Origin of the sequence: Corynebacterium sp. HMSC05H05, assembly GCF_001807265.1 — a bacterium.
Taxonomy (GTDB): Bacteria; Actinomycetota; Actinomycetes; order Mycobacteriales; family Mycobacteriaceae; genus Corynebacterium.
Window position 1 is genome coordinate 111,691 of record NZ_KV788371.1, and the last position, 54,103, is coordinate 165,793.

Below are 54,103 nucleotides of genomic sequence, written 5' to 3' on the forward strand. Positions count from 1 at the left end.
CATGCAGGCCATATCGCGCTGTTTCTGGTTGGCGGAGCGCTCGGTGTCGTACAGATTCACCGCGCCTTGCTCCGGGTGGAACGCTGCGACCTCCAACGTCTCGCCGAACTCTTGCTGGAGGTATTCGGCGCCAGTCATGGTGGTGCCGTCGGTCAGCGTGAGGATGACGTCGTCGCCATCGCCCGCCAGGATGCGTGCGTGTTCAGAAATCGGCACCATCACAATCGGGCGTGGTGCCGCAGCAACCACTCCGCCGGTTTCGCCTTCGACGATGCGCCAGAACGCCTCCTCCATCTGGGGCGCCGCCGGAAGTGTGGCGTCGATGCCTTGCCGCAGGCGATGCTCTAAGTCTGCGGCTTTGCGGTCGGTGGTGTAGATGGTGATGCGCGCCCGGCCGTTGTTCGGCGCGGAGAAGGCGACCTGTTTCTTTTTCGGCGCCGTGTCCTCGCGGGGCACCAACTCTCGTGCGGCGCGCTCGATCGCGCGGTACCCGCCGGTCACATCCAGCAACTCCAAGCGCAGCCGCCACCGCTCGCTGGTGTCCTTGACACCACCGACGCGGCGTTCAATCAACGCCAGCTCGTCCAGGGAGAACCCGCGGGCCTTCTGTACTGCCAAAGCCTGTTTGCGGGTGAATTTGGTCGGCCCGTAGTACACCTTCTGCATCCCGTCCCACGCGCGTGCCCGATCCGGCGCCATGCCGGCACCCAGGGCAATAGACAGGTCGACGTGCCGCAGGGTCTCCATGGATGCTGCGGCCATCGCCTCGATAAACGCGTCGAACGGGTTCATGCCACGAACACTAAAACAAGCGCAACCCCACACAACCCCCCCGAACCGAAATCTGTGGATAACTCGCCACAGAAGCCCCAAAGTTATTCACAGTGGCACCCTTTAGGGAACCTGGTAGGCCACATCCCGCACGTCGGTGATGAGCATCTTGCCTGGCGAATGGCAGATCGCCAGCTCCGGCTTCGAGTGCATCACGATCGACTGCGGCGTCACTCCGCACGCCCAGAACACCGGCACCCAGCCCGCGGGAATGTCCACCGCGTCACCGAAATCGGGCGCGCCCAGATCGTCGATGCCGATCAAGCCCGGCTCCCCCACATGCACCGGGGCACCATGCACTGCCGGGTAACGCGACGTGATCCTCACTGCGTCCGCCACCAGCCCCGCTGGGATGGGCCGCATGGAGACAACCATCTTCCCGCTGAACACCCCGGCCGGTTCGCAGTCGATGTTGGTCAGGTACATCGGCACGTTCACGCCCTGCTCGATGTGGGCCACCGGCACGCCGTTGTCCACCAAAGCCTGCTCGAACGTAAACGAGCAGCCAATTACAAACGCGACAGTGTCCTCGGTCCAGTAGGCGGTGGCATCCGTTGGTTCGTCGATAAGCGAGCCGTGCGAAAACACCCGGTAGGACGGAATGTCGGTGCGGATGTCGCCGCCCGCGAGCAACGGCGACGACACCTCGCCCGGCTCCAGCACCCCGAGCAGCGGGCACGGCTTCGGGTTGCGCTGCGCGAACAACAAGAAATCAAACGCGTACTTTTTATCCAGCGCGATCAGATTGGCCTGGACATAACCAGCGGAAAAGCCCGCCGTTGTCGCCACATCAGTAGTGCGAAACAACGCGCGGGCTTGCGCTGGGGTGTAGGAGGCGTACATGCCCCAAGACTACGCCCACAGCTTCGGCAGCGTGCTGATGGAGCTCCACCCCATCCACGCACACCCGATAAGCGTGATGGCGCCGAGCACGAGCATCCACATCGGCGGCTTGTACCCGCGAAGCAGATCGCGGCGGAAGAAGCCAGCATAGAGCACGACCGCGAAACCAACCGGCAGGATCAGGCCGTTGAACGCGCCGGCAAAGATCAAAAGCTTCTGCGGGGCAGAACCGACGAAGAGGAAGATCACCGTCGAGATCACGATGAAGCCGACGGTGAGCCAGCCGCGCTTCTTCGGGTCGAACCCCTGCTTGGTCAAAAACGAGATGGAAGTGAACGACGCGCCGATCACCGACGATAGGCCCGCCGCCCACAGCACCAGCCCGAACATGCGCCGGCCAGTTTCACCTGCGGCCTGGTAGAACACGTCGGCCGCGGTGTTGTCCTTGGACAGTGCCACACCGGTGGCCACGACACCGAGCACCGCGAGGAACAGCAGCACGCGCATGATGCCGGTGACGATAATGCCGGTCACGGCGGAGCGGGAGATGTAGTCCATGTTGTCGGGGCCGGTGTGGCCGGCGTCGATGAGCCTGTGCACGCCGGCGAAGACGATGTAGCCGCCGATGGAGCCGCCGATGAGTGTGGTGATGACCTTGAAGTCGACCTCGTCCGGCGCAACCGACTGTTTCACAGCCTCAGCCACCGGCGGGTTGGACGAGATGGCGACGTAGAGCATGAGCAGGATCATCAGCGCGCCAAGGATGCCGACGATGACGTCCAGTGCGGCCCCCGCACGCTTCCACAGGAACACGACAATCGCGATCACAGCGGAGATGGCACCGCCGATCTTCGGGTCAATCGCCCCGCCGCTGAGCGCCTGCACGCCGAGCCCGGTGCCGGCGATGTTGCCGATGTTGAACACGAGGCCGCCGATGCCCACGAGGATGGCCAAGAACCAGCCGAGGCCGGGCAACACAGAGTTGGCCAGTTCGCTGGCGCGCAGCCCGGACACGCCGAGGATGCGCCAGACGTTGAGCTGGATCACGATGTCTACCAGGATGGACAGCAAGATCGCGAACGCGAACGCCGCGCCCATCTGCACGGTGAAGACGGAGGTTTGGGTGAGGAAGCCGGGGCCGATGGCGGAGGTCGCCATGAGGAAGATTGCGCCGACCATGGGGCCGATGCCACGTGCCGCGGCGGGAGCCTTTTCGGGCACGTCGGCCGCGGTGGATCCGCCGTTGGCGGGTTGAGGTGCGGTCACGGGGACACCCCTTTCGATTGCGGGAAACTTATGTGACGCGCAACATCGTAAGCTATGGGTGCCCCGCGGGTCACACCTCGGGGGTAGCTTGCGCTACGTGCGCACTACCCCTTAGGAGACCCTGAACTCCGCCATTTCGTCCCACTCGGTCTTGCCCTCGATGAGGGTGTTGATGATGGTGGGGGTCTCTTTGAGGATCGTGGGGAAGAATTCCTGGGCGGCCTTGAAGTGCTCGGAGTTGACGTGGGCTTCGGCGGCGTCGTCCTGGAATGCTTCGATGAGCAGGTATTCGTCGGGGTTGTCTTCGTTGCGGTACCAGTCGAAGAAGATGTTGCCTTCTTCGGCGCGGGAGGCGTCGGTGAAGTCCTTGACCAGTTCGCGGAAGTTGTCGACGTGTTCGGGCAGGGGCTTGAATCGTACGTTGATCAAAATCATGCGCCCCACCCTAGCCTTCGAGCTTCTCGCCGAGTTCGAGCCATTCCATCTCGAGCTCCTCGCGCGCATCCTTCACCGCGGTGAGCTCTTTGGTTTTGGCGCCGATGGCGTCGAAGTCGCCGGCCTCGGAAAGCGCGGCGATCTCGGTCTCGAGTGCTTCGGCCCGCTCGTTTTCCTTGGCGATCTTGCGCTCGAGCGCCTTCATCTTCTTCTGCAGCTCGCGCTCCTCTTGGGAGCTCATCTGCTTCTCGACGGCCTCCGGTTGCCCCTGCCCCAGATCCAGCACGCCGGCAGTGCGGGCCTGGTCGGCGCGCTGGTCCAGGTACTGCTGGATGCCGCCGGGCAGGTTGGTGAGTTTCCCGTCGCCGAACAGCGCGTAGGCGGAATCGGCGATGCGCTCGATCAGGTAGCGGTCGTGGGAGATGACCACCAGGGTGCCGGGCCAGGAGTCGAGGAGGTTCTCCAGCTCTTGGAGGGTGTCGATGTCGAGGTCGTTGGTGGGCTCGTCGAGAAGCAACACGTTCGGCTCCGCCATGAGCACGCGGGTCAGTTGTAGGCGGCGGCGCTCGCCGCCGGAGAGGTCGCGCACGGGGGTGCGCTGGCGCTTCGGGGAGAATCCGAGGCGTTCGGCGAGCTGCGATGCGGACAGTTCCTTTTTGCCGAGGGAGATGTAGGTGGCGACGTCCTCGACGGCGTCGATGACGCGGCGCTCCGGGTCGAGGTCGTCGAGTTCTTGGCGCAGCCAGCCGATGCGGGTGGTCTGCCCCTCGATGCGTTTGCCGGCGGCCAGCGGGTACTCCCCGGCAAGCGTGCGCAGCAGGGTGGTTTTGCCGGAGCCGTTGACGCCGACGAGGCCGATGCGCTCGCCGGGTGCGAGGCGCCAGGTGAGGTGGTCGACCAGCGTGCGGCCGTCCGGGGCGTCGATGCGCGCGTCTTCGAGTTCGATGACCACGCGGCCCTGGCGCTGCTTCGAAAACGCCATGAGTTCGACGGTGTCGCGCGGGGGTGGGACGTCCTTGATCAGGGCTTCGGCGGCCTCGATGCGGTAGCGCGGCTTGGAGGTGCGCGCCGGCGCGCCGCGGCGCAGCCACGCCAGCTCCTTGCGGGCGAGGTTCTGGCGGCGTTGCTCAATCGCATCGGCCTGGCGAGCGCGCTCGGCGCGGGCGAAGGTCCAGTCGTTGTAGCCGCCCTCGTAGACGTCGACGGTGCCGTCGTGGACCTCCCAGGTCAGGGTGGCCACGGTGTCGAGGAACCAGCGGTCGTGGGTGACCACCACGACGGCGACTTTGCGCGAGAGTAGATGGTCGGCGAGCCATTGGACGCCCTCGACGTCGAGGTGGTTGGTCGGCTCGTCCAGCACTACCAGGTCCAGGTCCTGCACGAGCGCGGCGGCGAGGTTCACTCGCCGGCGCTCGCCGCCGGAGAGCTGCCCCACCGGGGTGTCCAGGCCAAGCTCCGCCACACCGGTGCCTTGGAGCACCTCGCGCACGCGGGCGCTGGAGGCCCACTCAAAGGTCTGCAGCCCCAGCGGCTCGACGACCGCCTGGCCCACCGTAAGCGCACTATCGAGCGTGAAGCGCTGCGTGACCACCGCCATGCGCAGGTCCGAGGTGTGCGACACGCGGCCCGCGTCCGGTGGCTCGATGCCGGTGAGCACCTCAAGCAGGGTGGTTTTGCCGCCGCCGTTGACGCCGACGATGCCGATGCGCTCGCCGGTCTGCACGCCGAGCGAGACGCCGTCGAGAAGCGTTTTCAGCCCCCACGTTTTGGAGACGTTTTCCAGGTTGATCAGGTTAGCCATATGGCTTGCAATCTTACGCAGGCGCCCGCCTATCGACGCCTCCGGTTAACCCACCTTCTCCACCACCGCACCGTGGTCCGGGCCTTCCGCGACGAAGACCTCGTAGCCGTCGAAGCGCTCCGCCAGGTGCTCGGCGGCGAAGCGCGCGGCGTCGGCGTCGTCGCACAGCACGGCCACCGTGGGCCCGGAGCCGGAGACAACCGCGCGGCGGCCCGCTTCCCCAGCCACGCCGAGCACGCGTTTGAGCACCGGACGCATCGACAGTGCGGGTGCTTCTAAGTCGTTGTGCATCGCGGCGGCGACACGTGCCACGTCGCCGGAGGTCAGCGCCTGGGACAGCTCGGTGGCGTCCATGTGGGGCAGCAGGGCGGGGTTGCCGTGCCGGAGGTCGTCGAGAAGCGAGAAGGCTCCCCCGGTGTTGATGCCGATTTTCGGGTTGATGAACACCCAGTGCAGGCGGCCGCGCGAAAGCATCTCCACCAGCTCATCGCCGCGGCCGGTGCCGAGCGCGGTGCCGCCCATGAGCGAAAAGGGCACGTCCGCGCCGAGCGACGCCGCGATCTCACCCAACACCTCGTCCGGCAGCGGCTCGCCGTATTCGGCCACCAGCGCGTTGGCAGCCACCAGCGCGGCGGCCGCATCGGCGGAGCCGCCCGCCATGCCGCCGGCGACGAAGACGTGCTTGTCCACCTCGATGCGCACGCGCGGCACCGCCACGCCCGCGCGCGCCACCACGGCTTCGACGGCGCACCAGGCCAGGTTGCTCGGCCCGTCGATGTCCTCGTCGGGCTCGTCCACGAAGAACGTGGTGTGCATGGATTGCACGGCTGGGCCGTCCACGGGGGTGCCGTCGTAAAGCAAGCGCACCACCTCGCGCCGGTCCACCGCGTGGAAGACGCTGACCAGGTCGTGGTAGCCGTCCGTGCGCGCCTCGCCCACGCCGAGGTGCAGGTTCACCTTGCCCGGCGCGGAGGCGACGATCTCACGCACTGCGCTTTCAGTCATGCCGCGCCTCCCCCAGCCGGATGAAGTCTGCGACGGTGAGCTTCTCGCCGCGAAGCCCCGGGTCGATGCCGGCGGCGCGCAGCGCGTCCTCCGCGGCCGCGGCCGAGCCGTAGATGCCGGACAGCGTGGAGCGCAGCGTCTTGCGGCGCTGGGCGAAGGCGGCGTCCACCAGCGGGAAGATGGTCTCGCGCAGCTCGCGCGGGGCGTCGGCTGCGACGTCGATGCGTACCAGCCCCGACTCGATGTTCGGCGCCGGCCAGAACACGTGCTTGCCGATGGTGCCAGCACGCGAGACGTCGCCGTAGAAGGCGGCCTTGACGCTGGGCACGCCGTAGATCTTCGAGCCGGGCTGGGCGGCAAGCCGGTCGGCGACTTCCTTTTGCACCATCACGAGCACCCTGCGTATCGACGGCAACTCCGCCAGCAAATGCAGCAGCACCGGCACCGAGACGTTGTAGGGCAGGTTCGCCACCAAGGCGGTCGGCGCAGCGTCGAAGTCGGCGCGGGCAGCCTTCAGCGCGTCGGTGTTGATCACGGTCAGCCGCTCGGCGTAATCCGGGGCGAACTCGCCAACAGTTTTGGGCAGGCGCCCGGCCAGGCGCGGGTCGATCTCGAGGGCGGTGACGCTCGCGGCAGTGTCAATCAACCCCAGGGTGAGCGAGCCGAGTCCCGGTCCGACCTCGACCACGTGGTCGTCGGGGCCAAGCTCCGCCGCCGCGACGATGCGGCGCACGGTGTTGGGGTCGTGCAGGAAGTTCTGCCCCAGCTTCTTCGTCGGGGTGACGTCCAGCTCGGCGGCGAGCTCGCGGATCTCGGCGGGCCCTAGAAGTTGCGCTTCTGCCATCTAGCGGATACCTAGGCTCGCGGTGCAGGCCGGCCAGGCACCCCAGCCCTGGGAGGCCTGGACGCGCTCGGCGATGGCGATCTGCTGCTCGCGGGTGGCCAGGTGCGCGCTCGGCGCGTACGCGGTGCCGCCGTGGCCTGCCCAGGTGGACGGGGTGAACTGCAGCCCGCCGGAGAAGCCGTTGCCGGTGTTGATGGACCAGTCGCCGCCGGCTTCGCACTGCGCCAGCGAATCCCACACGCTGCCGGAGGCCACCGCGGGCGCGGCTGCGCCAGTGTTGCCAGCCTGCTTCGTGCCGCGGGCGATAAGCGCCGGCTTGGCCTTCTTCACTTCCTTTTCTTCGGCCACGCCTTCGGACTCGACTTGACCGTTGACGGTGACGGTGCGGTGGACGACCTTGGTCTCGCCCTGCTCGCCCTTCTCGCGGACCTCTTCGGTGCCCTCGTCGAGCGAGTCGTCGTCGACGTACTCCGCGGGGGCCTCCACCACGACGGTCTCTGGGCGGTCCACGGTGCTGACGCGGTCGAGCACGATCTCCATGCCGGGCTCGATGGCGTCGGTGAGCGCGACGTTGAGGCGGTCGTCGGTGTCGAAGGTGACGCCGCGCGCGGCAAGCAGGTCGCCGACGGTCTTCGCCGCGGCCGAGACGTAGGTCAGCTCGCCGCCGTCGCGCAGCGCGACGATCTTCGGGGTGGTCACGTCCAAGTTCATGCCGTGGGTGACCGGCTGGTCGCGGTCCACGTCCACAGCGGAGTGACCGGCGACGCCTGCCTGGTCGATCAGCTCGCCGACGGTGCCTGCAGTCGACGTAATCTCCTGCGCAACGCCATCGATGACCACGGCGACCGGCTTCGCGGTGCGCACGGTGACGGTGTCGCCGCTGGCCAGCTTCTCCCCAGGCGCGGGGTAGACCAGGTCTTCCGGCGCGACCTCGACACCGGCGGAGTTCAGCGCGCCCGCCACGTCCGCGGCGTAGGTGCGCACGTTGGTCTCCTCGCCGTTGACGTCGACGGTGACCTGCTTCTGGGTGGCAAGTGCCGTGCCCGCGCCGCCGACCAGGACGGCGCCGGCGACGGTGCCGGCGACGGCGCGCTTGGTGGCGGTGCTCTTCGGGTTGATCCGCTTGATCTGACGGGACATGTGTTTCCTCACGGGTCGGCTCAGCTGAAGGTGTTCAGCCAATAACCCGGGTAACGATACGGTAACGCCCGCGGGGTTTCAAGGACCGACGTGCCAGGTCACACCCCGTAGACCCGCGAGAACGTCTCTGCAATCTCACGCGCCACATCGGCCACTTCCATGCCGCGCGCCTCGGCCACAACCTCGGCCGTGTGCCCGATCAGCGACGGCTCGTTTTTCGCGCCGCGGAACGGCTCCGGGGTCATGTACGGCGCATCCGTTTCCACCAGCAGCTGCCCCGCCGGTGCCAGCGCCGCCGCCTCTCGCAGCTCTTCGTTGCGCTTGAACGTCACGTTGCCGGCAAAGCTGAGCACGTAACCGCGCTCGATCGCCTCCCGCGCCACATCCAGCGGTGAGGAGAAGCAGTGCAAAATCACGTGCTCGGGCCGCGGGGCGCTATCAAGAATGCGCAGCATCTCCGCATCTCCCTCGCGGTTGTGGATCATCAGCGCCTTGCCCGACTCGCAGGCCAAATCGATGTGCCAGCGAAATGCCTCCTCCTGCACCTCAAGCGGCGCGGTGCCTTCCGCGTCGTGCTTGAGCCAGTAGGTGTCGATGCCGGTCTCGCCCACCGCGACACAACGCTCGTCGGCGGCCATCTCCGTCAGGCGGGCGCGAGCAACGTCGTCAAGCTCATGCGCCCTCGTCGGGTGGATGGCGCACGCCGCGAACACGCGCTCGTTGAAGTGGGCGGCCTGAAGCGCAAGCTCGGCCTCCTCGAGACCGTCGCCGACGGTGCAGATGCGTTCCACGCCGGCGGCCAGGGCGCGCTCGACGAACGCATCCACTTCTTCGGCGCCGCGCGCTCCGCAGGACGCGAGGTGCGTGTGCGCGTCAATCAGCCCGGCAATCGGCTCGGCGGGCACGGGTGTGGGACGCGGTTTCTTTTTGCTCATACGATGCACCCTATGGCATTTGAAGACATCGACTCAGCCACCCAGACCCAGATCGAGGCCGACCTGGCCGAAGCCGCCGGCCGCGGCATCAACGGCGCGCCCGCCGACATCGTGGAGTCCTTCGAGGCCGAACTCGCCGACTACCTCGCGTTACCGCCGGACGTGCGCCGCGGCTTCCCCCGCGGCGACACCGCGCGGCTGTACGGCACCGCACTCGGCCAGGCGCTCGTGCGCGAGGGGTACAAGTGGCAATTGCTTATCGACGACTACGGCACCGACCTCGTCGTCGCCAAAGACGTCGGCAGCGCCGGCGAGAAATACACCGCGCCGCTCGTGGTGGTGGACCAGCGCTTCGAGGACGAGGAACCCGGCACGTTGACCAAGTTCCTCGGGCAGTTCCTATGACTGATCCTGCGCCGGTTCCTGCGCTGGAATCGATCATGCCGCTCGTGCGGCCGGAGCTGCGCAGGCGCGCGCGGCTGATCCCTCACCCGTCGGTGGAACGCGGCGCGACCCGCTGGCTGGCCACCCACGGCCAGACGCTCTTTCCCATCCCCCGCCGCGAGGGCGTGCAGCTGATCCGGCACGGGCACACTCTCATCTTCCGGCCGCGCAACCCGAGAGGCGCGCTGTTGTGGCTGCACGGCGGCGGCCACATCATCGGCCACCCAGCCCAGGACGGGCCGCTGTGCGCGAACACCGCCGCCGAGGTGGGCGTGACCGTGGTGGCCCCGCGCTACCCGCTCTCTCCTGCACACCCGTTCCCCGCAGGCCTCGACGCCGCGCTGGACACGTGGGCGTGGATGCACACCCGCGCCGACGAGTTCGGCGAACCGTTCGCCATCGGCGGCGAAAGCTCCGGCGGCGGGTTGGCGGCTGCAGCCTGCCAGCGGCTTTACGACGAGCCTGCCGAAAAGCACGGCCCGCTGCCCCGCGCCCAGTGGCTCTTCTGCCCGATGCTGGACGACCGCCCCACCGCCGACCGCCGCCGCGACCTCCCCCGCGACCGGCCCGTGGCCAACAACGCGCAAACCCGCTACGCCTGGACGTCCTACCTGGGCCAGGCGCCCGGGCTGGAGACGGTGCCGGAGTACGCAGTCCCTGCCCGTCGCGCGGACCTGTCGGGGCTTCCCCCGGCATGGCTGTCCACCGGAGACATCGAGCTCTTCTACGAGGAGATCTGTGCCTACACCCGGCGGCTTCGCGACGCCGGCGTGCCCGCCCAGCTCGAAATCGTCGAAGGCGCGCCGCACGCGATCGAGCTGTGGGCGTTCGACGTGCCCGTGGTCAAGGCCATGCTCGCCTCGGCGCGATCGTGGCTCGGCGAGCAGCTGTAGCAATTATGTTCCCGCGCCGCCCCGCCGCACTCGCCCCAAACGCCCTCCAACGCGCGGATCCAGCTACCTAGGACCAGATAATCGCCCCCAGGAGCCGATTAGCTGGGTCTTACTAGCTGGATCTGGCGGAAGAGGGTGGGAAGAGGCTGGGTGGTGGGCTGTCAGCGGGCAGCCGCCGGCACCGCCGCGCTACTGCACCGGCGCCCACTCCGGGCCGGTCTCGCCCAGCTCCGGGTCCAGCTTGGCAATCAGCGGCTGCGGCTTGGACAGCTCCGTGCCCGGGGTGACGTCCACGCGCCGCCACACGGCCTGCTGCTGGGAGTAGTCGCCGGTGATGGTCAGGTAGGTCTGGCCCTTCTCCGGCAGGCCGGCGCCGACGAGGTTGAACTCCTCGTCGTCCACGACCTCTTCGACCCGCGGCTCGGCCGCCCAGATGCCGGTGCGGCCCAGGGTCTCGTGGACCTTCTGCGCGGTGTGCGGCAAAAACGGGGTGAGCATGGCGTTGCAGTCGGAGACGACCTGCAGCGCGGTCCACAGTACGGTGGCCAGGCGCTCGCGCTTGGTGTCGTCCTTGGCCAGCTTCCACGGCTCCTGCTCCGCGATGTAGGCGTTGGCCTCGCCGACAACGTGCATGATCTTCGTGATCGCGGACTTGAAGTGGGCCTTGCCCAGCTCCTCGCCGGCGGTGGTGAACGTCTCGGCCGCGAGGTTCAGGATGCGCTCGTCGGAGGCCTCAAGCGGGCCGGGCGCCGGGACCTGGCCGAAGTTCTTGTGCGCCATGGACACGGTGCGGTTGACCAGGTTGCCCCAGCCGTTGGCCAGCTCGTTGTTCACGCGGCGGACAAACTCATCCCAGGTGAAGTCCGTGTCGTTGTTCTCAGGACCCGCGACGGCGATGAAGTAGCGCAGCGGGTCCGGACCGAACTCGGCCAAAAAGTCCTTGACGTAGATGACCACGCCCTTGGACGAGGAGAACTTCGAGCCGGACATGGTGAGGAACTCGGACGAGACGACCTCGGTGGGCAGGTTCAGCTCGCCGAGCTCGCCGGCAGCGCCGCCCTTGGCGCCCTTGCCCGCGTAGCCGAGCAGCTCCGCCGGCCAGATCTGGGAGTGGAAGGTGATGTTGTCCTTGCCCATGAAGTAGTAGCCCTCGGTGGCCGGGTCCTGCCAGAAGTCCTTCCAGGCCTCCGGGTTGCCGGAGCGGTGCGCCCACTCAATCGACGCAGACAGGTAGCCCACCACGGCATCGAACCAGACGTAGAGCTTCTTCGACGGGTTGTCCTGCCAGTCCTCCACCGGGATCGGGATGCCCCAGTCGATGTCGCGGGTCATGGCGCGCGGGCGCATATCCTCCAGCAGGTTCAGGGAGAATTTCAGCACGTTCGGGCGCCACTCTTGGCGTGTGGAAAGCCACTGCTCCAGCGCGTCGTGCAGCGCAGGCAGGTCGAGCATGAAGTGCTCGGTCTCGATGAACTCCGGCGCCTCGCCGTTGATTTTGGACACCGGGTTGATCAGGTCCGCCGGGTCGAGCTGGTTGCCGCAAGTGTCGCACTGGTCGCCGCGGGCGTCGGTGGCGCCGCAGATCGGGCAGGTGCCTTCGATGTAGCGGTCCGGCAGCGTGCGGCCCGTCGACGGGGAGATCGCGCCCTGCGTGGTCTCCCGGATCATGTAGCCGTTCTCGTTCAGCCCGCGGAAGAGCTCCTGCACCACGGCGTAGTGGTTTCGGGTGGTGGTGCGGGTGAACAGGTCGTAGGACAGGCCCAGGCCCGCCAGGTCCTCCACGATCTGCTTGTTGTAGCGGTCCGCCAGCTCCTTGACGGTCACGCCTTCCTTATCGGCCTGCACCAAAAGTGGTGTGCCGTGCTCGTCGGTGCCGGAGACCATGAGCACGTTCTTGCCGGACATTCGCTGGAAGCGGGCGAAGACATCGGAGGGCACGCCGAAGCCTGCGACGTGGCCGATATGGCGCGGGCCGTTGGCGTACGGCCACGCAACGCACACAAGAACGTTGTTGTTGGTCTCGGAAGAAGTCATGGCTCTCAGCATAAGTTATGCCCCGCTTAAGCACTGCACTGCTTAAGCGGGGCGCAACTTTAGAACGTCGTCAAGCAAACGCTCCTAGCGGGAACGCGGTTTGAGTATCTCCTTGACCTGCGCCTTGCGGGCTTCCAGCTGCTGCTGGTCGCGGTGCATGCGGCGCTCGATGGCCAGCTGGCGGGCGAAACGCTCCTGCTCCTTCTTGTCCAGGTAGATCGTGTCGTTGGACATGTCCTTGACAATCGCGAACATCAGCACGATCAGGATGATCAAGAACGGCGTTGCGGCCACGATGGTCACGGACTGTAGCGAGTTCAGCGCGTCCGAGCCACCGGAGATCAAAAGCGTCAGGCCGACGAATGCGGTGGCCAGGCCCCACATTGCGGCGAGCCACGGCTTCGGCTCGGTCTTACCGGACTGGGTCATAGACGCCATCACGGTGGACGCGGAGTCCGCCGAGGTGATGAAGAAGGTGCCCAGAAGGATCAGGGCGAACACGCCCATGACGTAGCCTCCCGGCATCGAGTGCAGCAGGTTGAACAGCTGCTCTTCGTTGGAGCCGCCGCCGACGATGGACTCGCCATTTTGCTCCATCTTGATAGCGGTGCCGCCGAAGATGGCGAACCACACGGTGGACAGGCCAGCCGGCACCAGCATCACGCCGAGACAGAACTCGCGCACGGTGCGGCCGCGGGAAATGCGCGCCAGGAAGGTGCCCACGAACGGGGACCAGGAGATCCACCATGCCCAGTAGAAGATGGTCCAGCTGGAGAGGAACTCGCCGGCCTGGCCGTCGGAGCTCTCAGCGGTGCGGGCTGCCATTTCGAAGAAGTTCTGCAGGTAGCTGCCCACGGAGGTCGGCAACATGTTCAGCTGCGCCACGGTCGGGCCGAACACGAACACGAAGATCGCCAGGATTGCGGCGACGACCATGTTTGTGTTGGACAGCCACTGGATGCCCTTGGACACGCCCGACATTGCGGACAGCAAAAACGCCAGGGTAAGCACAGCCACGATGCCGATGATCAACTTGTTGGACGGGTTGTCCACGAAACCGGAGGCTTCCAGGCCGGAGCTGATCTGCAGCGCGCCAAGGCCCAGGGAGCAGGCGGTGCCGAAGATGGTGGCGAACACCGCGAAGGCGTCGATGAGCTTGCCCAGCCAGCCGTTGGCTGCCTTCTCGCCGATCAGCGGGATGAACGCGCTGGACAACAGCTGCTTGCGGCCGAGGCGGAACGTCGAGTACGCGATGGCCAGGCCGATGATGGCGTAGACGGCCCACGGGTGCAGCGTCCAGTGGAACATGGTCTGCGCCATCGCGGTGCCGACTTCGTGCTCGTCGTGGCCCGGCACACCGTCGGTGTACATCGCCAGCGGCTCGGCCGCGCCGTAGAACATCAGGCCGATGCCCATGCCGGCGGCGAACATCATGGCGATCCACGAGGTTGTCTTGAACTCCGGGCGTTCGTCGGCGGTGCCGAGGCGGATGGTGCCGAAGTTCGACGCCGCGATGACGATGACGAAGGCGACGAAGATGGTGCCGCCGAGGACGAAGGCCCAGCCGAGGTTGTCGATGACCCAGCCGAAGGCGGTGTCCGCGAAGTTAGAGAAGTTGTCGGGGGCAGCCAGGCCCCAGCCGACGACCGCCGCGACGATCACTGCCAGAGGAATGACGATGCCCCAGTTGATAGGGGCGTCATCTGCGTCGGCTTCGCTAACGACGCTTTCCTCGGGGTCTGTGTAATCGGGTTGCGCGCCGTCGCGGTCTGCGCGCAGCAGTGCGGCGATCTCGCCGACTGCGGAAGATCGTTCAGTCTTGATGGGGTCCGTACTCCGCGGCTCCACGTCGGGATCGTGGGGATCCCTTTGGAGATCACGCTGAGACATATAGTTCTCCTCGCAAATTTTCAGGGTTTTTCTAGAACCCAAGCAGGCTAGCGCAGATCACACCATTGTGCTAGCCCGCGCGGGGAACTTTTGCTTATCGACGTCAGCTTCGCGCATCCAACGCGGCATCGTAGAGGTCTCCGACCTTCACTCCGTGCTGCTTCGCCACCTGTTTCGCGGCGTCTTTCATGCGCTGGCCGCCGTCGACCAGCTCCAGCACCAGACCGACTAAGTCCTCGGGTTCGGCCTGCTGCCCGGTGCCGCCTTCGATCACCAGCGTGATCTCCCCTCGCACGCCGCCGGCCGCCCACTCGGCGAGCTCCCCCAGCGTGCCGCGTTTGACTTCCTCGTAGGTTTTGGTCAGCTCGCGGCACACGGCAGCACGGCGTTCGGCGCCGAGGACGTCCGCGGCGTCGTGAAGCAACTGCTCGATGCGGTGCGGCGACTCGAAGCAGCACACGGCGCGGCGCTCGTGCACGAGTGTCTCCAACCACGCGCGGCGCGCGCCGGTCTTCCGGGGCGCGAAGCCGTCGAAGATGAAGTGGCCCACGTTAAGCCCCGAAAGCGCCAGGGCCGTGGTGACGGCGGAGGGTCCCGGGATACAGGTGACGGGGACGCCGGCGTCGTGGGCGGCGGCGACGATTGAGTGGCCGGGGTCGGACACCAGCGGCATGCCGGCGTCGGTGACAACGACGACGGTGCCGGCTCGTGCGGCGTCGAGAAGCTCCCGCACCCTCGATTCTTCGTTGTGGTCGAAGTTGGACACCACTCGCCCAGCGATTTCCACGCCGAGCGCCGCGGCGAGCGCGCGCGTGCGGCGTGTGTCTTCTGCGGCGATCACGTCCGCGGTGGCGAGCGCCTGCGCTAGCCGCGGCGACGCATCCGCCGCGTTGCCAAGCGGGGTGGCCGCGAGCACAACTCCGGCCGGGAGGTTCTGTGTCAGATTGTCTTGCTCGGCGGACATACCTCGGGAGCATACGCGTCAGGCGCTAATATCTTCCGTCGTGACCACTATCGCGAGCACCCCGAACCCCGCCGGGCCGCCGTCCGGCGCCGACGCTACGGCGACCGAGACGACGCGCTCCGTACGTCCTGCCCAGCCTGCGCCCGAGGCACCCGTGACCGTGCCGTGGACGCGCCGCGACACCATCGCCGCCTCCGTCATCGGTGTGCTGGCGCTGCTCACCAGGTTCATCGGCCTGGTGCAGCCGACCAGCTCCGGCACCCCCGTCTTCGACGAGAAGCACTACGTCCCGCAAGCCTGGGACATGGTGGAAAGCTGGTTCAACCCGGTCTTGGGCGGCATCGAGTCCAACCCCGGTTACGGCCTGGTCGTGCACCCGCCGCTGGGCAAGCAGCTGCTCGCGCTCGGCGAGATCATCTTCGGCTACTCCCCGCTCGGCTGGCGCCTCATGACCGGCCTGTTCGGCACCGCGGTGATCGTGTTCGTATTCCTGCTCGCGCGGCGGGTCAGCCAGTCCACCAACATCGCGATCATCGCCGGCATCATCGCGCTTTTCGACGGCGTCCTGCTCGTCTCCGCCAAGTTCGGCATGCTCGACGTGTTCCAGGTGCTGTTCGTGGTGATGGCGGCGTGGACGCTGGCCGGCGACATGCGCGAGGTGCACCACCGCTGGCACGACGCATGGCTGGCCGGCAAGCTCGAGGACGCGAGCCCGTTCGGCCCGCGCATGGGCTTTCGCTGGTGGCGCTTCGCCACCGGTGTGCTGCTCGGCCTGACACTGTCCGTGAAGTGGTCCGGCCTGTACTACATCATGTTCTTCGGCCTGCTGTCGTCGTTCTGGGACTTGTTCCTGCGCCGCCGCTACGGCGTGGAAAAGCCGATTTCGGGCACCTTGCTTCGCGACGTCCCGTCGGCGCTCGCCTCCATCGTGCTCATTCCGGCGGTGCTGTACCTGTGGTCCTGGCGCGCCTGGTTCGCCTCCGAGACGTCCGTGTACCGCCACTCGCTTACCGACGGCACCATCGCCGGCTCCGACTGGCCCTGGCTGGCCAACCTGCCTGAGCCAATTGCCGGCTGGTTCTACTACCACTTCTCGGTGCTGAACTTCCACGCCTCGCTCACGTCGTCCTCCGGCCACTCCCACCCGTGGGATTCCAAGCCGTGGGCCTGGCTGGTCTCGGCGCGTCCGATCCTGTACTACTCCGCCACTGACCTGGAGTGCTCAGTTGCTCCCGGCGACGGCACGTGTCGCGAAATGATCTACATGTTCGGCACCCCCGCCATCTGGTGGCTGACCGTGCCGGTACTGCTGTGGGCGTGCTGGGTGTGGCTGACCCGCAAGGACTTCCGCGTCATCGTGCCTGTGATCGCGTTCGCCGCTGGCTTCCTGCCGTGGCTGGCCGCCTTCGACCGTCAGATGTACTTCTTCTACGCCACCGCCCTGGTGCCGTTTACCGCGGTGCTGCTAGCCCTCGCCTTGGGCAACCTGGCCAAGAAGGGTGGGCCTGTGACGTGGGATTGGGTGAACAAGGTCGCAGGTTTTGAAATGCGCTGGGGCCAGCTCGCCGCCGTGGTTTACATCGCGCTGGTGGTGGCCAGCTTCATCTACTGGTCCCCGATCTTCTACGGTTTCAGGATCCCGGACGCCTGGTACGAGTCCATCATGTGGCTGCCTAGCTGGAAGTAGCTGGGAATCAACCGGCCAGGGGCACTCTCCGCCCCTGGCCGGTTTTTCGTTCCGGGGGCTTCCTGAGCCGCCTGAACGTTGTTTTTCGAAAACAGGACTACGAAGATGGCGGCAAAATAGGGCGTTTTCGAACTCTGGCGTTCGAAATCCTCGGTGTCGAGGCGGAGCGGCCTTGGCTAGTACGGCCGGGCGTCCAGCATCTGCCACGCCCGGCGCAGCGCCCCGCCCCGGTCGGCGACCCAGGTCCACACAAGGGCCACCAGGCTCATCAGCGGGATGAGCACCCCGGCGAGCTCGAAAGCGCCTGTGCCCAGCACAAAATCGCGCACGGCAAAGCCGACGGTGAAGGTGAACATGGTGCCCACGATGAGCACGACGCCCGGGATCTGCTGTGGCCGCCAGGCGGTAAAGCCCAACGCGAGCGCCACGCCGAAGCGCACCGACGCCGCAGACGCCACCACCGGCTCCTCCCCGCCGGAGAGGATCAGGCGCACGGCCCACACCACCCACACCACGGCCATTGCGCCGAGCAGCAAACGGCCTACTGCCATGCCGAGCTCGCGACGGCGGGCGAAGCGGCGCCACTCGTCGTCCACCCCGGCGAGGATCGCGGCGGAGAGGTCCTGTGGCGGGGCCATCGCGTCGTCGGTGTCCCCGCCGAGCGACTGCGACAGCGCCAAGGAGCGGTCCAAAAACGCGCGGCATTCCGCGCAGCCTGACACGTGGGCGTCGACAATAGCGTCGTCGAGTTCGGTTTTCTCGCCGTCGATGCGCGCGGACAGCGCCGCCTGGACCTCCTCGTGGCTAACCACGCGTGAGCACCCCGTCCAGGCTGGCACGGCCGGTGCCGAAGACGGTGATGATAAACAACGCGGCGGCGATCACGAGCGTGTACTCCACTCCCCCGGCCTCGATGGAAAAGCCGTTGTCCAGGTGCACGAAGTACCCGGCGGCTAAAACGACAAGGGCGAGGAGCGACGCGGTGATCGTCGTTAAGAGCCCCACTGCCAAAAACGCGCCGCCGATGAGCTCGACGGTGCCGGTGAGGTAGGCGGACAGCTGTGGCTGCGGCACCCCGAGTTCCGCGAACTGACGGCCGGTTTCGGCCATGCCCGTCTCAAACCAGTGGTTGTAGCCGTGCGCCACAAACACCGCGCCCAGCACGAGCCGGAGCACAAGCAGCGCGAAGTCGCGGACGGCGGGCCTATTCATGCCGATTAGCGTACCCGTGGAACCAAACGAGGTAGAACTGAGTCCAATACATATGACTGATTTTCACACCGCCCCAGAGACCGATCCCGAATCCGGCTGGCCCGTCATCGGCGACGACGGGCTGGCGCGCCCACCGTGGGCGGCCACCGACCCGCTTTTGCGCGAGTACTACGACACCGAATGGGGCATGCCCGTCACCGACGAGCAGGGCATGTTCGAGCGCGTCTGCCTCGAGGGCTTCCAGGTGGGCCTGTCGTGGCGGCTGATCCTGCAGAAGCGCGAGGCGCTGCGCGCGGCGTTCCGCGGTTTCGACCCAGAGGAGGTCGCAGGCATGAGCATCGAGCATTTGCTTGACGACGCTTCCTTGATCCGCAACCGGCGCAAACTCGAAGCAGCAGTGAAAAACGCCCAGGCAACGCTCAACCTGCGGGAACAGGGCACGCACCTGGGCGAGTTCGTATGGTCCTACCAGCCGGAACACACGCCGGTGCCACGTACGATGGCGGAGGTGCCGACGCGCTCGGCCGAGTCCGAGCAACTGGCGAAGGACTTGAAGAAGCGCGGCTTCACCTTTGTGGGGCCGGTGACCATGTACGCGCTGATGGAATCCACCGGCATCGTCGACACCAACTTGGTGGGCACCTGGCGCCGCGGTGCGTCCGGAGTGTGGGCTTAAGGCGCGTCTAGGCGGCGTTTAATCGTCGTCCATGTCCGCGAAAGCCTCCTCGACAGAGTCGTGCTCCTCGCGGGATGCCTCCCAGACTTCCTTGGCGGCGGAGAGGTTGATCGCGGCGATGATCGCACCGACGACGATGTCGAACCAGGCGGTCTCCCACACGAAGGTGAGCAGTCCGGCGGCGATGATGAGCAGGTTGGCCAGCGCGTCGTTGCGCGCGGCCAGCCAAGCGCCGGTGGCGAGCGATGAGCCTTCACCGCGCAGCTGCATCAGCAGGATCGCGCAAACCACGTTGACCACCAGGGCACCGACCGCGATGCCGGTCAGGCCCTCCGGCGACGGCGCGACCGGGTTCACGATCTTGGCGACGACGGTGACAATCGCAGCCACCGCCGGGATGAGGATCAGCGCTGCGAGCACGCTACCCGCGGTGCGACGGCGCGCGGCCGGCCACGCCACGGCGAAGAACACCAGCAGGTTGATTGCGGTGTCCTCGAGAAAGTCGGCGGAGTCCGCGAACAGGGACGCCGACCCAATGGCCACCGCACCGGCAAACTCCACGAAGAAGTATGCCAGGTTCAACAGCGCCACAATCAGCACCGCGCGACGGATCTTCTGCGCGCCCAACGAATCTTCCACTTCAGCTGCTCCTTTATGCCCGAGATTCAACGGGAGGCAGCTTAGCCGATCAGCAAAACGTAACGGGGCCCGGCCGTATTCGACCGGGCCCCGCAATCAAGCGGAGCTAAGGGAGCTCCACGACGAAATCTATTCAACCGCTGGTAGACGCGCCATTCGCAGACATTGGCCCCGCAACTGTTGCGCAACTGTTGCTTAGCGCACCGAAAACCGACCCGAGGAGCACCCGATGCTTTCCCCCAAAACCACTACCAGCCTGGCGCGGCAGGCATCCGCAGCGCGCACCCCACTGCGCCACATCATCCACCACGAGGAGGCAGACGGCACCATCCACTACCTCTGCGGCATCCGGCGCGCACCCGGCGCGGCAGTCAAGGGCACCCACGCCGATAAGGTGAACTGCCCCGCCTGCGATGCAGCCGCGCACCTGCTGGAGGTCATGCCGTGACCGAGCACCACCTACTGCCGCGTGACGATCAACCCGGCGACTACACCGGCTGCTGGAATCAGGTGCACGTGCGCACCGTCTACCCCGACACCGCAGCCGGGGTGTGGCACTTCGCCATGACCGAGGAACTACGCGGCACCTACTGCGGCAAGTTCAACCGCATGTGGGGCTGCGAACTGCCCGGCGCACGTGTTAGCACCCGGCGCGGCGGCACCGTCACCATCGCCGCCCAGGGCGCGACCATCGGGCAGATCATCACCACGCTTAACCCGTGGAGGTTCCGAGGCACCCGGCTCGGGTTCTGCCCCGACTGCCTAGACATGGCTCGAGCACAAGCCGAACTGATCAGCCAGCCTAAGTACCGGCTGCGCGGGCTGCTACGGCAGTTCGACGGTGCCGCTACCCCACCGGCGTAGCTTCAACCGCTTAGACGGCAAAATTCACCAGGCGTTTTGCGCTGGCCTATCGCGCACGCGCGTGTTGCCGGCCTTGCACGTCCATCACTCGCCGCCACCTCCACTGCTCGAAGTGGCGGCTGTTTCGTTGTTCAGAATCGCGGCATACCTCCCTAACGCGCGCCCCCCTTAACCCCGGGGAGAGAGAAAACCTGACTGCATCAGGCGGGGCGGAGTCAGGTGAGGGCACCCCTCGGATATTTTTGGCCACCCCCTCCCAGCTCGGGCAGACTTTTCAGGCCCGCGTAAAAAGCCCTGACTCGGGCAGCGGTGCGGAGTCAGGTGAGGGTACCCGGTTATGAATGTTCGGCCTGCCGCAGAATCGTGTAACCCGTACACGGCCCGAGCGCCTATGCCCTCGGGGCATCAGCGCGCCGGGTGGGAGGGGTGCTCCCCCAAGGGTGTGCCGTGTAGCGCGGGCGGCATGTCGGCGGTGCATGTAGTGTTCGCGGCGGGGGGCACCCCCACCCCTCCAGAATCAGCCCCGCTAGGAGCTCGGGAGATTGTGCTGCAATGTCTCGGGGGCGCATCCGGCGGTACCCGTGGGGACTTCTCCCCTGCCCGCTTTAAGCGGCGTTTTCCTGCCGTTGCTTCCCCCACTAGGCCATTGATAGATCTGGAAGATTGACTGATGCGAGTGGTCGGGTGAGATGTAGACTTCCTGCATGGCACCGAATAACCGGAAACCAATCCCGAAAGTCGCCTACGCGCCCATGCTCGGTATGGAGACGTACGTGCGGGCCCGTGTGGACAAGGACTACTCGCATCTCGTGCAGCTGCGGGCCTCTGCAATCAACCAGTGCACATACTGCCTTGCTATGCACCGTCGCGATGCTAGGAAAGACGGCTGGACGGAAGAGAAAATCGGCCGTGTGGAGAACTGGACGGAAACTCCCGATGTCTTCTCCGATGAAGAGCACGCGGCACTAGAGCTCACCGATGCAGTGACGAAGATCCGCGGCGAAGAATCCGTGCCAGATGAGCTCTGGAACCGCGTTGAGCGCCTTCACGGGGAAAAGGGCGCGCGTAATCTGCTGATGGCGATTGTCACGATCAACGCGTGGAACAGGATCGGCATCACCACGCGGCTCGATCCGAACAGCCTTTCCGGTGTCACGCCTTTCGATCTCGGACAGAACTAGCGTTCGCCAGTTGCCCTGTGATTTCAGTTTCTCCTGGCGACGATGTTGAAACTAGGCTGCATTGCAGGGTCCTTGTTGAGTTCGGATTGGCTTGAACACCTAAATCCTTAACCCAGCAAGGACCCCCACATCTTGTGCCACACCCAAGCACCCCGAAAACGACCTACGCACTCCCAAACGCGAAGAGCCGGTTTTGTTGTCGGCAGGTGTCCTGACCGTCCTAAGTGTCCTGTGCAGGTAGACGATGGTTTTACACTGTCCTCTCCACTGTCCTAGGTGTCCTGTGCGCCTCGGGTGGGTAGGACACCCAGGACACCACCTAGGACACCCGAAAACATGCTGTGACCAGCACAGGACACGTAGGACGCCTAGGACACCTGGTATTTATCCATTGCGGCATCGAAAGCACCGCCACGAATCAGCATGGGGCGTTTCGTGCCCTCCTCCTCGACCTGGTGCACCACATCTGCGGCCATGAATTCATCCAGCACCGCATCGAAAGCACCGCGCTGGTTGCCGCGCATCCGTTGCCGCAGCGGACTAGACGGCACCGCCTGCCCATCAGCATCAGCGACTGCTTTCAAGATCAGCGGGCGGGCTTTTACCTTTGCGCGGGCCTGCACGGCCTCCTCGGCAGCATCCTTGCGCTCCAGACGCAGCGCCGCCTCCTCCACCTGTTGGCCCTCCAGGTGTGCCTCACAGCCGCGTGCAATAGCGGCAGAAAAACCCATCAGCACCTCTGCCCGCCGGTAATCTCCCTCCTCTATCCGATCACCCGAGCGCAGCAACGTAAGCCCCATTGCCAACTTGAGCGTGGTGAACATGCGGTGCCCACCACCGTCTAGCGGCGGGCCATACATCAGCGTCTCCTCATTGTTGCGCAGCACCTTTTCCCGAATAGCGGGCGCGACACCCATCGGGGTGCCGTCCAACACCGAGGAGGGCACCATTACCGGGTGCAGGTTCACCGGCGGGTACTCCTCGCCCGGCTTGCGCAGCGGGTCGAACACCTCCACGAACACAAAGCGGTGCTTAAACCCATCGTCCTGCCCGCTAATGATGAACCCCGTCTTATCCGGCTGCGCACCGAGCACCAGCCCGGCGCGATAATTGCCGCGCTCCACTCGCAGCTTGTCCTTGCGGTTGTTCAGTGTGAGCTCGCCGCCGCTGTAGATGTTCAACAGATGCGGGCGCAGCGTACTGCCCTGCCGCTCGGAGAGTGCACCCATCAGGCCCACCTCGGTGACCGTGAACAGAATCGACGGCCCGGCCTGCCCCTCACCCTCGGGCTGGAGGGAGGTTAAAAGACCCTCACCCGAGCCGATGCCATGACTCTGCGGGCGCAACTGCAAGCCCAGATCATCACCCGCCTGTAGCACCGTAACTGCATCGGATGCAGCCTCGATCAGCTTGTCCTTGCCGCCGCCGGGCCTGCCCATCAGCACCACGAAAAGGTTGGGCGCGCCGGGGCCTAGCCCCGCATCGAATCGCACCCGCCCGGGCGTGGCAGTCAGCGCGTACAGCGCGCACGCAACCAGGAAAGCAATAGGCGGGCGGTTGTTCGCCCGGGCGTAGTCACGCACCCGCTGGAGCGCATCACCGGCACCATCGAATACCTCATGCTCCAGCTGCTCCCATTGCGCCACAGTGTAGACAGAATCGAACTTACGGTTAGTCATGCTGCGGCACCTCCTCCGTTGCTGTACATGCGGGCACCGGATGCGATCGTGCGGCGCGCCTCGGCCTCGGGTAGCCCGGCGCGGGTTGCGGCTTGCACTAGCTCCTCGTCCATGCCCAGGGCCTCCTCTGCGTTGCGGCACGCGGCCCAAATCAGCGTGTTGTTGCGGTTGCCTGCTGGTGCACTCGCCACGGCCTCTATAAGGCCGCTGCCGTTGCCCCCAGCTGTGTTGTGACGTTGTGGTGCGGGCGTGACCTCCACGGGCTTGTAGGCGTGCCTGTGCAGCCACACGGGCAGTTCGGGCACCTCCTCCAGCTCCATCCAGGTGTGCAGCCGGTACATCCCACCATCGGGGTGCACCGAGGGTGCCACCACCACATAGCCACGCCGGGTTTTCAGATCAACACCCGAGGAGGTGTGCGCAAGTTGTCCACGCAGCGTGGCGTTGAACGGCAGGCGGAACCACAGGTGCCACCCGCCGGTGCCGGTGATCATGGTGAGCGTGTCAGGCACGCTGCGCCCGGCGTTGAGCTCTGCCCACGTCTGCGCGCCGGGCGCGCCGTCTTTTACGTCCACGTCCACCACTACGTAGCCCGCGGGCGGGCGTAGCCCAATGTTCGCGCCGGGTGTGTGTGCCCACCATTGCTGCACGGTGGGTACGTCTGCGGTGAAACTGTCCTTGCCGTGTGGCACGTAGCGCGGCATCGGCACCTTGCCGCGTAACGGGCCTACCTCCAGGCCGCGGGCGGTGTACCACTCGGCGGCTGCGGCGCGGAACTGCGCAGGATAAAGACCGTGGTATTGGGTATCGTGATCAACGTCCGACCACTTGATTACGTCCCCTGGTTGTGTGCCGAGCACCGGGGGCGTTTTCTTTGCGTTGTTCACCGAGCACCACCGGCCTGTGCCTTAATCCAGGCACCGAGCTGCCCGAGGGTGCGGGCATCCAGCATGACCTCTACCGTCTCCATCGTCTCAGCGTTGATCAGGTGGAGCGAATACAGGCCCACCGGCGCGCCGGGTTTGGTGGATAGGCAGCTAACTGCCACATCTCCGGTGATCATCTGTTCCCCACTGTGCGCAACCTTTGTGTGAAAAATTGCGCGGTCTGTGAACTGCACGCCGTTCATTTAGTTCACCTCCCCCGTGTTGTAGTAGCCGGGCGCGATTACCTCGGTGTAGGCGCGGCGGCGCAGCTCCTCGGGCCACCCCTCCAGCGCAGCGGCAAGCACCGAATATGCGAGATGGAGCAAATCAGCTCGGGAGGCCGGCACCTCTACGGTGTCCCCATCGGTGCGCTCCAGGCGCAGGCGGTAGGGCGCGGCATCCAGGTTGGTTTGCCGGTTGCGCAGGCACCAAATCGAAAGTTCGCCGGCGGGCTCGGTGCTGTGTGCCTCGGTGGGATAGTTGCCAGCCCACATTGCACGGGCTGCTACCTCTGTCCATTGTGCGGGGCGCATTAGCGTTCACCCCCTGCCCATGCATCGGTACGGGTGAACAGGTTATCCACATCTTCGGGGCGCAACCGGATAGAGCGCCCGAGACGGTAGGCAACTAGATTGCCCTCGGCAATGTAGCGGCGCAGCGTGCGCTCACCTACTTGGTAAAGTTCTGCGGCCTGCGGGATGGTGATCATGCGCGGTTTCGCGCCTTGTGCCGTCTGCGGCATTGATAAACCCTCCAGGGTGTACGTAACCCGGGCAGCTTTAACTGCCCCGGCATGACCCTGGGTTTGTTTAGGCATAACCCAGACGAGAACGCAGCCCCTCTTGAGCTGTGTTCGGTGAACGCCTGGGGCGGGGTCTAACATCCCCGCCTGGCCGACTGGAGCGGCAGCGCACAACACGCTGTAGTTTGTTGCCCCGAGGGGCCACCACTGGCATCAGGATAGCACTGTTACAAACGTGCAATCACTTGTCGCAACGTGTGCAACGAAATCTTGCGCTCCCCCGCCTGCCGCACAGCATGGAGCGCAGGGGCTAATTTCGAACCTCGCACGGTAAAACCATCGGTGCCGTCGCGAAACCTAAACCGGTGATCACAATTGTTCGCTGGAAGAAGCGTCACCCCCGTTACCGGGCGTTGCCCCTTGTTCTGCATTGCATCCCACAATCCGCTGAACACGTACTCCTCGTCTCGGGGCAAGAGTGACCAATCAACTCCCCCGAACAACTCACTGTATGGCCTCACATCATCAACGTTTTTCGGGTTCGGATTAAGGGCAGCACTAGGGTATTTAGCCGCTGCTTCAACCTCCCAAATCTTCCAGCGGACAACATTGAGCGGGGAACGAACATAGGGGTTGGGCGGCAACCCACGCTGCGGTGCTGTGATGAACAGCTCACGCACCTCCTCCTCACGAGTAAAGAGGAAAAACGTGCCCGACACTTTGCCGGCAGCATTCGTTACAGAAATCACTTTGTAGGTGCCCAATATCTCTCCCCCAGGCACCTGCGCCGGCCCCTCCCCTGCGTCTGCATAGGTCTTGTCCCAGGCCTCCCGCAATCTGTCCCATTCCCGCAAAATTTCTATTCGATTAGGGCTCAAGGCGTGCTTTTGACGTGTCAAGAATGGCTGGGCCACCCCAGCGTGCTCCAGCTCCTCGTACTTAGTCAGCCCTCGCTCACGCTTTTTGTGCATCGCGCTCCTCCTCTGTCTCCATGCCCGGCGCGGCTGCGCGGCGTATCCCCGCCAGTGCGGCGGCGGCGCGCTGCTGGTAGCCAACCTCTGCGCGCTGGTACTCCATCAACTGTTCCACTGTTTCGTGGCCCATCAGGCGGCGGGCCTCCTCCATTGAGAGCTGCCCGGCCATGACCAGGCGCACCAGTTGCGTGCCGTAGAACCGGCGGCAGCTATGCGGTGAGGTATCCACCCTGCCCGCGTGTTCTTTCGCGGCCTTAAAATACTTATCCCGGTAGCCGTGCTGGGTGAACTGCCTACCGTTCTTGCGTGACACCACCAGCGCCTCGGGGTCTGTTTTGCCCGCCTCGGTGAGGTGGTCGCGGATAGCGTCGGCAATGTCGGCGGGCACCACCACATCGCGCACCGCCGCTGCGCTTTTCGGGGTGGAGTTGATCACGGTTTGTTTGCCGCCGCCGGGCTTGTCCACGTCTTGCATGGAGCGGCGCACCCGCAGCGTCATTGTCGCGCCGGGCTCTAGCCCGGTGAGGTCTTTGCGGCGCAGCTCTAGCAGCTCCCCGAGGCGCAGCCCGCCCCACAACATGATCTGCGGCGCGTGACGCAACCACTCGGGGAACCCTTGCACCAGTGCCTCGGCCTCGGCATCGGTGTAGACGGCTTCATCCCGTTTACGGTTCTCGGGCTTGCGCATCTTCACCAGCGGCACCGGGTTGCCGTCGATTAGCTCCAGTTCATCGCGGGCCCAGTTAAACGCGGTGGTGAGCTTTTGGTGTGCGTGGTAGCTGGTGCTGTAGCCGTCTTGACCGTAGGGCCAAATAGCCTGCATCTCCTCTACCCACTGCCGCACCCGCTGCCGGTCTACGTCCACCACGCGCACGTGGCGCAGCGAGTTGAGCCCGGGCACATCGTCGGGCAGCGCGCGTAGCTCCAGGCGCTTGCGGTGGGTGGCGCGGGTGGTTGGTTTGAGGTCTGCGCGCGCCAGCCAATCATCTACCAGCTCGCCCACTGTCATGCCGCGCTCCTCCTCCAGGCGTGCGGCGGCTGCGGCCTGTTGCGCACGTTGCTTAGGCGGTGCCCACTCCTCCCGGTCGATCAGGCGGCGCTCTGCGGCCAACCAGCCCTGCGCGTCGGTGCGGGTGGCGAAACTGTAGCCCGGCGTGTGGCGGGCTCCATCGGGCCCGGTGTACTGCGCGGTGAATCTGTCGCGGGTTTTGCGCACGGTGCCCCACCCGTTGCGGCTGCGGCGCTTTGTCGCCATGTTGGGCTCCTCGGTGTTGCGGTGACGTTGCGCAACTGTGTTGCGTAACTGTTGCGTATAGGCTTCATACCACGGCAACACATGGCAACGTGCGGCAACAAAGGAATAGTGCACCTACCAGGGCAGATACAAAAACCCCTGGCCAAACATGACCAGGGGTTTTATCGAATTGTGGAGCTAAGGGGAATCGAACCCCTGACCTTCGCATTGCGAACGCGACGCTCTACCAACTGAGCTATAGCCCCTTGGGCACGCTCGTTACGTTACTCCTCCCCCACGCGCCGGCTAAATCGCCAGCGCAGTGGAGGTTTTCACGGTTTTAGGAGGCACGGGTGCCGTAGCCGCCGAGGTCTTCGTAGTCGTCGTAGCCGGGGTCGTTGTCCGGCGCGTAGCGGGCGGACGGCAGGGTGTCAAAGTCGGGGCTTTCGTCGTCCAGGTCCAGCACGACGGAGCCCGCGCGCAGGCGTGCGTCACGCGGGTGCTCGACGTGGTTGCTCATAGCCACGCCCATGCGGGCACGGCGCAGCTGACGCAGGCGGCGGGCGTGCAGGGCTCGCTCTTGCAGCACCACGCGACGCAACGCGATCATGAACCATGCGGTAAGCCCCACCGACACGGCGGGCAGCACCCAGGTCCAGCCACCCGCCACAAACGCCACGACGAAGGTGACCACGCAGGCGGCGATGAGCGCCAGCAGGGTGCGCTGGCGGCGCTGGAAGCGGGTGGCGGTGTTCTTCTTGTCGCGCTCCGGGTCGAATCCGCCGCGGCCGCGGCGCGCAGCGGCGAAGGCGAGGTCCTCGTCGCCCGCTTCGGCGACCTCTGCGGTGTCGACCTCGTCGTCAAAATCTTCCGGTGCTTCCTCAACGTCCGTTTCCGGGGCGCCCTGCTTCTCGACGCCTCCGGTCTCGTCCGCGTAGCCAAAGTCCTCGGGTGCGGTGTAGGACTCGTCCAGCTCGTAGCGGTTGGACTCTGCCTCAGCCTCGTCGGCGCCGCCGGCGTCGGTATCGGTGTCGGCGGCATCGTCCTCTGCAGCATCCTCCGCGGCGAGGACCTTCACAGAGGTGGAGCCGCCGGTCTCGTTGGCGACGACCTTGGTGGACCCGCCCTCGGCCGATTCGGCTCCGGCCGTCTCAGCATCTGCCGGTTCGGCTTCGCCTGCAGTGTCGTCTTCGGCATGCTCGATGACTTCGCCGTCGATGTGGTCGGCCTGATCTTCGGCGCCGGGGCGGCGGAAGAGGGTGCGCAGAGCGGGAGCGTCGTCGATAAGCACCTGCTCATCGGCGTCCGTCGCCTCGACGACCTCGTAGTCGGTGTCCTCGCTGTGGCGGTGGATGTCGGCGGCGGTGAGCTTCGGGCGGCGGCGCTCGGCCATCGGCGTGGTGCCGCCCTCGTGCAGCACGCGCGTTTCGTCGTAGCCGTCGCCGGAGCGGCGGATCGGCTTGTTGTTACCGATCATCAACGGCGCGAGGACGATGATCCACACGACCAGGATCAAGATGATCATTAAACTCGGGCTGCCCATGGGCGATGCCACCTTTCCGCGTCAGTTGCACCCTTAAAGTTAGGAGTCCACGGTATCGGCACTTGCGCAGGCGAACGGGTCGGCGCGCCGGTGGGCCGCAGCTGTTTTTCGCCTCTAGCGCACCCGGCCAGCCTCGCGCAGGCGCTGCACGGCCGTAGTGGGGAAATCGTCGGAGTTCAGGGCCACGAAGTGGTGGTCGCGCCACTGCCCGTCGATGTGCAGGTTGCGCCGCAAGTAGCCCTCCTCGCGGAAGCCGTTGAGCTTGAGCACCTTGCCGGAGGCGGGGTTGTGCGGCAGGTAGGTGGCGGTCACGCGGTGCAGACCGACGCGGGAAAACGCGTGGTCCACACCCAGCGCGCACGCGGCGGTGGCCACCCCGCGGCCCATAAACGGCGAGTGCACCCAGTAGCCCACCCAGCACTCGGAAACGATGCCGTGCTGGATGTTGCCCAGGGTGACCTGCCCGGCGAAGTCGCCGTCAACCTCGATGACCAGCGGCACCACGGTGCCCTGGTTGGCCAGCCGCTTCAGGTTGAGCCAGGTGTTGCGCCACGCCGCGTGAGAGTGCGCGTCCTCCCAGGTACCCTCCACCGTGGGCTCGACGGGTTGAAGCCATTGCTTATCGACGTGTCTCGTGCCCGACCACTCCTCCCCGTCGCGGGAAGACAGGGGGCGCAGGCGGACGGATGCGCCGTCGGGAAGCGTGGCGGCCGGCGTGGATTCTGGCCACCCCGGGGTGGGCTGGCGGAACATGGCGAACATGGTCGGCGCCTAGCTGCGCTGGCGGAGGAACTCGACGTCCACGATGTCGCCGGGACGCACGTGCACAGCATCCTCCGGCAGATGGATCATCGCGTTGGCCTCCGCGAAACCGGCCAGCAGGTGGGCGGGCCCGGCTTCCAGCGCGGACAGCGGCTCGACCAGGTAGTCGCCGGTATCGGCGTCGCGCATGAGGCGGGCGCGGATGTAGCCGCGGCGGCCGGGAATTGAGCTGAGTTCGCGAAGTGAACGGGCCTTGACGGTGCGTCGCGTCACCGCAGTCTTGCCCAGGGAGCTGCGGATGGCGGGGCGGATAAATGTTTCCGCAATCACCAGCGCACTCACCGGGTTGGACGGCAAGAGGAACGCCGGGACGCGCTCTTCACCCACTAAGCCGAAGCCCTGCACGGAGCCGGGGTGCATGGCCACGCGCGTGGTGTCGATCTGCCCGAGCTCGCGCAGGATCTCCTGGATGGGAGCCGCGCCGGAGCCGCCGACGGCGCCGGTGATGATGACGAACTCGCTTTTTGCGATATGGCCGGCCACAGTCTCGCGCATGCGGCGCGGCTCGGCGTTGATAATGCCGGCGCGGTGCACGTCCGCGCCCGCTTCTTTAGCGGCCGCTGCCACGACGTAGGAGGCGATGTCGAAGACCTGCCCCAAGCCGGGGCGGCGGTCTAGGTCCACCAGTTCCAGGCCGTAACTCATCACGGTCACGCGGGGCCGCGGATACACCAGCAGCTTGTCGCGGCCAGCGGCGGCGGCAAGGCCGATCTGGGCGGGGCCGAGCACCGCCCCCTGGCGCACGGCGATGTCGCCGGGCTGGATGTCGTCGCCGGGCCGGCGCACGAAATCGCCAGTGCGTACGGGACGCTGCGGGGTGACACGCTTGCGGCCGCGGTCCGTCCACTCCAGCGGCAGCACCGCGTCGGCGAGCGTCGGCAGCGGCGCGCCGGTGGCGACACGCACCGCCTGGCGCGGCTGCAGGCGCAGTGGCTTCTGGGAGCCGGCGGGCACCTCACCCACCACGGGAAGGGCGCGCTCGCGATTCGGCTGCGGGGCGGCGGGGGCTTCCTCGCCGTCTTCGTCCTGGTCGCGGTCGCGGCGCTCGGGCCTGCGCAGCCCAGCGGTGCCGCCCACGTCTACCGCGCGCACGGCGAAACCGTCCACCGCCGCTTGGGGGAAACCGGGAACCTGCGTGGTGGAGGTGACTTCTTCGGCGCACATCAGGCCGAGCGCGTCCGTCAGCGCCACCCGGATCGGTTCGGGGGCGGCCGCGGCATCCACTACGGCCGCAAGCTGGTCCTCTACGCTACGCATGGCCCGTGCCCCTTTCGTTTACGCGTTGTCCTGCGCCTTCGCTGCAACCTCGGGGTGTTCTGCCTCGAAGTCGGCGATGATCTTCTTCACCGCGGTATACAAAGCCGGGCCGTACTTCTCGTCCCGCAGACCAAAGTCCACATTCGCCGGGATGTACCCGCCCGGGTTACCAAGGTCGTGGCGACCCCCCTCATGCACCACCACATGCACCGGATGCCCCTCAGAAATCATCAACTCAATCGCATCCGTGAGCTGCAACTCACCACCCTTACCCGGCTCAATCCGGCGCAGCGCGTCAAAAATCCCGCGGTCCAACAAATACCGGCCGGTAGCCACCAGCGTCGACGGCGCATCCTCCACAGCAGGCTTTTCCACCATGCCGCGCACCTTGAGCACCTCAACGCCGTCAATCTCAGCCTGGGCATCCTCGACGTCGAACACGCCGTAGTTGAACACTTCCTCACGCGAGACGTTAAACGCGCACAACACCGAACCCCCAAGGCGTTCACGCACCGCAACCATCTTGTCCATCACACCCGCCGGCAACACCAGATCATCCGGCAGCATCACAGCAACCGCATCCTCGTCGTCGTCCAACGCTTCCTCAGCGCAGCCGACAGCATGGCCAAGCCCGAGCGGCTCATCCTGGGTCACCGCCACAGCCTCAATCAAACCGTTGGCGCGGGCCACCTTGTCCGCCTGGGCCTGCTTGCCGCGGGCGACCATCAGCTCCTGCAAGTCCGAAAACTCGCCGAAATGCCGCATGATCTCTTCCTTATTCGGCGCGACCACCACAGCTAGGCGCTGCGCACCGCACGCAGCAGCCTCCTCAGCAATCAGCTCAATGCCCGGTGTATCCACCACCGGCAGAAGCTCCTTCGGCACCGTCTTCGTCGCCGGCAAAAAACGAGTCCCCATACCCGCAGCCGGCACCACAACAGTCTTCACCGAAGCGCGCGCAGCATCAACAGGGTGGTCAGTAGAATTCTGCATAAACGCAAAGCCTACAGCCCCCAACCCCCACAACCGGGCTGCGACCCGGAAGAAGCGAGGAGTATGCACACCCCAGTGAACTCAACCGCCCCACACCCAAAGGCCGCCATGCGCGCCGCGCACTTGGTTGCCCGGCGCGACCTGCGCGGAACGGAGCGGAAGCGCGAGCTCGACCAGGCGATTGCGGCGGCGACGTTGGCATGCGTCGACGACTTCGGCGCGCGCGGCACCAACGTCGCTGCCTACAACCCGCTCGGGTCCGAGCCGGGGCCGGCGGATTTCGCCGCGCAGCTCGCCGGAGCGGCCCGCGCATTATTACTGCCTATTTCCCTCCCCGACGGTGTGCTGGCCTGGGCGCAGTTCGGAGACACGGACACGGCCGGCGCGCTGGGGATCACGGAGCCTGAAGGTCCGCGCTTCAACTCGAACGTGTTGCGCTCCTGCGGGCTGGTTGTGGCTCCGGCGTTAGCCGTCGATAGGCAAGGCATGCGTTTGGGCAAGGGTGCCGGCTACTACGACCGAGCGCTTTCCGGCCTGGAAGTTCCGGTCGCGGCTGTGGTCTACGACTGGGAGGTCGTGGACGCCGTGCCCCACGACGCGCACGACCAGGCAGTGGACGCGGTCATTACGCCCGGAGGTTTCTTCCGTATCTAGGGAACCGCGGGGCGTTCGAGTCCGTCTAATCCCTATGGATCTTTCCGCACGCTTGAACAACCTCCGCTCCCCCGGCTACCGCCGCTCCGTGATCGTCCGCAGAGCCTTGGCTGCGTTCCTCGTCGTTGCTGCTGTGTTGCATGTGCTTATCGACGCCTCACGGTCCGACCCGCCGGCCCTCACCTTCGCCCGCGATGTCGCCCCCGGCAGTGTGCTCACCTCGGACGACCTGGAGTTACGCCGCCTGCCAGCGGAATCGGTGCCCGAGACAGCGCTGGATGACGTTGCTCTCGCAGAAGGGCAACTCCTCGCGGCGGCCGCTTCCCGCGGCGAGGTAGTCACCGCGACGCGATTGGTGGGCCCCGACCTGGCAGCCGTGCTCACGCAAGACAAGCCGGACGGTGAAGAGTTCTCGATGGTGCCGGTCCCCCTGGCGGAACCGGACATCTTGCCCATGCTCCACCATGGGACTGAAGTTGACGTTGTGGGCCAGGGTCCGCAAGTGGTTGCAAAGAATGGGATTGTCGTCACATCTGGGGAAGGCGACGCGGTGTTGGTGCTGCTCAGGCAAGGTGAGGCTGCAGCCGTGGCAGCGGCATCACTCTCGGAACCGCTGACTCTTGTGTTGAGCAACCGTCCACGTCCGTTTAATATCCCCAACCATGCTTCAAGGGTTTAAAGATTTCATCATGCGCGGCAACGTCATCGAACTTGCCGTCGGCGTTGTCATCGGCGCCGCATTCACCGCAGTTGTCACCGCGTTCTCCGACTCCATCATCAACCCGCTGCTCGCTGCCCTGGGTGGCGTGGACTACTCCGGTCTGGGCTTCTTCGTCCGCGAGGGCAACGAGGCGACCTTCGTCGACTTCGGCGCCGTTATCACCGCCATCATCAACTTCCTGCTCATCGCTGCAGTGATCTACTTCCTGCTCGTTGCTCCGATGAACAAGCTGGACGAGACTCAGAAGCGCCGCAAGGGCATCGACCCAGAGGAGCCGGAGCCGACCGACACCGAGCTGCTCGCGGAAATCCGCGACCTGCTCGCAGGCCAGACCCCGGACAACGTGCACAAGCCGCTGAACTAGTTCGTCCTTGAACGGGGCTGGCTGAAAGCTAGCCCCCGTAGTGTGGCGGCCGCTCCGCCTCATAGAAATCGCGGCCAGTCAAACCCGGCTCTTCGTCGCCGAGCAGCACCTCGCGCTCAGCGTCTAGGGCCGGGTTTTCGTTTGCCTGCGTGGTTGGCGCGGCGTCCGCGGAGCGGTCGTAGTCCACGTCCGCCTTGCGTATAGCGCGCCTGCGCTTGCGTTCCATCAGTGTGCTGCCTCGATCTGCGCAGGTTTTAGACCGAGTGCTGGTTCAGCTCGTCGATGAGGTGGCGCACGAGCGGAGCCGCCGTCGATACGCCATCGCGAATCGCTTGGCGCGAGGATGCGAGGTTGACCACGACCGTGGAGCCGGACACCCCACAGATGCCGCGAGAGGTGCACGCGTCCACGGCACCGCATGCTTGACCGGACGAGCGGATGGCCTGGCTGACCCCCGGGACCACCTTGTCGATAATCGCGCGAGTCGCCTCCGGCGTCTTGTCGCGCGGCCCGACACCCGTGCCGCCCAGGGTGAGCACCAGATCCACGCCGCCGACCACACCGGTTTCTATAGCCTTGCGGATCTCGGACTTCTTGGACTTCACGCGCACCACGCCGTCGACCTGGTAGCCGACCTCGCGCAGCAGCTCCACCACCATCTCGTCGGTGTTGTCGCCCGGCGCGTCGTAGCGGCGGTCCCCCACCAACACGACAATTGCGCACGGCGACGTCGGGGAATCGCTCTCCAGCTCGGAGGCGCGCAGCGTCGCGTCATCCGGCTCGGTGATGTCGAGCGCGTCAAACAATTCCGGCATCGTGGTCAGACTCCCTCAAAGCAAAACGGGGCGGATAGATCAGATAAGAAGTTACTCGGAACTTAAGGTCACCTCTACCGGAATCGGCTCCGACTCCCCCTCCCGCTGCACCTGCAACGTCACTGTCTCCCCGAACTCCTTCGAGCGCGTCGCCGCGATCAGGGCATCAGCAGTGTCGATGGGGCGGTCGTTCAGGCGCGTGATCACATCGCCGGGTTGCAAACCAGCCTGCTCACCGGGGCTGCCCGGCTCCACCCCCGCCACGACGGCACCGCCGCTGAGGCTCTGCATGACGCTCACACGCACGCCGAGCATCGGCTGGGTGGCCTCGCCCGTTTCAATCAGCTGATCCGCCACGCGTTTTGCAAAGTTTGAGGGGATAGCGAATCCGAGGCCGATGGAGCCGCCCTGGCCGCCCTGCCCCATGCCGCCCGCGGACAGCGACGCGATGGCAGAGTTCATGCCGATGAGGTTGCCGCTGCGGTCCACCAGCGGGCCGCCGGAGTTGCCCGGGTTGATCGCCGCGTCGGTTTGGATGCCGTCCATCAACGAGCTTTCGCCGCCTCCCTGTGAGGCGCGCACCGGGCGGTTCAACGCCGAGACGATGCCGCTTGTCACCGTCGCGGACAGGCCCAGCGGGGAGCCCACCGCGACGACCTCTTGGCCCACGCGCAGCTCGTCGGAGTTGCCGAATTGCATCACTGGCAGGTCATGCACGTCGTCGATTTTGAGCACGCCGACATCGGTGTTGACGTCGGAGGCGACGAACTGGGCGCTGCGACGTGAGCCGTCGTTAAGCGTGACCTGCACCTTGGACCCCGGCGTGTCGGCGCCGGCGATGACGTGATGGTTGGTCAGCACATAGCCGTCGGCAGAGATGATCGAGCCGGAGCCCTCCGCACTGCCGCGAGGGGTGGCGACCTCGATGGAGACCACCGCCGGCAGCACTGCAGCCGCCACCTGCTCAACGGACCCCTCGGGAGCCTCGGCCGGATCCGCTACCGCAGGGTTACGCAGCTCGCCTTGCGACGAGTCACCTTCAGACCTGTCCTGCGACTTCGTCGAAGAACCCTCTGCGGCGCTCTCCAGCGCACTCTCGGCCCCCTTGCCCGACTGGGACGAACCAGCAAGGTATCCCGCGCCACCGCCTGCCACAAGAGCGGTGGCCAACGCGACGGCAAACGCCGCACCGACACCCTTCCCGCCGCTTTTGCTGGGTCGGTGCGCCTGTGGCTGGGGCTCGGGCTGCACCTGATAGACGCCATTGTTTGCCGGGAAACTGGAGGTGTCTCCCGGGAAATTCGTTTCACTCATGAGGGGCAATTATGCCCCCTCGTCCTGTGGCCGGACTTGAGGGCATGCACCGCATTTCGTAACAATCTCTGAACGAATCCTGTATACCCTGGCCTGCGGGTCTAACTGTAGCGCTTGCGGGGAATCACACGCGATGTGGTCGTCGCGGCTGGGACCTCAACCTCCGTGCCATCGGCCCCGGGCGGGCGGCCCGGGAACACGACGCGGAAACGCGCGCCGCCGTCGTCCGATTCCTCCACCACGACGGTGGCGTTGTGCGGTCGAAGACCTGCTTCACAATGGCAAGGCCCAAACCGGACCCCGGCATGGAACGGGACTCGGGTGCGCGGTAGAAGCGCTCGAAGACCTTCTCGCGCTGGTCTGCCGGAATGCCGGGGCCGGAGTCGTCCACAATCAACACTGCGTTGCGCTTCGCCGCCTTTAACGACACGCGCACGGTGCCTCCCTGCGGAGACCACTTCGCGGCGTTGTCGATGAGGTTGATCGGGGCACGCCCCATGGCGAACCGGTCGCCGGTGATAATCCACGGGTCGGCTTCGAATTGGAACGCCAAGTCCGGGCGGCGGCGCCGGACACGGTCGAGGGCTTCCTCCAGCACCTTGTCCAGGCGGAAATCCTCAGGCTCGGCCCCTTGCTGCGCTTCGTCTCGCGTCAGGTCGACCAGGTCGCCGATGAGAATGGACATTTCCTCCATCTGCGCCATCACGTCGCGCTCCAGGTCCTTGCGGTCCTGCTCCGAGATCTGATCCTGGCGGCCGGAGTTGTACAGCATCATCAACAGCTCGATGTTCGTGCGCATCGAGGTCAGCGGGGTCTTCAGCTCGTGGCCCGCATCCGCCACCAACTGTGCCTGGCGAGTCTTGGAGTCCTCCAGCGTGGAGATCATTTTATTGACCGACGTTGTGATCTCCGCGAACTCGTCGTCGCCATCAACGGGCAGTTCGGTCAGTTGGTCGGACTCGTTCGCGGCGTCGATAGCCCTGTGCAGCCGACGCACTGGCCGAAGGCCAACCGCGGCGATCACCGCGCCGGCAACCCACGCCAGAAGGCCACCGGTGCCAGCGATAACCAGCGCAGCCGCGCCCCAACTGCCGGAGACGATGCCGAACACGTCCAACTGCTGCGACATAGCCACGGTCACGCCGGAGTCGCTGCGGCGCACCACGACGCGCTCGCCCGCCACCGTGCGCTGCGAGAGCATGTCGCCTGACGACGTCGCCGTGTACGGCCCCGCCACCGGCACCGGGTCACCGTAGAACACGTTGGAGCCAGCGGGTGCCGCCGAAACCTTCACCCACGGGGTGGCGCGACGGAACTCGGCGAGCGCCCGTTTGAAGCCTTCCTGGTCATCCCCATCCAGGTCCTTCAACTGCAACGCCACGCCGTAGGTGCGGGTGCGCAGGTCGTCGTCCATGACGGTCAGACGAGTTGTTTCTGAAAGCCGGTAGGTAAACAGTGCGGTCAACAAAATGACCACAGCGACGATGCCGCCGGCGAGAACGGCCAAGCTGTTCCGCAGGGATCGCCCGGGGGTGTCCGCCCCCTGCGGCTCCGCTTCGCCTGTGAAGCGCCGCAAAATCACGGAGCGGTCTCCCGCAGTACATAGCCGACGCCGCGGACGGTGTGGATCAGGCGAGATTCGCCGCCCGCCTCAGTCTTGCGGCGCAGGTAGCCGATGTAGACCTCGAGAGCGTTTCCGGACGTTGGGAAGTCGTAGCCCCACACCTCTTCCAGGATGGTCTGGCGGGCCAGCACGTGGCGCGGGTTCTGCAGCAGCAAGTGCAGCAGCGCAAACTCGGTACGGGTCAGCGAGATTGCCCGGCCCCCACGGGTCACGTCGCGAGTGGAGGTGTCCATGACCAGATCCTCGAACTGGAGGCGTGTCTGGTCCTTTTCAGCGGCCTTCCGAGCCTCCGAACGGGTGCGGCGCAACAGCGAGCCCACACGAGCCAACAATTCCTCCAGGGCGAAAGGCTTGGGCAGGTAGTCGTCCGCGCCCGCGTCCAAACCGGCGACGCGGTCGGACACGCCGTCGCGAGCCGTGAGCATGAGGATCGGGCCGTCGTACCCCGAGGAACGTAGGGTCCGGCAGACGCCCAAGCCGTCAAGCTTGGGCATCATGAGGTCGAGGATGGTCAGATCAGGCTGTTCAATACGGATCTGGTCAAGCGCGTCTTCACCATCTACGGCGAGAACGACGTCGTATCCGTTGAAGCGAAGCGAGCGCCGAAGCGACTCACGGACGGCCTGCTCGTCGTCGGCTACGAGAATTTTCATAGGATTATTATGACTTATATTTTCCTCAGAGTTGAATTAAGCTGAAAAAACCGGGTCCCACCTGGGGATCCCGGTTTGTTCGTTGGGTCTTTTACGACCCTTAAAAGCTTAGAACTGCTCGACGTCGATCAGACCAGCCTGAGCGGCCTTGATCAGGCGGCGCGGGATGCGTACCTCCTGACCATCGATCTTGACGGTCTGCAGGTCGGCGTTGTCGGCCTTCCACTGGGAACGACGCATGCGCGTGTTCGCGCGGGACTTCTTGAACTTCGGTGTTGCCATGACGAGTCTCCTTTATCCCCTCTAGTTGGCCTTCTTCTTGCGGCGGGCCATGCCACCGAAACGCTGGTTGAACTTCTCCACGCGACCAGCGGTGTCCATGAGACGCTGTGCGCCGGTCCAGAACGGGTGGGACTCGGCGGTGACGTCCACGACCACGAGCGGGTACTCGTTGCCGTCTTCCCACTGCTCAGTGCGTGCGGAGGTCAGGGTGGAGCGCGTCAGGAACTTGTGGCCCGTGTTTGCGTCCTGGAAAATCACCGGGTGGTAATCCGGGTGAATATCTTTCCTCATGTGATTCGTCTCCCTCAGGATTGAACTACGGGTCGGTTCTCCACGCTCGCATCGCGCGAAGATCGTGCCCGAGTTGGGTGCGAAATGGTCTTCTCATCCGGCGATTGCCGAACAACCTGCAGGATTATACTTGCCTAGGCGAGTTTTTCCGAATCGCGCAGTTTCACATTTCGCCACCACAGCAGCAGCGCTCCGGCCAGCGCCTGCGCCAGGCCGAGCACGAGCCATGCAAGATTGCCAAGTTCAACCGGAAAGGCCAAGCTCAACACCGCGAGCATGAGGTGCATTCCGCCATGCGAGCCTGCCGCCCACCAGAAGCTGCCAAAGCAGTAGACCAGCGCAGCACCGAGGATGGACATCCCGAAAGGCATAGCCAAGTACACGACATGGTCGAGAGTACTTTGTTGCCCTCCCGCAGAGGTTAAGTGAATCAATGTGAAGGCGGCGGTTGTCCACACCACGGTCAGCGCTTCGCGGTGGCGCGTGACGTCGAAAAGCCAGCCACGGAAGAGCAGCTCTTCAGGGATCCCCTGCAGCAAGTATGCGCGAACGAGGATCCACGCCACGATTGCGACAACCGGATAGTCGCCAGCCTCGGCCGTCTCCGGTATCTCCGGGCCGCGCCCGAGGATCGCCCAGAGCAATGCCCAGCCCAGGACCATCGGTACGGCAACCACGAGCGTGCCACCAAGCAGCCCCCACGCCCCTTTCCAATTGATGCGGGACCGCTCAACGCAGCGCACCCACACAACGACGAATGCGACCACCAACACAGGAGTCAGGCAAAACAAGAGGGTTTCGTCCACATACGGGGCGAGCGGGAGCCGAGCAAGATTCGCCCCCATGAGCACAGCTACAGCGATGACGGCGCGGAGCACGAGGCCGAATGCATTGACAGGAATTCTTGGATTCATGTTGAGCGACTTTATGGAGCGCAAACCGGCCGGGAAAGTAGATACGGTCACCAAAATCCATGACCCGGGTCATGGGTGTCAGCGGGTAGGTTCAGCACCATGAACCGTGTCCACCTGCACCTGTTGGACAGCATCCTGGCCTTCACCACAGTGCTGTACCTCAACTTGGCGTCAGCAGCACTCGTGCGAGAGGGAATACTTCTGGCAGTCGCCGTGCTCACCATTGCGGCCTGGGTGGCGTGGCGCAGGACGGAACACAAGGTTGCCGCGGTGTGTTTCTCTTTGTGCGCGTTCGCCATCCTCGGTACCGCGAACAACCCGATCAGCATCCTCGTTTTGTGGTGCGCTGTCGTTGCGGTGCATATGAGTCTGGGCAAACGGGCAGCGTACGTGTACGCGGGCGCAATCGTAGTAGCCGCTTTCGCCGCACAGGTCACGGTTCACGCCCCGGCCGGCAAAACCGCTTACGAAACGCTCGCCGGTGCCGCCGCGGCTGCCGTGGGCCTCAATCTCGCTTCCACGGTTTCCCGGCAACGCTGGCACGAGGCGCATCAGCAGGACATGGCGATGGCGAAAGAGCGCGAGAGAATCGCGGCAACGCTTCACGATGCCCTCGGGCACCGCCTCACCACTATCGGCCTCAGCCTCGACTACGCACTCCGCATCCCCGACGCGGAGAAGCGCGATGACGAGATCGCACGAGCTCGTGCAAATGTGTCGGAGGCCCTGCACGAGATGCGCGCAACCGTGCGCGCAATGAAGCCTGCCGCTCACCCGGACGAGGATATCGAGTCCGCGCTGTCTCATCTGGCGGCGTCTTTCGCAACTACATCTTTAGACGTTGATTTCTCCCACACAACGCAAGCGAAGTACTCCACCGAAGAGCGCATGCTCATGCTGCATTTTTGCCAGGAGGCTCTGACAAACGTGCTGCGCCATTCGCACGCCACGAAAGCCCGAATCGTTCTTGCTGGCCGAATACTCTCTGTGACCGACAATGGAGTGGGAACGACTGGGCCGGAGGCTTTCGGCATCACCTCGCTTCGCGAACGCGCCGCGGGACTCCACGGCGAAATCCTCACGGTCCCCCACGGCGGCATCGACGGCGGGTTTCGCATTGAACTGCACCTCAAGGAGAAACCATGACCACACGCGCACTGCTCATCGACGATCACGAGATGCTCCTGCGCGGCCTCCGGCTCATCCTGGAAACCGATGACCGGGTCGAGGTTGCCGCGACGACAACTGACGGCGCACAAGCGCTGAACCTCGCACGGCGCTGCGATGTCGACGTGGTGGTCACCGACGCCGCCATGCCGGGAACCGACGGGGTTGGGGTCGTACGCGACTGCAGCCCCCACGTCCCCGTACTCGTGCTCACCACTTTCGACGACGCTAGCTTGGTCAAGCGGCTGCTCGACGCCGGCGCCTCCGGTTACATCCTCAAAGATGTTTCTCCTGAAGAATTATCCAGCGCTATCGTCGCCACCGCACAGGGCGGTCTCGTCCTCGATCCGCGGATTGCCCGCTACGTCGCAGGTAACCCGCAGCTGACAATTCTGACACCGACGGAGCGTTCCGTCGCCGAAAAGGTCGCACAAGGCATGAACAACCAGGAAATTGCGAGTTCACTCTTCCTGGCTGAAGGCACCGTGAAAAACCACGTGTCTGCGCTGCTCCGGAAACTCGACGCGCGCGACCGCACGGTACTCGCGCTACACCTTGCCAAGGCTTTCGGGCTCTAAACTCCAGCTTCGTGCGCTTTGCCTCTATCTTCTGGCCTGCCGCGGCTGTCGCTCTTTTCGCCGTTCTGGCCCTTCTCGACGCCTCCGCCGCAAAAGCGGAAGCCGCACGGTTGCTACCCGTCTTGATCTTTGCCGCATCGATGTCGGCCATGGTGAACCGTGCTGCGCACGCTGGCGTGTTCGAGGCGATGGCCGCACGCATTGAACGCACGCGTTTCGTATGGCCCGCCTTCCTCGTCCTGTGCGTCCTTGTCACTATTTTTCTTTCCCTTGACACCACGGCGATCATGCTCACACCGCTGGCAGTGACGGTGGCGCGTCGCAACCGGCTGAGCGTCGTCGCACTATCTTTATCGGTGGTATGGATCGCCAACCTCGGTTCACTGCTTCTCCCGGTATCTAACCTGACGAACCTGCTGGCGTTCGAGCACTTTTCAACCACCTATGGATTCCTCGCAGCATCGTGGCGCCCTGCACTCACCGGCATAGCTGTAGCCGTAGCTGCCTCCTACGTCGCGCGCGGACTCTTTCGACCTGAACCGGGCCGCCAGCGCCCGAGCGCCCCACCCACCCCGGGCGCTGCACCATGGATTCTCGGGGCGACCGTCGTCGCGCTACTTACCCCCATCCCCTTTTGGGTCAGCAGTACGGCTGGTGCGACGGTAATGGCGTTAACAGTAGGCGTCGAAAAGCGCGGCAACCTGATCCCGTGGCAGTCGCTGGCGCTCGTGGTCGCCATTTCTTCAGCCGTCGCAATGCTTCCGCCACTGCCTGTCCACGCACCGGCCGCACTTTCGGGCGCGGTCACCGCGAACCTCGTCAACAACCTGCCGGCGTATCTCCTTCTTGAGCATGGTGAGCCTATGCAACTGCTTATCGGCGTAAACTTCGGCCCACTGGTGACACCGTGGGCGTCCCTGGCTACGCTGTTGTGGCATGACCAGCTCAAACGCGCCGGCGTAAACGTCCCCTGGGCTGTGTTTGCGGCATTCGGGTGTGTACTGGCGCCACTCGCCGTGTTGTTGGCAAGCCTTGCCGCCTGAGATTAGGAGTTTCGGCGCTGAACATGTACTGTTTACTCTCGCTGTTGTCGAAGTACACGTATACGCCTGCGTCAACCGATTGCACTTGCGCTGGTCGCGGACCCTCACTCCGCTTCTCACCTGGCGCTTTCCTCACATAGCGATCGTGTCGTGGGCGGCAAGAAGAGTAAGGAAGCTAACCCATGTCGGCACATTGCCAGGTCACGGGACGTAAGCCGTCTTTCGGCAAGACCGTCTCGCACTCGCACCGCCGCCACTCGCGCCGTTGGAACCCCAACGTGCAGAAGCGTCGGTTCTACCTGCCCTCCGAGGGCCGTACCATTACCCTGAACGTCTCCACCAAGGGTCTGAAGGTCATTGACCGCGACGGTATCGAGTCCGTCGTCGCTCAGATCCGCGCACGAGGTGAGAAGATCTAATGGCACGTAACGATATCCGCCCGATCATCAAGCTCAAGTCCACTGCGGGCACCGGTTTCACCTATGTGACCCGTAAGAACAAGCGCAACAACCCGGATCGCATCACGCTGAAGAAGTACGACCCGGTTGTTCGCAAGCACGTCGAATTCCGCGAGGAGCGATAATCCATGGCGAAGAAGTCCAAGATCGCTAAGAACGAGCAGCGTAAAGAGATCGTCGCCCGCTACGCGGAGCGTCGTCAGGAGCTCAAGGCCATCATCAAGAACCCGGAGACCTCTGACGAGGACCGTCTTGAGGCACAGTTCGAGCTCAACCGTCAGCCGCGCGACGCCTCCCCGGCTCGCGTGCGCAACCGTGACTCGCGTGACGGTCGCCCCCGCGGCTACCTCCGCAAGTTCGGTGTTTCCCGTGTCCGTATGCGCGAGATGGCTCACCGTGGTGAGCTGCCTGGCGTCCGTAAGTCTTCGTGGTAAGGAGGACTCACATTATGAAGCGCAACAATTCGCGTAAGCCGCGCATTGAGCAGTCCCGCCGCCCGAAGAAGAACCCGCTGAAGGCGAAGGGCATCGAATCGGTCGACTACAAGGATGTTGAGACCCTGCGTCTGTTCATCTCCGACCGCCACAAGATCCGCTCCCGCCGCGTCACGGGCCTGACCCCGCAGCAGCAGCGCCAGGTCGCTACCGCTGTGAAGAACGCGCGCGAGATGGCTCTTCTGCCGTTCACCACCCGCTAATTAGCCGGTTGACGATGACAGCGTAGAGTCTTCGGCTCAAAAGAAGCACCCGCACTCCCCTCCCCGGAGGGTCGAGAGCGGGTGCTTTTCGTCTATAGTTATCCCGCGCAACCGTACACAGAGAGCTCCCTGGAAAGGACGCAAGGCATGGCGAAACCGGTCGGACGGCCACGCAAGCAAAGCCCCCGCCGCAGAGGCGCCACCGCGCGCGAGGAGATCCTCGACGCCGCCTCCGAACTGTTCACCCGCAAAGGTTTCGCCACCACCTCCACCCATGACATCGCGGACGCGGTGGGCATGCGCCAAGCCTCGCTGTACTACCACTTCCCGTCTAAGCGCGACATCTTTCTCACGCTGCTGATGGGCACGATTCAGCCGGCGCTGGCGCTCGCGTCGGATCTGGCAAAGACCGACGAGTCGGCGGCGGTGAAGCTGTGGGCGCTCGTGGCCGCCGAGTCGCGCATCCTGCTGTCCTCGAATTGGAACATCGGCAGGCTCTACCAACTGCCTGTGCTTTTGTCCGAGGAGTTCGCCGAGTACCACGAGGCGCGCCAAGAGCTGGAAGGAATCTTCCGCAAGCTGTCGGGGCAGATCGTCGGCGAGGACGACCCGCGCATCGATCTGCCGTTCCACATGACGCTCGCGGCCATCGAGATGCGCGACAACACAGGCACCGCGCCCTACCCGCTTGTCGACGATGCGCTGCCCGCCCCCGCCGTCACCATCGCCGACGCTGTGCTGGACGTGCTCCACACAGATCTGCCGGAACGCCGCACCGAGCGCATGCTCGAGCTGGTGGACCTGGTTTCCCGCAAGGACGAAGAGAACTAGGGCTGGCAGGCCGCAGCCGGCAACCGCGCAGCTTCGGCGGCGAGTTTTTCCGCAGCGGCGGTGAGCATGGCCTGGCCTGTTTCGTAGGTCCCGTCCGCGGGCAGCGCTGTGATCGCAACAGGCGCCCACGCTCCGTCGCCGCGAGGGACGAGCCCGAACTGCCGTACTTGGTAGGCCCCCGTGGTGTCCGGCCCCCAACCTCCCTTGAACAGCGCCCCGATAGTCCCCAGTCCGTACGCCTGCGAAGGGTCGAGCTGGCCCATGAGCGCAAGCACGGGGCCAGCACCGTCCACGCAGGCGACCTGGCCTGCGAGCACGGCTTCGTCGGCCACGCTGAGCTGGGTTTGTCCGTAGGTGGAAAATTCCGGGCGGAGCGGTTCCGTGTTCACACGCGCGTCAAGTCCCGCTTCGGCAAGGACAGCGTCCACGGCGTCAGGGCCGACGGCGTCAAAGAGGCGCTGCGCCGCCCCGTTGTCGGACGCGCTCACCGCAGCGCGGGCGTCTTCCTCGAGTCCGGGAACGGTGCGCATGGCCGCAATTGCGATCGGCACCTTGATGGTGGACCAGGCGGGGCTCGGGGCGGTGAATCCGTCCGCTACCGGTCCCTCATTCCCTACCGTGGCGATACCCAGCTGGCCGCCGTAGATGGACTCGACGTGCGCGACCGTGGCGTCGAGAAGCAATTGCGCATCGGGGACGGAGGCCGGCGCCTCCGTGACCTCAGAGGTGACCACGGAAGTAACGGTCACGGCTTCCTGGCCGCCCGAGCAGGCGGACAACAACGGTGCGCCGACTGCGGCGAGCCCCAAGCGCCAGCGAGCTACCAAATCTTGACCCGGGCGTTGTCTCCGCCAGTGCAGTACACCGTCTCCCCGCCAGAGCAGGTCATGCGGTAGGTGATTTCGGTGGCCGGGCTATACACGGACACCGTGAAGTCTGGCGTGCCGGTGCGGGCGTAGGTACCCTGGAACGCCTCGTACACGTTGGCGGCAAAGCCTGCGGTGGTCACCCCCGTATCCGGGGCGTACTGCGAGTACGTGCGCTTCGACGGCTCGGCGGGCCGCTGTTCGGGAGCCTCCGATCTGGGCAGCGTACGAGTCTCAACCACTGTGCTGGTCACCGGCTCGCTAGAGCGGTTGAACGCGCCGGAACCGCCCATGAAGGCGAGCACACCGACAAGTGCGGCAAGCAGTAGCGCCGCGAGCACGTAGAGCCACGGGCTCGGCCCGCCGCGCTCTTCCACTGGCTCAGGCGGCTGGTAGCTCGTCTGGTACTCGTTGGGCTGGCCGTACTGCTGCTGTGGCACCGCGCTGAACTGCTGTGTGTGTCCTACGTCCGGATCCGTGAAGTGCGGCTGCTCCGGTGACCATTTGCTGGAGCTTTGACCGGTCATGGCGTGCCCCTAACAGCGCGACGTGGGCAGGTCGCCGCGCATGGCGTTCAGCCCGTTTGCGAGCTCGTCCAGCATGGCGAAGCTACCCTCGTAGCCCTTCGGGCTGTGGGCGGTAATCGCCACGGCGATGTCACCGTTCGGGCCCGGGATCAGGCCGAACTGACGGGCCAGGTGCCCGCCCTCGTGGTGGTTCCAGCCGCCCTTGAAGCGGGCGCCGCCGACGCGGCCCAGGCCCCAGTGCTGGTAGTCCACGATGCGCCCCATCATGTCCAGCACCGGCTCGTGCCCCGCAACGCAGCGCAGGCCCGAGGCGAACTCGGCCTGGTCACTGGTGGTCCACATCGTGCCCATCTGGTAGCCGGCCGGGGTGGTCGTACGGGCACCCGCCTCGCGGATCACGCCCTCGTAACTCGCGGCCGGCACCTGGCCGAACATGCGGTGCGCGGCGGGGTTGTCGGAGCGGGTCACAGCGGCTTCAGCGTCCGGGTAAAACGCCTGGTCCTGGCGCAGCGCGGCGATGGCCAGCGGCACCTTCATCGTGGAAAACGCCGGCTCCGGCCGGTTGTCGCCTGCGGTGAAAGGGCCGACCGCCACGGTGGCGCGGCCACCATGGCGCCCCACCACGTCCGCCACGAGTCGGTCCAGCTGCGCCTGGACGTCCACGGCCGGTGCGACATGCTGCGCCTTGCCGGGCTTCGGGGTGGTCAGCGGCAGCGGCAGGCGGATGGCGTTTTTCACCTGCGGGGGCAGCTGATTGTAGGCCTGCACGATCGGCTGGCCAATCACGGGAATCTGGTCGATCGCCGTGTACGTCGGCACCGACGACATAGGAAACGCCAGGCCCACGGTCAGGGCCAAGGCTGCAACTTTAGAGGGCACGGGAAACGATCTTTCTAGTGTGCGAAGTGGCGGGTGCCGGTCAGGTACATGGTCACGCCGGCGGCCTCGGCGGCGGCAATGACCTCCTCGTCGCGGATGGAGCCGCCGGGCTGGACCACGGCCTTGATACCGGAGTCAGCCAGCAGCTGGAACCCGTCCGCGAACGGGAAGAACGCGTCGGAGGCGGCGACGGCACCGTTGGTGCGGTTGCGACCCTCGTCGAGGGTGTTGGCGCGGTCCACGGCGAGCTTTGCGGAATCCACTCGGTTGACCTGGCCCATGCCAATGCCTACCGACGCCCCTTCGGCCGCGATCAGAATCGCGTTCGACTTCACGCAACGCACTGCGCGCCACGCGAATTCGAGGTCCGCGAGGGTCTGCTCGTCGGCAGCCTCGCCGGCCGCCAGGGTCCAGTTGGCGGCGCTGTCGCCCTCTGCCTGGAAGCGGTCGCGCTCCTGCACGAGCCAGCCGCCGGCGATCTGCTTGCGCTCCTCGTCCTGCTGCTTCGGCTCGACCTCGAGGATGCGCAGGTTCTTCTTCGTCTGCAGCAGCTCGAGCGCGTCCGCGGCGTAGGACGGCGCGACGACCACCTCGGTGAAAATCGGCTTGATCTGCTCCGCCAGCTCCAGGGTGACCTCGCGGTTGCAGGCGATCACGCCGCCGTAGGCGGAGACCGGGTCGCATGCGTGGGCCTTCTTGTGCGCGTCCGCGATGGAGACATCGGAGACGGCCACGCCGCACGGGTTGGCGTGCTTGATAATTGCCACGCACGGGCGCTCGTGGTCCCAGGCGGCGCGCCACGCGGCGTCGGCGTCCTGGTAGTTGTTGTAGCTCATCTCTTTGCCACCGTGCTGGGTGGCGGCGGCAAGGCCCCAGCCCTCGTTTTCCAGGCGGGCGGCCTGGTGCGGGTTCTCGCCGTAGCGCAAGTCGGTGGTGCCTTCGCCGGCGCCGGAGGCGTCCGCGCCGAGCTGGTTGGACAGCCAGGAGGAGACCGCGGCGTCGTAAAGCGCAGTGTGCGTAAACGCCTCGAGTGCGAGCTGCTTACGCTGCTCGATGTCGAAACCGCCGCCCTTGACGGCCTCGACGACCTCACCGTAACGGGCAGGCGAAGTGACCACGGCGACCGACGGGTGGTTCTTGGCCGCGGCGCGAACCATGGACGGACCGCCGATATCGATCTGCTCGACGCACTCGTCGAAGGTGGCGCCGGAAGCAACGGTCTCTTCGAACGGGTAGAGGTTGACCACAACGAGGTCGAACGGCTCGATGCCCAGCTCCTGGAGCTGATCCACGTGGCTGTCCTTGCGCAGGTCCGCGAGGATGCCGGAGTGCACGCGCGGGTGCAACGTCTTCACGCGGCCGTCGAGCACCTCCGGGAAGCCGGTCACGTCCGCGACCTCGGTGACGGAAACGCCCGCGGCGGCGATGCGCTGGGCGGTGGAGCCGGTGGAGACGATCTCCACACCCGCCTGACCCAGTGCGCGGGCCAGCTCCTCCAGCCCGGTCTTGTCGTAGACGCTGATCAGCGCGCGCTTAATTTCCCGCTTAGACATTGAATACAGCCTTTCCGTTGGCAATTTCGAGGTTGTGCAGCAGGTGAACGAGCTGTTCGCGCTCCACCTTCTTAATGCGTTCGTGGAGCTCCGACTCCGTGTCCCCCGGCTGCACCTCCACAGCGCGCTGGGCGATGATCTCGCCGCTGTCCAGGCCTGCGTCCACGTAGTGCACCGTACAGCCGGTGACTTTCACCCCGTGCTCCAGCGCGTCGCTCACCGCGTGCGCGCCCGGGAACGAGGGCAAAAGGGACGGGTGGGCGTTGATTATGCGCCCCTCAAATTCCTGCACGAACGCCGGACCGAGCAGACGCATGAATCCCGCAGAAACCACCAAGTCCGGCTCGACGGAGGCCACAGCGGCCACCATCTTGTCGTTCCAGGCGTTGCGGTTTGTCTCCATCGGCACCACGGCGGTGCGGATGCCGGCGTTCTTCGCGCGTTGCAGAGCCGGACAAATTTGATCCGCCACCACGAGGTCGACGCGGTAGCGGTTCTCCTGGTTATCGATGATCGCTTTCAGCAGGGTGCCGGTGCCCGACGCGAGGACGGCCACCGATTTCGCAGAGTCACTCACAAGCCCAAGTCTAACTACCGCTGCGCGCGGACGCGCGTTGCCTCACCAGCGCCACGCCGCGCACAAGCGCGCCCGTCAGCGCGACCCAAATGAACAGGGACAATGCGAGCGCGAACGGATCCGGGCCGACAAGCCCGTAAGCCCCGGCACCCCCGGCCGAGAAGATCCCCAGCAGCGCTCCCATCAGGGCGGCCCACGTGGCGGCCGCAGCGACGCTTTCGAGGCTCAAAGGCTTGACGACGAACGCGTGCGCAAGCACCGCCGCCGGCACAATGAGCAGCACCGGTGCCCACTGCGGCATTTCCGCCGGGATCGCCGCGAACAGCGGCAGCGGCGGGTAGGCCACGTTGGAGGTGGCGAACAGGCTCACGCCCGCGCCGGCGGCCTCGAAGCTGCCGCCGAGCAGCACCGCGAGCTGCGCGACCGCCGCGTTGGGCAGGTACAGCAGACTCAAGACCACCAGGGCTACTGCCCCGCCGACCCCGAGCTGCGGGAACTGGGAGACCAGCTCGCTAACGCGGCCGTAGCCGAACGCGAGGGCGACGAGGAAGACCACCGTGGCCGCGGCAAGCAGGCGGAGAATGAGGTTCGCCGCGTGCGCCCCCGCGTCCACCGCCTCCGCCGGGACGCCGCTGCGCTTGGCCAGCGCGTGCCACACCACGCGCCGCACGCCGATGATGAAGCCCACCAGGTGCACGATCAGCGGGTAGACGAACGCCGCGACGACGGGCGGCATCCCCACCGGGTATACGTGCGAGGCGTCGAACACCATGAACAACGCGATGGCGCTGATTAGCAGGGGCAGGCCGAGCGCGAGCCCGAGCAGCGTCAGCAGGTCCAGCACGCTGACGCGGCCCGCGGTGGCTTTGCGCACCTGCACCGCCACCACAGCGGCCACCCCCACCGCGGGAAGGAGGGGCATTGCGGTGAGCGAGACGCCGTCGACGAGCAAAGGCACGCCGTGGAGAGCGAACCATGCCTCACCGACAGCGCCGGGGAAATACGTGAGGCTCCAACCGGCGATGAGTATCACCGCGAAGCACAGCGCGATAAGCCCGAGCACCAGCGCCAAGTTCGGCACGAGCGCGTACGGCAAGTAATGACGCACCCGTTCTTTGGCGGTGGCAGGAACCTTGTCGTTCGCAGCCGGGCGTTTGACGCCCGTGATCTTCCGCTTGGACGCGCCTTTGCGACGCTGACGGCGCGCATCCGACTGGCGCGGCCTCTGATTGGGTGTGGTGCTCATCGCGTCCTACTCTGCCACCCCGGCGACAACCCCCACCACAGTGACACCCGCCCGGCCCGCTGCCTGGCGGCGTCACTTGGCGAAATGCGGCGGTTCATCGCCGCTGCGCAACGGCGTGGCGCACATCTCTAACGCGGCGGGGGTGTAACGTTCGCCCGAATAAGCACGATTTAAGAAATATTTCAGCTTCTGTCTTGCTCCGACGAGACCGATTCGTTACAGTAACCTCTCGTAGATAACAGGAAGGTCACGATCCCGCTGTGAACAGCGGATGAGATGGCCAACGGAAGATCTCAAAGAGGGCTCATGTTCAACTCCAAGAAGCAGGGCGGCAAGCACCGCAAGCAGTCCCCCAACAAGGGGCGCGTTGCCGTCGTCGCAGCAGCCACTGGCGCTGTGTCCACCGCTGGTTTCTCCGGCCTGGTCGCCGGTGCCCTCACCAGCAACCAGGACGCCGAGCAGGGACAGAACATCAAGCTCGCCGCAGACGCCGACGAGCTGCAGAGCACCGATCCGGGCGTGGACGAGGTTTCCGCCGAGGAGACCCCGCAGATCCTCTCTATCGCCGAGTACAAGCCGGTGGAGAACCTCACCGAACAGCTGGACAAGGCTATCCAGCACTCCGACGAGGTTGCCCGCCTGGACGAAGCCGCCCGCGCGCCGCTGTTTACTAAGCCGGCCGAGGGTGCCTTCACCTCGGGCTTCGGCATGCGCTGGGGCTCGATGCACAACGGCATCGACATCGCCAACACCCCGGGCACCCCGATCCGCGCAGTTGCTGCCGGCACCGTGATCGACTCCGGCCCGGCGCAGGGCTTCGGCAACTGGATCCGTATCCGCCACGAGGACGGCTCCATCTCCGTTTACGGCCACATGCAGTCCCTCTACGTCGCCGTCGGCGAGGTTGTGCAGCCCGGTCAGCTCATCGCCGGCATGGGCAGCGAGGGCTTCTCCACCGGCTCCCACCTCCACTTTGAGATCTGGCCGGACGGCGCCAACCCGTCCGATCCGGCTCCGTGGCTCGCAGCCCGAGGCATCAGCCTCTAACTCTTCCAGCCCTCTTCAACGGGGCCTTTCGCGCTACTCGACGCGCGTGAGGCCCCGTTTTTGCGCAGTTGACGCGCGCAGCCTCTTTGACGGGGGTAAACGCTCTACCCCCGACCTCTAATACCATGCGCAACAATTTTCACATCAGCAACACGCCGGGTGAGCTGGACGGACTCCTAAGTTATGCCCAAAATTCGAACAAACGTGCACGTCACAGCATTGCCAGGGCCCATTTCGCCGGTTAGATTCTCTGCCTGTGTGCGTGGCCGAGACCGCGCCTAGCCCTCTACAGAGTTAGAAAAGGTATCCCCCAAACATGAACCGACGTCTCACTTCGAGCATCGCAGCCGTCTCGGCCGCAGCAGCAATGGCGCTCACCCTTGCGCCCGCGCCTGCTACCGCCCTGACCGTCACTGTGGGTGGCGCAACCGTCTCCGACGCGGGCCAGGCCCTGGGCGCAGTGGCCAAGGCCGCTGGGGCCATCAAGGAAAGCGGCGCGACGATTACCGCGGGCGACTACAAGATCGTCTACGACCCGCGCGCGCTCGAGGCCCCGCTCGCCGCCGCGTTCGCTCCAGCGAAGGGCAGTGACTGGGTGGCTCCGCAACGCGGCCGCACCGCTGACGGCCGCACCGTAGTCACGCCGGCATCCGGCCGCTTCACGTCTGGCTTCGGTCCGCGCTGGGGCACCGTGCACCAGGGCATCGACATCGCCAACGACTTGGGCACCCCGATCTACTCCGTCATGGACGGCACCGTCGTCTCCGCGGGCCCGGCGCGCGGCTTCGGCAACTGGGTCGTGATCAAACACGACGGCGGCGAGGTGTCTGTGTACGGCCACATGCGCCACTACGACGTCTCCGTGGGCCAGCGCGTCTCCGCCGGACAGAAGATCGCCTCCATCGGCAACGAGGGCCAGTCCACCGGCCCGCACCTCCACTTCGAGATCAAGCCGGACGGCGTCAACCAGGTGGACCCGGTTCCGTGGTTCGCCGCGCAGGGCATCAAGATCTAGAGCTTCTCCATGGGCACACCGCCAATCGTCATCAGGCGGACGGTGCCCGAGGAGCCGAAGTCAATCGTCACCGTCTCGCGCACACCGGATCCCTCAACTGCCATCACAGTGCCGAGCCCGTACTTGGCGTGGTTGACCCGGTCGCCCACCGCCAGGTTGAGGTTCTTGTGCACTTTGGCACCGGACCCGCCCCGGCGAGAGCGGGCAGGAGGACGGGAACGAGTGGGAGCACCCCACGCGTCAGAACTGAATGAGCGCTCCGGCTCCAACCTGCGCCAGTCGATGAGGTCCTCCGGGACCTCTGCGAGGAAGCGGCTGGCGGGGTTGGTCACCGGAGAGCCCCAGGAAGCGCGCAGAATCGCGCGGGTGAGGTAGAGCTGCTCCTTGGCGCGGGTGATACCCACGTACGCCAAGCGGCGCTCCTCGGCAAGCTCCGCTGGATCCCCCAACGCGCGCAGGTGCGGGAACTGCCCGTCCTCCCAGCCGGTGACGAACACCACCGGAAACTCGAGGCCCTTCGCCGTGTGCAACGTCATCAGCGTGACCACGCCTTGCTCGTGCTCCGGCAGCTGGTCCGCGTCCGCCACCAGGGAGACCTTCTCCAAGAACGCCTGCAGGGATCCCGGCGCGGGCTCGCCTTCCTGCATCACCTCGTTGAGCTCCGCGTCCGTCATGTACGCCACCTGGTTGGCGGCCTCCGAGGAAAACTCGCGGGCCACAGAGACCAGCTCGTTGAGGTTGTCCAAGCGCGCGCCGTCCTGCGGATCGTTCGACGCCTCCAGCTCTGCGCGGTAGCCCGTGTCGTCCAACACGCGGGTGATCAGCGCGCCCAGGTCCGGCATGCCCGTGACTTCGTTGCGCATCGCCGGCATGTCGTCGCGGATCTGGCGGATCATCTCCACAAAGCGTGTGATCGAGTTGGTGGCGGCTTTGGCCAGCATGTCGACGTTGCCGGAGGTGGCGTCGACAAGCGACCGCCCAAAGCTCTGGTTGTTGTTCTCCGCGTGCAGCGCCACCATCGCCTGCGCCTTGTCGCCGATGCCGCGCTTGGGCACGTTGACGATGCGGCGCATGCTCACCGTGTCGTCCGGGTTCTCCAGGACCTTCAGGTAGGCGACGATGTCGCGGATCTCGCGGCGTTCGTAGAAGCGCGTGCCGCCGACGACCTTGTACGGGATGCCGGAGCGGATGAAGATGTCCTCGAGCGCACGCGAGGCGTTGTTGGTGCGGTACATCACCGCCATGTCCGAGTACGGCACTCCCCTGTCTGCCAGGGTGTCAATCTCGGAGGCGATGAAGCGCGCCTCGTCGTGCTCGTTATCCGCGACGTAGCCGATGATCTTCTCGCCGGAGCCCTGGTCCGTCCACAACTTCTTCGGGCGGCGACCCTCGTTCTGCGCGATCACCGCGTTCGCCGCGCCCAGGATGTTCTGCGTGGAGCGGTAATTCTGCTCCAGCAAGATCGTGGTGGCGCTCGGGTAGTCGCGCTCGAACTCCTCGATGTTGCGGATGGTCGCGCCGCGGAAGGCGTAAATGGACTGGTCCGAATCGCCCACCACCGCAAGCTCCGGCGCGTCCGGCCCGTCGCCGACGAGGGTGTGGATGAGCTCGTACTGGGCGTGGTTGGTGTCCTGGTACTCGTCCACCAGAACATGACGGAAACGGCGGCGGTAATAGTCCGTGACCTGAGGATGTTCTTTGAAGATGCGCACGACCTCACCGATGAGGTCGTCGAAATCCAAGGCGTTGGACTGGCGCAGGCGGCGCTGATACTCCACGTACACCTTGGCCACAGTGGTCTCAAACGGGTTGTGGGTGCGCTCCGAATTCGCGAGCGCCTCCTCGGGGCCGATCAGCTCGTTTTTCAGGTTCGAGATCCCGTTGGCCAGGGTGCGCGGCGTGAACTTCTTCAGATCCAGGTTGAAGTCCTTGGCAATCATGCCCAAAAGGCGGCGCGAATCATCCGAGTCGTAGATGGTGAAGTTGGTGTTCAGCCTCGGCACCAGCTGGGCCTGCTGGCGCAGGATGCGCACGCACACGGAGTGGAACGTGGCCACCCACATCCGCTCCGCCTCAGGGCCTACCAGCTGGCCCACGCGCTCCTTCATCTCCGCGGCCGCCTTGTTGGTGAAGGTGATGGCCAAGATCTGCCACGGCGCCACACCGCGGTTGTGCAGCAGGTAGGCAATACGGCGGGTGAGCACCGCTGTCTTGCCGGAACCCGCGCCCGCAA

Annotated in this window: 61 protein-coding genes and 1 tRNA gene (1 of these 62 cut by a window edge); 20 read left to right on the forward strand and 42 right to left on the reverse strand. The window is 65.5% G+C overall.

The window, feature by feature from the left end; genetic code table 11:
* The 9 genes from HMPREF3151_RS01865 to HMPREF3151_RS01905 all read right to left on the reverse strand — a co-directional run.
* Nucleotides 1–792: HNH endonuclease (locus tag HMPREF3151_RS01865; protein ID WP_168160582.1), on the reverse strand; the 792-nt coding region annotated here is incomplete at its 3' end.
* Between the two features lie 102 nt (nt 793–894).
* Nucleotides 895–1,674 (reverse strand): putative hydro-lyase, encoded by a 780-nt coding sequence (locus HMPREF3151_RS01870; protein ID WP_070472785.1) that lies wholly within the window; start codon nt 1,672–1,674, stop codon nt 895–897.
* Between the two features lie 9 nt (nt 1,675–1,683).
* Nucleotides 1,684–2,853 carry an NRAMP family divalent metal transporter gene (locus HMPREF3151_RS01875; protein WP_070473064.1) on the reverse strand — a complete coding sequence of 390 codons (1,170 nt, stop codon included), beginning with the start codon at nt 2,851–2,853 and terminating at the stop codon, nt 1,684–1,686.
* 198 nt (nt 2,854–3,051) lie between these two features.
* Nucleotides 3,052–3,375 carry a putative quinol monooxygenase gene (locus tag HMPREF3151_RS01880; RefSeq protein WP_070473066.1) on the reverse strand — a complete coding sequence of 108 codons (324 nt, stop codon included), beginning with the start codon at nt 3,373–3,375 and terminating at the stop codon, nt 3,052–3,054.
* 10 nt (nt 3,376–3,385) lie between these two features.
* A complete protein-coding gene (locus tag HMPREF3151_RS01885; protein ID WP_070472787.1) occupies nt 3,386–5,176 on the reverse strand; it encodes an ABC-F family ATP-binding cassette domain-containing protein in 1,791 nt (596 codons plus the stop codon).
* 45 nt (nt 5,177–5,221) lie between these two features.
* The gene (locus tag HMPREF3151_RS01890) at nt 5,222–6,181 is read right to left on the reverse strand and encodes a 4-(cytidine 5'-diphospho)-2-C-methyl-D-erythritol kinase (protein ID WP_070472790.1); all 960 of its coding nucleotides are present in this window, start codon (nt 6,179–6,181) and stop codon (nt 5,222–5,224) included.
* Complete coding sequence (gene rsmA, locus HMPREF3151_RS01895) at nt 6,174–7,025, reverse strand: 16S rRNA (adenine(1518)-N(6)/adenine(1519)-N(6))-dimethyltransferase RsmA (protein ID WP_070472793.1); 852 nt, start codon at nt 7,023–7,025, stop codon at nt 6,174–6,176. Before rsmA ends, HMPREF3151_RS01890 begins: the two co-directional genes overlap by 8 nt.
* Nucleotides 7,026–8,165: a resuscitation-promoting factor gene (locus HMPREF3151_RS01900; protein ID WP_070472797.1), complete on the reverse strand. Its 1,140-nt coding sequence runs from the start codon at nt 8,163–8,165 to the stop codon at nt 7,026–7,028.
* Nucleotides 8,166–8,263: 98 nt separating this feature from the next.
* A complete protein-coding gene (locus tag HMPREF3151_RS01905; protein WP_070472801.1) occupies nt 8,264–9,100 on the reverse strand; it encodes a TatD family hydrolase in 837 nt (278 codons plus the stop codon).
* 12 nt (nt 9,101–9,112) lie between these two features.
* Between HMPREF3151_RS01905 and HMPREF3151_RS01910 the strand changes: the two genes are divergently transcribed.
* Nucleotides 9,113–9,505: a DUF3806 domain-containing protein gene (locus HMPREF3151_RS01910; RefSeq protein WP_070472804.1), complete on the forward strand. Its 393-nt coding sequence runs from the start codon at nt 9,113–9,115 to the stop codon at nt 9,503–9,505.
* Nucleotides 9,502–10,437, forward strand: coding sequence for an alpha/beta hydrolase (locus tag HMPREF3151_RS01915; protein WP_210383702.1), 936 nt, complete (start codon nt 9,502–9,504; stop codon nt 10,435–10,437). The genes HMPREF3151_RS01910 and HMPREF3151_RS01915 overlap by 4 nt, the downstream gene beginning before the upstream one ends.
* Nucleotides 10,438–10,626: 189 nt before the next feature.
* Here HMPREF3151_RS01915 and metG read toward each other — a convergent pair whose 3' ends face one another.
* The 3 genes from metG to rsmI form a co-directional block, all read right to left on the reverse strand.
* A complete protein-coding gene (gene metG, locus HMPREF3151_RS01920) occupies nt 10,627–12,471 on the reverse strand; it encodes a methionine--tRNA ligase (RefSeq protein WP_070473069.1) in 1,845 nt (614 codons plus the stop codon).
* Between the two features lie 84 nt (nt 12,472–12,555).
* Nucleotides 12,556–14,361 (reverse strand): BCCT family transporter, encoded by a 1,806-nt coding sequence (locus HMPREF3151_RS01925; protein ID WP_070472810.1) that lies wholly within the window; start codon nt 14,359–14,361, stop codon nt 12,556–12,558.
* 103 nt (nt 14,362–14,464) lie between these two features.
* Nucleotides 14,465–15,325 carry a 16S rRNA (cytidine(1402)-2'-O)-methyltransferase gene (gene rsmI, locus HMPREF3151_RS01930; RefSeq protein WP_070472813.1) on the reverse strand — a complete coding sequence of 287 codons (861 nt, stop codon included), beginning with the start codon at nt 15,323–15,325 and terminating at the stop codon, nt 14,465–14,467.
* A gap of 40 nt (nt 15,326–15,365) precedes the next feature.
* Here rsmI and HMPREF3151_RS01935 point away from each other — a divergent pair, with 40 nt between their 5' ends.
* Nucleotides 15,366–17,012: a dolichyl-phosphate-mannose--protein mannosyltransferase gene (locus HMPREF3151_RS01935; protein ID WP_371441205.1), complete on the forward strand. Its 1,647-nt coding sequence runs from the start codon at nt 15,366–15,368 to the stop codon at nt 17,010–17,012.
* A 176-nt stretch (nt 17,013–17,188) separates the two neighbouring features.
* Here the strand turns inward: HMPREF3151_RS01935 and HMPREF3151_RS01940 are convergent, their stop codons facing one another.
* Entirely contained in the window at nt 17,189–17,824 is a 636-nt protein-coding gene (locus tag HMPREF3151_RS01940; protein WP_070472816.1) for a zf-HC2 domain-containing protein, read from the reverse strand.
* Nucleotides 17,817–18,224 carry a DoxX family protein gene (locus tag HMPREF3151_RS01945; RefSeq protein WP_070472818.1) on the reverse strand — a complete coding sequence of 136 codons (408 nt, stop codon included), beginning with the start codon at nt 18,222–18,224 and terminating at the stop codon, nt 17,817–17,819. The genes HMPREF3151_RS01940 and HMPREF3151_RS01945 overlap by 8 nt, the downstream gene beginning before the upstream one ends.
* Nucleotides 18,225–18,276: 52 nt before the next feature.
* On the opposite strand from HMPREF3151_RS01945, the gene HMPREF3151_RS01950 reads away from it, so the two are divergent.
* Complete coding sequence (locus HMPREF3151_RS01950; protein WP_070472821.1) at nt 18,277–18,900, forward strand: DNA-3-methyladenine glycosylase I; 624 nt, start codon at nt 18,277–18,279, stop codon at nt 18,898–18,900.
* An 18-nt stretch (nt 18,901–18,918) separates the two neighbouring features.
* On the opposite strand, the gene HMPREF3151_RS01955 is transcribed toward HMPREF3151_RS01950, so the two are convergent.
* Entirely contained in the window at nt 18,919–19,539 is a 621-nt protein-coding gene (locus tag HMPREF3151_RS01955; RefSeq protein ID WP_246815170.1) for a cation efflux transmembrane domain-containing protein, read from the reverse strand.
* Nucleotides 19,540–19,768: 229 nt separating this feature from the next.
* Between HMPREF3151_RS01955 and HMPREF3151_RS01960 the strand changes: the two genes are divergently transcribed.
* From HMPREF3151_RS01960 to HMPREF3151_RS01970, 3 genes are all read left to right on the forward strand, one after another.
* Nucleotides 19,769–19,987, forward strand: a complete 219-nt coding sequence (locus HMPREF3151_RS01960; protein ID WP_070472824.1) for a hypothetical protein — start codon at nt 19,769–19,771, stop codon at nt 19,985–19,987.
* Nucleotides 19,984–20,403, forward strand: coding sequence for a hypothetical protein (locus HMPREF3151_RS01965; protein WP_070472825.1), 420 nt, complete (start codon nt 19,984–19,986; stop codon nt 20,401–20,403). The genes HMPREF3151_RS01960 and HMPREF3151_RS01965 overlap by 4 nt, the downstream gene beginning before the upstream one ends.
* Nucleotides 20,404–21,107: 704 nt before the next feature.
* Nucleotides 21,108–21,584: a carboxymuconolactone decarboxylase family protein gene (locus tag HMPREF3151_RS01970; protein ID WP_070472828.1), complete on the forward strand. Its 477-nt coding sequence runs from the start codon at nt 21,108–21,110 to the stop codon at nt 21,582–21,584.
* Nucleotides 21,585–21,952: 368 nt separating this feature from the next.
* On the opposite strand, the gene HMPREF3151_RS01975 is transcribed toward HMPREF3151_RS01970, so the two are convergent.
* The 12 genes from HMPREF3151_RS01975 to HMPREF3151_RS02030 form a co-directional block, all read right to left on the reverse strand.
* Entirely contained in the window at nt 21,953–23,263 is a 1,311-nt protein-coding gene (locus HMPREF3151_RS01975; protein ID WP_070472831.1) for a DUF3987 domain-containing protein, read from the reverse strand.
* Nucleotides 23,260–24,150, reverse strand: a complete 891-nt coding sequence (locus HMPREF3151_RS01980) for a bifunctional DNA primase/polymerase (protein WP_246815171.1) — start codon at nt 24,148–24,150, stop codon at nt 23,260–23,262. Before HMPREF3151_RS01980 ends, HMPREF3151_RS01975 begins: the two co-directional genes overlap by 4 nt.
* Nucleotides 24,147–24,326, reverse strand: a complete 180-nt coding sequence (locus HMPREF3151_RS01985) for a hypothetical protein (RefSeq protein WP_141741272.1) — start codon at nt 24,324–24,326, stop codon at nt 24,147–24,149. Before HMPREF3151_RS01985 ends, HMPREF3151_RS01980 begins: the two co-directional genes overlap by 4 nt.
* A 66-nt stretch (nt 24,327–24,392) precedes the next feature.
* Nucleotides 24,393–24,683 (reverse strand): hypothetical protein, encoded by a 291-nt coding sequence (locus HMPREF3151_RS01990; protein ID WP_070472834.1) that lies wholly within the window; start codon nt 24,681–24,683, stop codon nt 24,393–24,395.
* A 38-nt stretch (nt 24,684–24,721) separates the two neighbouring features.
* Entirely contained in the window at nt 24,722–24,898 is a 177-nt protein-coding gene (locus HMPREF3151_RS01995) for a helix-turn-helix domain-containing protein (RefSeq protein WP_246815172.1), read from the reverse strand.
* Nucleotides 24,899–25,158: 260 nt separating this feature from the next.
* Entirely contained in the window at nt 25,159–25,902 is a 744-nt protein-coding gene (locus HMPREF3151_RS02000) for a hypothetical protein (protein ID WP_070472838.1), read from the reverse strand.
* Nucleotides 25,886–27,160, reverse strand: a complete 1,275-nt coding sequence (locus tag HMPREF3151_RS02005; RefSeq protein WP_070472840.1) for a tyrosine-type recombinase/integrase — start codon at nt 27,158–27,160, stop codon at nt 25,886–25,888. Before HMPREF3151_RS02005 ends, HMPREF3151_RS02000 begins: the two co-directional genes overlap by 17 nt.
* A 172-nt stretch (nt 27,161–27,332) precedes the next feature.
* Nucleotides 27,333–27,405, reverse strand: a tRNA-Ala gene (locus tag HMPREF3151_RS02010).
* A 74-nt stretch (nt 27,406–27,479) separates the two neighbouring features.
* Entirely contained in the window at nt 27,480–28,682 is a 1,203-nt protein-coding gene (glpR, locus tag HMPREF3151_RS02015) for a divisome protein SepX/GlpR (RefSeq protein WP_141741273.1), read from the reverse strand.
* Nucleotides 28,683–28,796: 114 nt separating this feature from the next.
* The gene (locus tag HMPREF3151_RS02020; RefSeq protein ID WP_371336003.1) at nt 28,797–29,444 is read right to left on the reverse strand and encodes a GNAT family N-acetyltransferase; all 648 of its coding nucleotides are present in this window, start codon (nt 29,442–29,444) and stop codon (nt 28,797–28,799) included.
* Nucleotides 29,445–29,453: 9 nt separating this feature from the next.
* Nucleotides 29,454–30,761, reverse strand: coding sequence for a molybdotransferase-like divisome protein Glp (glp, locus tag HMPREF3151_RS02025; protein WP_070472845.1), 1,308 nt, complete (start codon nt 30,759–30,761; stop codon nt 29,454–29,456).
* An 18-nt stretch (nt 30,762–30,779) separates the two neighbouring features.
* Nucleotides 30,780–31,754 carry a UTP--glucose-1-phosphate uridylyltransferase gene (locus HMPREF3151_RS02030; RefSeq protein WP_070472848.1) on the reverse strand — a complete coding sequence of 325 codons (975 nt, stop codon included), beginning with the start codon at nt 31,752–31,754 and terminating at the stop codon, nt 30,780–30,782.
* Between the two features lie 63 nt (nt 31,755–31,817).
* Here HMPREF3151_RS02030 and HMPREF3151_RS02035 point away from each other — a divergent pair, with 63 nt between their 5' ends.
* From HMPREF3151_RS02035 to mscL, 3 genes are read left to right on the forward strand one after another with little or no spacing between them, the layout of a single operon-like run.
* Nucleotides 31,818–32,408, forward strand: a complete 591-nt coding sequence (locus tag HMPREF3151_RS02035; RefSeq protein WP_070472849.1) for a 5-formyltetrahydrofolate cyclo-ligase — start codon at nt 31,818–31,820, stop codon at nt 32,406–32,408.
* 34 nt (nt 32,409–32,442) lie between these two features.
* Nucleotides 32,443–33,087, forward strand: a complete 645-nt coding sequence (locus HMPREF3151_RS02040) for an SAF domain-containing protein (protein WP_070472852.1) — start codon at nt 32,443–32,445, stop codon at nt 33,085–33,087.
* Complete coding sequence (mscL, locus tag HMPREF3151_RS02045) at nt 33,071–33,493, forward strand: large conductance mechanosensitive channel protein MscL (RefSeq protein WP_070472855.1); 423 nt, start codon at nt 33,071–33,073, stop codon at nt 33,491–33,493. The genes HMPREF3151_RS02040 and mscL overlap by 17 nt, the downstream gene beginning before the upstream one ends.
* 28 nt (nt 33,494–33,521) lie before the next feature.
* On the opposite strand, the gene HMPREF3151_RS02050 is transcribed toward mscL, so the two are convergent.
* The 8 genes from HMPREF3151_RS02050 to HMPREF3151_RS02085 all read right to left on the reverse strand — a co-directional run bounded on the left by HMPREF3151_RS02050 (nt 33,522) and on the right by HMPREF3151_RS02085 (nt 39,386).
* On the reverse strand, nt 33,522–33,719 hold the full coding sequence (locus tag HMPREF3151_RS02050; RefSeq protein ID WP_070472857.1) for a hypothetical protein: 198 nt from the start codon (nt 33,717–33,719) through the stop codon (nt 33,522–33,524).
* Nucleotides 33,720–33,747: 28 nt separating this feature from the next.
* Nucleotides 33,748–34,308, reverse strand: coding sequence for a MogA/MoaB family molybdenum cofactor biosynthesis protein (locus HMPREF3151_RS02055; RefSeq protein WP_070472860.1), 561 nt, complete (start codon nt 34,306–34,308; stop codon nt 33,748–33,750).
* A 51-nt stretch (nt 34,309–34,359) separates the two neighbouring features.
* Nucleotides 34,360–35,622: a S1C family serine protease gene (locus HMPREF3151_RS02060; RefSeq protein ID WP_083290125.1), complete on the reverse strand. Its 1,263-nt coding sequence runs from the start codon at nt 35,620–35,622 to the stop codon at nt 34,360–34,362.
* Between the two features lie 124 nt (nt 35,623–35,746).
* Nucleotides 35,747–37,129 (reverse strand): sensor histidine kinase, encoded by a 1,383-nt coding sequence (locus tag HMPREF3151_RS02065; RefSeq protein WP_141741274.1) that lies wholly within the window; start codon nt 37,127–37,129, stop codon nt 35,747–35,749.
* Between the two features lie 71 nt (nt 37,130–37,200).
* Nucleotides 37,201–37,899, reverse strand: coding sequence for a response regulator transcription factor (locus tag HMPREF3151_RS02070; RefSeq protein ID WP_070472866.1), 699 nt, complete (start codon nt 37,897–37,899; stop codon nt 37,201–37,203).
* 108 nt (nt 37,900–38,007) lie between these two features.
* On the reverse strand, nt 38,008–38,181 hold the full coding sequence (gene rpmF, locus HMPREF3151_RS02075; protein ID WP_070472869.1) for a 50S ribosomal protein L32: 174 nt from the start codon (nt 38,179–38,181) through the stop codon (nt 38,008–38,010).
* Between the two features lie 21 nt (nt 38,182–38,202).
* Complete coding sequence (locus HMPREF3151_RS02080) at nt 38,203–38,472, reverse strand: type B 50S ribosomal protein L31 (RefSeq protein ID WP_034999480.1); 270 nt, start codon at nt 38,470–38,472, stop codon at nt 38,203–38,205.
* Between the two features lie 134 nt (nt 38,473–38,606).
* Entirely contained in the window at nt 38,607–39,386 is a 780-nt protein-coding gene (locus HMPREF3151_RS02085; RefSeq protein WP_070845235.1) for a CPBP family intramembrane glutamic endopeptidase, read from the reverse strand.
* Nucleotides 39,387–39,485: 99 nt separating this feature from the next.
* On the opposite strand from HMPREF3151_RS02085, the gene HMPREF3151_RS02090 reads away from it, so the two are divergent.
* The 8 genes from HMPREF3151_RS02090 (at nt 39,486) to HMPREF3151_RS02125 (ending at nt 44,160) form a co-directional block, all read left to right on the forward strand.
* Nucleotides 39,486–40,532: a sensor histidine kinase gene (locus HMPREF3151_RS02090; RefSeq protein WP_070472874.1), complete on the forward strand. Its 1,047-nt coding sequence runs from the start codon at nt 39,486–39,488 to the stop codon at nt 40,530–40,532.
* A complete protein-coding gene (locus HMPREF3151_RS02095) occupies nt 40,529–41,131 on the forward strand; it encodes a response regulator (protein WP_070472876.1) in 603 nt (200 codons plus the stop codon). The genes HMPREF3151_RS02090 and HMPREF3151_RS02095 overlap by 4 nt, the downstream gene beginning before the upstream one ends.
* A gap of 11 nt (nt 41,132–41,142) precedes the next feature.
* A complete protein-coding gene (locus HMPREF3151_RS02100; RefSeq protein ID WP_083290126.1) occupies nt 41,143–42,174 on the forward strand; it encodes an SLC13 family permease in 1,032 nt (343 codons plus the stop codon).
* Nucleotides 42,175–42,356: 182 nt separating this feature from the next.
* On the forward strand, nt 42,357–42,593 hold the full coding sequence (gene rpmB / locus HMPREF3151_RS02105; RefSeq protein WP_070472878.1) for a 50S ribosomal protein L28: 237 nt from the start codon (nt 42,357–42,359) through the stop codon (nt 42,591–42,593).
* Nucleotides 42,593–42,757: a 50S ribosomal protein L33 gene (rpmG, locus tag HMPREF3151_RS02110; RefSeq protein WP_006841072.1), complete on the forward strand. Its 165-nt coding sequence runs from the start codon at nt 42,593–42,595 to the stop codon at nt 42,755–42,757. Before rpmB ends, rpmG begins: the two co-directional genes overlap by 1 nt.
* A 3-nt stretch (nt 42,758–42,760) precedes the next feature.
* Nucleotides 42,761–43,066, forward strand: coding sequence for a 30S ribosomal protein S14 (gene rpsN, locus HMPREF3151_RS02115; protein ID WP_070472882.1), 306 nt, complete (start codon nt 42,761–42,763; stop codon nt 43,064–43,066).
* 11 nt (nt 43,067–43,077) lie between these two features.
* The gene (rpsR, locus tag HMPREF3151_RS02120) at nt 43,078–43,329 is read left to right on the forward strand and encodes a 30S ribosomal protein S18 (RefSeq protein WP_172796731.1); all 252 of its coding nucleotides are present in this window, start codon (nt 43,078–43,080) and stop codon (nt 43,327–43,329) included.
* A 147-nt stretch (nt 43,330–43,476) separates the two neighbouring features.
* Nucleotides 43,477–44,160: a TetR/AcrR family transcriptional regulator gene (locus HMPREF3151_RS02125; RefSeq protein ID WP_070472884.1), complete on the forward strand. Its 684-nt coding sequence runs from the start codon at nt 43,477–43,479 to the stop codon at nt 44,158–44,160.
* Here the strand turns inward: HMPREF3151_RS02125 and HMPREF3151_RS02130 are convergent.
* From HMPREF3151_RS02130 to HMPREF3151_RS02155, 6 genes are read right to left on the reverse strand one after another with little or no spacing between them, the layout of a single operon-like run.
* Nucleotides 44,157–44,969 (reverse strand): serine hydrolase, encoded by an 813-nt coding sequence (locus tag HMPREF3151_RS02130; RefSeq protein WP_070472887.1) that lies wholly within the window; start codon nt 44,967–44,969, stop codon nt 44,157–44,159. The two genes, HMPREF3151_RS02125 and HMPREF3151_RS02130, sit on opposite strands and share 4 nt — an antisense overlap.
* An 11-nt stretch (nt 44,970–44,980) precedes the next feature.
* On the reverse strand, nt 44,981–45,553 hold the full coding sequence (locus tag HMPREF3151_RS02135) for a hypothetical protein (protein ID WP_070472890.1): 573 nt from the start codon (nt 45,551–45,553) through the stop codon (nt 44,981–44,983).
* 9 nt (nt 45,554–45,562) lie between these two features.
* On the reverse strand, nt 45,563–46,411 hold the full coding sequence (locus HMPREF3151_RS02140) for a serine hydrolase (protein ID WP_083290127.1): 849 nt from the start codon (nt 46,409–46,411) through the stop codon (nt 45,563–45,565).
* Between the two features lie 35 nt (nt 46,412–46,446).
* On the reverse strand, nt 46,447–47,985 hold the full coding sequence (gene purH, locus HMPREF3151_RS02145; protein WP_070472893.1) for a bifunctional phosphoribosylaminoimidazolecarboxamide formyltransferase/IMP cyclohydrolase: 1,539 nt from the start codon (nt 47,983–47,985) through the stop codon (nt 46,447–46,449).
* The gene (gene purN / locus HMPREF3151_RS02150) at nt 47,978–48,562 is read right to left on the reverse strand and encodes a phosphoribosylglycinamide formyltransferase (RefSeq protein ID WP_070472896.1); all 585 of its coding nucleotides are present in this window, start codon (nt 48,560–48,562) and stop codon (nt 47,978–47,980) included. Before purN ends, purH begins: the two co-directional genes overlap by 8 nt.
* Nucleotides 48,563–48,572: 10 nt before the next feature.
* Nucleotides 48,573–49,808 carry a cell division protein PerM gene (locus HMPREF3151_RS02155; protein ID WP_141741275.1) on the reverse strand — a complete coding sequence of 412 codons (1,236 nt, stop codon included), beginning with the start codon at nt 49,806–49,808 and terminating at the stop codon, nt 48,573–48,575.
* A 306-nt stretch (nt 49,809–50,114) separates the two neighbouring features.
* Between HMPREF3151_RS02155 and HMPREF3151_RS02160 the strand changes: the two genes are divergently transcribed.
* Together HMPREF3151_RS02160 and HMPREF3151_RS02165 are read left to right on the forward strand one after the other, a co-directional pair.
* The gene (locus HMPREF3151_RS02160; protein WP_070472901.1) at nt 50,115–50,855 is read left to right on the forward strand and encodes a M23 family metallopeptidase; all 741 of its coding nucleotides are present in this window, start codon (nt 50,115–50,117) and stop codon (nt 50,853–50,855) included.
* A 316-nt stretch (nt 50,856–51,171) separates the two neighbouring features.
* Nucleotides 51,172–51,870 carry a M23 family metallopeptidase gene (locus HMPREF3151_RS02165; RefSeq protein ID WP_070472904.1) on the forward strand — a complete coding sequence of 233 codons (699 nt, stop codon included), beginning with the start codon at nt 51,172–51,174 and terminating at the stop codon, nt 51,868–51,870.
* Here the strand turns inward: HMPREF3151_RS02165 and pcrA are convergent.
* Nucleotides 51,867–54,103 carry the 3' portion of a DNA helicase PcrA gene (gene pcrA / locus HMPREF3151_RS02170; protein WP_371441206.1) on the reverse strand. 205 nt of this gene lie beyond the right edge of the window, so 2,237 of the gene's 2,442 nt are visible here — the last part of the coding sequence; its start codon lies off the right edge, out of view; the stop codon is at nt 51,867–51,869. The genes HMPREF3151_RS02165 and pcrA overlap by 4 nt on opposite strands.

What these genes read in the sequence shown, in the direction of transcription:
- HMPREF3151_RS01870 (WP_070472785.1), bottom strand. Translation starts at nt 1,674, where the DNA reads ATGTACGCCTCCTACACCCCAGCGCAAGCCCGCGCGTTGTTTCGCACT.
- HMPREF3151_RS01875 (WP_070473064.1), bottom strand. Translation starts at nt 2,853, where the DNA reads ATGGTCGGCGCAATCTTCCTCATGGCGACCTCCGCCATCGGCCCCGGC.
- HMPREF3151_RS01880 (WP_070473066.1), bottom strand. Translation starts at nt 3,375, where the DNA reads ATGATTTTGATCAACGTACGATTCAAGCCCCTGCCCGAACACGTCGAC.
- HMPREF3151_RS01885 (WP_070472787.1), bottom strand. Translation starts at nt 5,176, where the DNA reads ATGGCTAACCTGATCAACCTGGAAAACGTCTCCAAAACGTGGGGGCTG.
- HMPREF3151_RS01890 (WP_070472790.1), bottom strand. Translation starts at nt 6,181, where the DNA reads ATGACTGAAAGCGCAGTGCGTGAGATCGTCGCCTCCGCGCCGGGCAAG.
- rsmA (WP_070472793.1), bottom strand. Translation starts at nt 7,025, where the DNA reads ATGGCAGAAGCGCAACTTCTAGGGCCCGCCGAGATCCGCGAGCTCGCC.
- HMPREF3151_RS01900 (WP_070472797.1), bottom strand. Translation starts at nt 8,165, where the DNA reads ATGTCCCGTCAGATCAAGCGGATCAACCCGAAGAGCACCGCCACCAAG.
- HMPREF3151_RS01905 (WP_070472801.1), bottom strand. Translation starts at nt 9,100, where the DNA reads ATGAGCAAAAAGAAACCGCGTCCCACACCCGTGCCCGCCGAGCCGATT.
- HMPREF3151_RS01910 (WP_070472804.1), top strand. Translation starts at nt 9,113, where the DNA reads ATGGCATTTGAAGACATCGACTCAGCCACCCAGACCCAGATCGAGGCC.
- HMPREF3151_RS01915 (WP_210383702.1), top strand. Translation starts at nt 9,502, where the DNA reads ATGACTGATCCTGCGCCGGTTCCTGCGCTGGAATCGATCATGCCGCTC.
- metG (WP_070473069.1), bottom strand. Translation starts at nt 12,471, where the DNA reads ATGACTTCTTCCGAGACCAACAACAACGTTCTTGTGTGCGTTGCGTGG.
- HMPREF3151_RS01925 (WP_070472810.1), bottom strand. Translation starts at nt 14,361, where the DNA reads ATGTCTCAGCGTGATCTCCAAAGGGATCCCCACGATCCCGACGTGGAG.
- rsmI (WP_070472813.1), bottom strand. Translation starts at nt 15,325, where the DNA reads ATGTCCGCCGAGCAAGACAATCTGACACAGAACCTCCCGGCCGGAGTT.
- HMPREF3151_RS01945 (WP_070472818.1), bottom strand. Translation starts at nt 18,224, where the DNA reads ATGAATAGGCCCGCCGTCCGCGACTTCGCGCTGCTTGTGCTCCGGCTC.
- HMPREF3151_RS01950 (WP_070472821.1), top strand. Translation starts at nt 18,277, where the DNA reads ATGACTGATTTTCACACCGCCCCAGAGACCGATCCCGAATCCGGCTGG.
- HMPREF3151_RS01960 (WP_070472824.1), top strand. Translation starts at nt 19,769, where the DNA reads ATGCTTTCCCCCAAAACCACTACCAGCCTGGCGCGGCAGGCATCCGCA.
- HMPREF3151_RS01970 (WP_070472828.1), top strand. Translation starts at nt 21,108, where the DNA reads ATGGCACCGAATAACCGGAAACCAATCCCGAAAGTCGCCTACGCGCCC.
- HMPREF3151_RS01975 (WP_070472831.1), bottom strand. Translation starts at nt 23,263, where the DNA reads ATGACTAACCGTAAGTTCGATTCTGTCTACACTGTGGCGCAATGGGAG.
- HMPREF3151_RS01985 (WP_141741272.1), bottom strand. Translation starts at nt 24,326, where the DNA reads ATGATCACCGGAGATGTGGCAGTTAGCTGCCTATCCACCAAACCCGGC.
- HMPREF3151_RS01990 (WP_070472834.1), bottom strand. Translation starts at nt 24,683, where the DNA reads ATGTGGGCTGGCAACTATCCCACCGAGGCACACAGCACCGAGCCCGCC.
- HMPREF3151_RS01995 (WP_246815172.1), bottom strand. Translation starts at nt 24,898, where the DNA reads ATGATCACCATCCCGCAGGCCGCAGAACTTTACCAAGTAGGTGAGCGC.
- HMPREF3151_RS02000 (WP_070472838.1), bottom strand. Translation starts at nt 25,902, where the DNA reads ATGCACAAAAAGCGTGAGCGAGGGCTGACTAAGTACGAGGAGCTGGAG.
- HMPREF3151_RS02005 (WP_070472840.1), bottom strand. Translation starts at nt 27,160, where the DNA reads ATGGCGACAAAGCGCCGCAGCCGCAACGGGTGGGGCACCGTGCGCAAA.
- glpR (WP_141741273.1), bottom strand. Translation starts at nt 28,682, where the DNA reads ATGGGCAGCCCGAGTTTAATGATCATCTTGATCCTGGTCGTGTGGATC.
- HMPREF3151_RS02020 (WP_371336003.1), bottom strand. Translation starts at nt 29,444, where the DNA reads ATGTTCGCCATGTTCCGCCAGCCCACCCCGGGGTGGCCAGAATCCACG.
- glp (WP_070472845.1), bottom strand. Translation starts at nt 30,761, where the DNA reads ATGCGTAGCGTAGAGGACCAGCTTGCGGCCGTAGTGGATGCCGCGGCC.
- HMPREF3151_RS02030 (WP_070472848.1), bottom strand. Translation starts at nt 31,754, where the DNA reads ATGCAGAATTCTACTGACCACCCTGTTGATGCTGCGCGCGCTTCGGTG.
- HMPREF3151_RS02035 (WP_070472849.1), top strand. Translation starts at nt 31,818, where the DNA reads ATGCACACCCCAGTGAACTCAACCGCCCCACACCCAAAGGCCGCCATG.
- HMPREF3151_RS02040 (WP_070472852.1), top strand. Translation starts at nt 32,443, where the DNA reads ATGGATCTTTCCGCACGCTTGAACAACCTCCGCTCCCCCGGCTACCGC.
- mscL (WP_070472855.1), top strand. Translation starts at nt 33,071, where the DNA reads ATGCTTCAAGGGTTTAAAGATTTCATCATGCGCGGCAACGTCATCGAA.
- HMPREF3151_RS02050 (WP_070472857.1), bottom strand. Translation starts at nt 33,719, where the DNA reads ATGGAACGCAAGCGCAGGCGCGCTATACGCAAGGCGGACGTGGACTAC.
- HMPREF3151_RS02055 (WP_070472860.1), bottom strand. Translation starts at nt 34,308, where the DNA reads ATGCCGGAATTGTTTGACGCGCTCGACATCACCGAGCCGGATGACGCG.
- HMPREF3151_RS02060 (WP_083290125.1), bottom strand. Translation starts at nt 35,622, where the DNA reads ATGAGTGAAACGAATTTCCCGGGAGACACCTCCAGTTTCCCGGCAAAC.
- HMPREF3151_RS02070 (WP_070472866.1), bottom strand. Translation starts at nt 37,899, where the DNA reads ATGAAAATTCTCGTAGCCGACGACGAGCAGGCCGTCCGTGAGTCGCTT.
- rpmF (WP_070472869.1), bottom strand. Translation starts at nt 38,181, where the DNA reads ATGGCAACACCGAAGTTCAAGAAGTCCCGCGCGAACACGCGCATGCGT.
- HMPREF3151_RS02080 (WP_034999480.1), bottom strand. Translation starts at nt 38,472, where the DNA reads ATGAGGAAAGATATTCACCCGGATTACCACCCGGTGATTTTCCAGGAC.
- HMPREF3151_RS02085 (WP_070845235.1), bottom strand. Translation starts at nt 39,386, where the DNA reads ATGAATCCAAGAATTCCTGTCAATGCATTCGGCCTCGTGCTCCGCGCC.
- HMPREF3151_RS02090 (WP_070472874.1), top strand. Translation starts at nt 39,486, where the DNA reads ATGAACCGTGTCCACCTGCACCTGTTGGACAGCATCCTGGCCTTCACC.
- HMPREF3151_RS02095 (WP_070472876.1), top strand. Translation starts at nt 40,529, where the DNA reads ATGACCACACGCGCACTGCTCATCGACGATCACGAGATGCTCCTGCGC.
- rpmB (WP_070472878.1), top strand. Translation starts at nt 42,357, where the DNA reads ATGTCGGCACATTGCCAGGTCACGGGACGTAAGCCGTCTTTCGGCAAG.
- rpmG (WP_006841072.1), top strand. Translation starts at nt 42,593, where the DNA reads ATGGCACGTAACGATATCCGCCCGATCATCAAGCTCAAGTCCACTGCG.
- rpsN (WP_070472882.1), top strand. Translation starts at nt 42,761, where the DNA reads ATGGCGAAGAAGTCCAAGATCGCTAAGAACGAGCAGCGTAAAGAGATC.
- HMPREF3151_RS02125 (WP_070472884.1), top strand. Translation starts at nt 43,477, where the DNA reads ATGGCGAAACCGGTCGGACGGCCACGCAAGCAAAGCCCCCGCCGCAGA.
- HMPREF3151_RS02135 (WP_070472890.1), bottom strand. Translation starts at nt 45,553, where the DNA reads ATGACCGGTCAAAGCTCCAGCAAATGGTCACCGGAGCAGCCGCACTTC.
- purH (WP_070472893.1), bottom strand. Translation starts at nt 47,985, where the DNA reads ATGTCTAAGCGGGAAATTAAGCGCGCGCTGATCAGCGTCTACGACAAG.
- HMPREF3151_RS02155 (WP_141741275.1), bottom strand. Translation starts at nt 49,808, where the DNA reads ATGAGCACCACACCCAATCAGAGGCCGCGCCAGTCGGATGCGCGCCGT.
- HMPREF3151_RS02160 (WP_070472901.1), top strand. Translation starts at nt 50,115, where the DNA reads ATGTTCAACTCCAAGAAGCAGGGCGGCAAGCACCGCAAGCAGTCCCCC.
- HMPREF3151_RS02165 (WP_070472904.1), top strand. Translation starts at nt 51,172, where the DNA reads ATGAACCGACGTCTCACTTCGAGCATCGCAGCCGTCTCGGCCGCAGCA.